Origin of the sequence: Cupriavidus sp. SW-Y-13 (genome assembly GCF_009793345.1) — a bacterium.
Taxonomy (GTDB): domain Bacteria; phylum Pseudomonadota; class Gammaproteobacteria; order Burkholderiales; family Burkholderiaceae; genus Cupriavidus.
In genome coordinates, this window is record NZ_WHLX01000002.1 from 1,322,523 (window position 1) to 1,380,193 (window position 57,671).

The 57,671-nt window shown below is 62.1% G+C and carries 52 protein-coding genes (2 of these 52 cut by a window edge); 30 read left to right on the top strand and 22 right to left on the bottom strand.

Annotated features, from left to right (window positions below; all coding sequences use genetic code 11):
* The 3 genes from GA566_RS21620 to GA566_RS21630 all read right to left on the bottom strand — a co-directional run.
* Nucleotides 1–356 carry the start of a tetratricopeptide repeat protein gene (locus tag GA566_RS21620; protein WP_144198161.1) on the bottom strand. Its footprint begins 931 nt before the window's first position, so 356 of the gene's 1,287 nt are visible here — the first part of the coding sequence; its start codon is at nt 354–356; its stop codon lies off the left edge, out of view.
* Between the two features lie 72 nt (nt 357–428).
* Nucleotides 429–2,027, bottom strand: a complete 1,599-nt coding sequence (betC, locus tag GA566_RS21625; protein WP_160473968.1) for a choline-sulfatase — start codon at nt 2,025–2,027, stop codon at nt 429–431.
* An 81-nt stretch (nt 2,028–2,108) separates the two neighbouring features.
* Nucleotides 2,109–3,785, bottom strand: a complete 1,677-nt coding sequence (locus tag GA566_RS21630) for a GMC family oxidoreductase (protein WP_144198159.1) — start codon at nt 3,783–3,785, stop codon at nt 2,109–2,111.
* A gap of 485 nt (nt 3,786–4,270) precedes the next feature.
* Between GA566_RS21630 and GA566_RS21635 the strand changes: the two genes are divergently transcribed.
* Nucleotides 4,271–4,699 carry a nuclear transport factor 2 family protein gene (locus tag GA566_RS21635; RefSeq protein ID WP_144198158.1) on the top strand — a complete coding sequence of 143 codons (429 nt, stop codon included), beginning with the start codon at nt 4,271–4,273 and terminating at the stop codon, nt 4,697–4,699.
* Between the two features lie 237 nt (nt 4,700–4,936).
* Here GA566_RS21635 and GA566_RS21640 read toward each other — a convergent pair whose 3' ends face one another.
* Complete coding sequence (locus tag GA566_RS21640; RefSeq protein ID WP_144198157.1) at nt 4,937–6,028, bottom strand: YeiH family protein; 1,092 nt, start codon at nt 6,026–6,028, stop codon at nt 4,937–4,939.
* A 263-nt stretch (nt 6,029–6,291) separates the two neighbouring features.
* Between GA566_RS21640 and GA566_RS21645 the strand changes: the two genes are divergently transcribed.
* Nucleotides 6,292–7,266, top strand: a complete 975-nt coding sequence (locus tag GA566_RS21645; protein ID WP_160473969.1) for a tripartite tricarboxylate transporter substrate binding protein — start codon at nt 6,292–6,294, stop codon at nt 7,264–7,266.
* 57 nt (nt 7,267–7,323) lie between these two features.
* Here GA566_RS21645 and GA566_RS21650 read toward each other — a convergent pair whose 3' ends face one another.
* Nucleotides 7,324–8,181, bottom strand: a complete 858-nt coding sequence (locus GA566_RS21650) for an IclR family transcriptional regulator (protein WP_144198155.1) — start codon at nt 8,179–8,181, stop codon at nt 7,324–7,326.
* A 160-nt stretch (nt 8,182–8,341) separates the two neighbouring features.
* Entirely contained in the window at nt 8,342–9,142 is an 801-nt protein-coding gene (locus tag GA566_RS21655) for an IclR family transcriptional regulator (protein WP_144198154.1), read from the bottom strand.
* Between the two features lie 500 nt (nt 9,143–9,642).
* On the opposite strand from GA566_RS21655, the gene GA566_RS21660 reads away from it, so the two are divergent.
* From GA566_RS21660 to lpdA, 3 genes are all read left to right on the top strand, one after another.
* Nucleotides 9,643–10,986 (top strand): MFS transporter, encoded by a 1,344-nt coding sequence (locus GA566_RS21660; RefSeq protein ID WP_227460934.1) that lies wholly within the window; start codon nt 9,643–9,645, stop codon nt 10,984–10,986.
* 88 nt (nt 10,987–11,074) lie between these two features.
* Nucleotides 11,075–12,613: a CoA-acylating methylmalonate-semialdehyde dehydrogenase gene (mmsA, locus tag GA566_RS21665; protein ID WP_144198153.1), complete on the top strand. Its 1,539-nt coding sequence runs from the start codon at nt 11,075–11,077 to the stop codon at nt 12,611–12,613.
* Nucleotides 12,614–12,793: 180 nt separating this feature from the next.
* Complete coding sequence (lpdA, locus tag GA566_RS21670) at nt 12,794–14,587, top strand: dihydrolipoyl dehydrogenase (protein ID WP_144198152.1); 1,794 nt, start codon at nt 12,794–12,796, stop codon at nt 14,585–14,587.
* A 314-nt stretch (nt 14,588–14,901) separates the two neighbouring features.
* On the opposite strand, the gene GA566_RS21675 is transcribed toward lpdA, so the two are convergent.
* Nucleotides 14,902–15,249, bottom strand: a complete 348-nt coding sequence (locus GA566_RS21675; protein WP_144198151.1) for a hypothetical protein — start codon at nt 15,247–15,249, stop codon at nt 14,902–14,904.
* Between the two features lie 559 nt (nt 15,250–15,808).
* Between GA566_RS21675 and GA566_RS21680 the strand changes: the two genes are divergently transcribed.
* Complete coding sequence (locus GA566_RS21680) at nt 15,809–17,587, top strand: AAA family ATPase (RefSeq protein ID WP_144198150.1); 1,779 nt, start codon at nt 15,809–15,811, stop codon at nt 17,585–17,587.
* Between the two features lie 136 nt (nt 17,588–17,723).
* Here the strand turns inward: GA566_RS21680 and GA566_RS21685 are convergent, their stop codons facing one another.
* The 9 genes from GA566_RS21685 to kbl form a co-directional block, all read right to left on the bottom strand.
* Nucleotides 17,724–18,416: a helix-turn-helix transcriptional regulator gene (locus GA566_RS21685; protein ID WP_144198149.1), complete on the bottom strand. Its 693-nt coding sequence runs from the start codon at nt 18,414–18,416 to the stop codon at nt 17,724–17,726.
* Between the two features lie 220 nt (nt 18,417–18,636).
* Nucleotides 18,637–18,843, bottom strand: coding sequence for a type II toxin-antitoxin system Phd/YefM family antitoxin (locus tag GA566_RS21690; RefSeq protein WP_144198148.1), 207 nt, complete (start codon nt 18,841–18,843; stop codon nt 18,637–18,639).
* Nucleotides 18,844–19,200: 357 nt separating this feature from the next.
* Entirely contained in the window at nt 19,201–20,649 is a 1,449-nt protein-coding gene (locus tag GA566_RS21695; RefSeq protein WP_160473970.1) for a TolC family protein, read from the bottom strand.
* Nucleotides 20,646–21,611 carry an HlyD family secretion protein gene (locus GA566_RS21700; protein WP_202126849.1) on the bottom strand — a complete coding sequence of 322 codons (966 nt, stop codon included), beginning with the start codon at nt 21,609–21,611 and terminating at the stop codon, nt 20,646–20,648. The genes GA566_RS21695 and GA566_RS21700 overlap by 4 nt, the downstream gene beginning before the upstream one ends.
* Entirely contained in the window at nt 21,608–21,817 is a 210-nt protein-coding gene (locus tag GA566_RS21705) for a DUF1656 domain-containing protein (RefSeq protein ID WP_137925440.1), read from the bottom strand. The genes GA566_RS21700 and GA566_RS21705 overlap by 4 nt, the downstream gene beginning before the upstream one ends.
* A complete protein-coding gene (locus GA566_RS21710; RefSeq protein ID WP_160473971.1) occupies nt 21,817–23,793 on the bottom strand; it encodes an FUSC family protein in 1,977 nt (658 codons plus the stop codon). The genes GA566_RS21705 and GA566_RS21710 overlap by 1 nt, the downstream gene beginning before the upstream one ends.
* Nucleotides 23,790–24,260, bottom strand: a complete 471-nt coding sequence (locus GA566_RS21715; RefSeq protein WP_160473972.1) for a MarR family winged helix-turn-helix transcriptional regulator — start codon at nt 24,258–24,260, stop codon at nt 23,790–23,792. The genes GA566_RS21710 and GA566_RS21715 overlap by 4 nt, the downstream gene beginning before the upstream one ends.
* Before the next feature lie 121 nt (nt 24,261–24,381).
* Nucleotides 24,382–25,353, bottom strand: coding sequence for an NAD-dependent epimerase/dehydratase family protein (locus GA566_RS21720; protein WP_160473973.1), 972 nt, complete (start codon nt 25,351–25,353; stop codon nt 24,382–24,384).
* A complete protein-coding gene (gene kbl / locus GA566_RS21725; RefSeq protein WP_160473974.1) occupies nt 25,350–26,552 on the bottom strand; it encodes a glycine C-acetyltransferase in 1,203 nt (400 codons plus the stop codon). Before kbl ends, GA566_RS21720 begins: the two co-directional genes overlap by 4 nt.
* A 92-nt stretch (nt 26,553–26,644) precedes the next feature.
* Here kbl and GA566_RS21730 point away from each other — a divergent pair, with 92 nt between their 5' ends.
* The gene (locus tag GA566_RS21730) at nt 26,645–27,235 is read left to right on the top strand and encodes a helix-turn-helix domain-containing protein (RefSeq protein ID WP_137925384.1); all 591 of its coding nucleotides are present in this window, start codon (nt 26,645–26,647) and stop codon (nt 27,233–27,235) included.
* Nucleotides 27,236–27,320: 85 nt separating this feature from the next.
* Here the strand turns inward: GA566_RS21730 and GA566_RS21735 are convergent, their stop codons facing one another.
* Complete coding sequence (locus tag GA566_RS21735) at nt 27,321–27,992, bottom strand: GntR family transcriptional regulator (protein WP_137925385.1); 672 nt, start codon at nt 27,990–27,992, stop codon at nt 27,321–27,323.
* A 118-nt stretch (nt 27,993–28,110) separates the two neighbouring features.
* On the opposite strand from GA566_RS21735, the gene pruA reads away from it, so the two are divergent.
* From pruA to GA566_RS21765, 6 genes are all read left to right on the top strand, one after another.
* A complete protein-coding gene (gene pruA, locus GA566_RS21740; protein ID WP_160473975.1) occupies nt 28,111–29,736 on the top strand; it encodes an L-glutamate gamma-semialdehyde dehydrogenase in 1,626 nt (541 codons plus the stop codon).
* Nucleotides 29,737–29,791: 55 nt separating this feature from the next.
* Nucleotides 29,792–31,000 carry an ABC transporter substrate-binding protein gene (locus tag GA566_RS21745; protein WP_160473976.1) on the top strand — a complete coding sequence of 403 codons (1,209 nt, stop codon included), beginning with the start codon at nt 29,792–29,794 and terminating at the stop codon, nt 30,998–31,000.
* A gap of 186 nt (nt 31,001–31,186) precedes the next feature.
* Nucleotides 31,187–31,957, top strand: coding sequence for an ABC transporter ATP-binding protein (locus GA566_RS21750; protein WP_160473977.1), 771 nt, complete (start codon nt 31,187–31,189; stop codon nt 31,955–31,957).
* A gap of 1 nt (nt 31,958) precedes the next feature.
* The gene (locus tag GA566_RS21755; protein WP_137926221.1) at nt 31,959–32,684 is read left to right on the top strand and encodes an ABC transporter ATP-binding protein; all 726 of its coding nucleotides are present in this window, start codon (nt 31,959–31,961) and stop codon (nt 32,682–32,684) included.
* Between the two features lie 23 nt (nt 32,685–32,707).
* Entirely contained in the window at nt 32,708–33,595 is an 888-nt protein-coding gene (locus GA566_RS21760; RefSeq protein WP_160473978.1) for a branched-chain amino acid ABC transporter permease, read from the top strand.
* Nucleotides 33,595–34,638, top strand: a complete 1,044-nt coding sequence (locus tag GA566_RS21765) for a branched-chain amino acid ABC transporter permease (protein ID WP_160473979.1) — start codon at nt 33,595–33,597, stop codon at nt 34,636–34,638. The genes GA566_RS21760 and GA566_RS21765 overlap by 1 nt, the downstream gene beginning before the upstream one ends.
* Here GA566_RS21765 and GA566_RS21770 read toward each other — a convergent pair.
* Genes GA566_RS21770 through GA566_RS21780 form a run of 3 tightly spaced genes read right to left on the bottom strand, consistent with a single transcriptional unit; the run spans nt 34,615 to nt 36,995 of the window.
* Nucleotides 34,615–35,250, bottom strand: coding sequence for a flavin reductase family protein (locus GA566_RS21770; RefSeq protein ID WP_160473980.1), 636 nt, complete (start codon nt 35,248–35,250; stop codon nt 34,615–34,617). The genes GA566_RS21765 and GA566_RS21770 overlap by 24 nt on opposite strands.
* A gap of 13 nt (nt 35,251–35,263) precedes the next feature.
* Nucleotides 35,264–35,998: a GntR family transcriptional regulator gene (locus tag GA566_RS21775; RefSeq protein WP_202126916.1), complete on the bottom strand. Its 735-nt coding sequence runs from the start codon at nt 35,996–35,998 to the stop codon at nt 35,264–35,266.
* 31 nt (nt 35,999–36,029) lie between these two features.
* Entirely contained in the window at nt 36,030–36,995 is a 966-nt protein-coding gene (locus tag GA566_RS21780; protein WP_160473981.1) for a polysaccharide deacetylase family protein, read from the bottom strand.
* A 238-nt stretch (nt 36,996–37,233) separates the two neighbouring features.
* Here GA566_RS21780 and GA566_RS21785 point away from each other — a divergent pair, with 238 nt between their 5' ends.
* The 8 genes from GA566_RS21785 (at nt 37,234) to GA566_RS21820 (ending at nt 46,697) form a co-directional block, all read left to right on the top strand.
* Nucleotides 37,234–38,409 (top strand): ABC transporter substrate-binding protein, encoded by a 1,176-nt coding sequence (locus GA566_RS21785; protein ID WP_160473982.1) that lies wholly within the window; start codon nt 37,234–37,236, stop codon nt 38,407–38,409.
* Between the two features lie 253 nt (nt 38,410–38,662).
* Nucleotides 38,663–39,541: a branched-chain amino acid ABC transporter permease gene (locus GA566_RS21790; protein ID WP_137925395.1), complete on the top strand. Its 879-nt coding sequence runs from the start codon at nt 38,663–38,665 to the stop codon at nt 39,539–39,541.
* Nucleotides 39,538–42,126, top strand: coding sequence for an ATP-binding cassette domain-containing protein (locus GA566_RS21795; protein WP_237380565.1), 2,589 nt, complete (start codon nt 39,538–39,540; stop codon nt 42,124–42,126). The genes GA566_RS21790 and GA566_RS21795 overlap by 4 nt, the downstream gene beginning before the upstream one ends.
* Complete coding sequence (locus GA566_RS21800) at nt 42,123–43,703, top strand: gamma-glutamyltransferase family protein (RefSeq protein WP_237380567.1); 1,581 nt, start codon at nt 42,123–42,125, stop codon at nt 43,701–43,703. Before GA566_RS21795 ends, GA566_RS21800 begins: the two co-directional genes overlap by 4 nt.
* Before the next feature lie 312 nt (nt 43,704–44,015).
* Nucleotides 44,016–44,237 carry a hypothetical protein gene (locus GA566_RS21805; RefSeq protein WP_137925397.1) on the top strand — a complete coding sequence of 74 codons (222 nt, stop codon included), beginning with the start codon at nt 44,016–44,018 and terminating at the stop codon, nt 44,235–44,237.
* A gap of 97 nt (nt 44,238–44,334) precedes the next feature.
* Nucleotides 44,335–45,780, top strand: a complete 1,446-nt coding sequence (locus GA566_RS21810) for an MFS transporter (protein WP_160473983.1) — start codon at nt 44,335–44,337, stop codon at nt 45,778–45,780.
* 150 nt (nt 45,781–45,930) lie between these two features.
* Nucleotides 45,931–46,308 carry a hypothetical protein gene (locus GA566_RS21815; protein ID WP_137925399.1) on the top strand — a complete coding sequence of 126 codons (378 nt, stop codon included), beginning with the start codon at nt 45,931–45,933 and terminating at the stop codon, nt 46,306–46,308.
* A complete protein-coding gene (locus tag GA566_RS21820; RefSeq protein WP_160473984.1) occupies nt 46,305–46,697 on the top strand; it encodes a PIN domain-containing protein in 393 nt (130 codons plus the stop codon). The genes GA566_RS21815 and GA566_RS21820 overlap by 4 nt, the downstream gene beginning before the upstream one ends.
* Here the strand turns inward: GA566_RS21820 and GA566_RS21825 are convergent.
* The gene (locus GA566_RS21825; protein WP_160473985.1) at nt 46,694–47,413 is read right to left on the bottom strand and encodes an SDR family oxidoreductase; all 720 of its coding nucleotides are present in this window, start codon (nt 47,411–47,413) and stop codon (nt 46,694–46,696) included. The genes GA566_RS21820 and GA566_RS21825 overlap by 4 nt on opposite strands.
* Nucleotides 47,414–47,609: 196 nt before the next feature.
* Between GA566_RS21825 and GA566_RS21830 the strand changes: the two genes are divergently transcribed.
* Entirely contained in the window at nt 47,610–48,530 is a 921-nt protein-coding gene (locus GA566_RS21830) for a DMT family transporter (RefSeq protein ID WP_237380569.1), read from the top strand.
* Here the strand turns inward: GA566_RS21830 and GA566_RS21835 are convergent.
* Nucleotides 48,494–49,114, bottom strand: coding sequence for a GNAT family N-acetyltransferase (locus GA566_RS21835; protein ID WP_137925402.1), 621 nt, complete (start codon nt 49,112–49,114; stop codon nt 48,494–48,496). The genes GA566_RS21830 and GA566_RS21835 overlap by 37 nt on opposite strands.
* A gap of 88 nt (nt 49,115–49,202) precedes the next feature.
* Here GA566_RS21835 and GA566_RS21840 point away from each other — a divergent pair, with 88 nt between their 5' ends.
* The 8 genes from GA566_RS21840 to GA566_RS21875 form a co-directional block, all read left to right on the top strand.
* Nucleotides 49,203–49,703, top strand: coding sequence for a helix-turn-helix domain-containing protein (locus tag GA566_RS21840; RefSeq protein ID WP_160473986.1), 501 nt, complete (start codon nt 49,203–49,205; stop codon nt 49,701–49,703).
* Nucleotides 49,704–49,908: 205 nt separating this feature from the next.
* Nucleotides 49,909–50,250, top strand: coding sequence for a helix-turn-helix domain-containing protein (locus GA566_RS21845; RefSeq protein ID WP_255459601.1), 342 nt, complete (start codon nt 49,909–49,911; stop codon nt 50,248–50,250).
* 3 nt (nt 50,251–50,253) lie between these two features.
* A complete protein-coding gene (locus GA566_RS21850) occupies nt 50,254–51,555 on the top strand; it encodes a type II toxin-antitoxin system HipA family toxin (protein ID WP_160473988.1) in 1,302 nt (433 codons plus the stop codon).
* A 315-nt stretch (nt 51,556–51,870) separates the two neighbouring features.
* Entirely contained in the window at nt 51,871–53,184 is a 1,314-nt protein-coding gene (locus tag GA566_RS21855; protein WP_160473989.1) for an MFS transporter, read from the top strand.
* A gap of 37 nt (nt 53,185–53,221) precedes the next feature.
* Nucleotides 53,222–55,783 carry a nitrite reductase large subunit NirB gene (nirB, locus tag GA566_RS21860; RefSeq protein ID WP_160473990.1) on the top strand — a complete coding sequence of 854 codons (2,562 nt, stop codon included), beginning with the start codon at nt 53,222–53,224 and terminating at the stop codon, nt 55,781–55,783.
* Nucleotides 55,784–55,808: 25 nt separating this feature from the next.
* Nucleotides 55,809–56,204, top strand: a complete 396-nt coding sequence (gene nirD, locus GA566_RS21865) for a nitrite reductase small subunit NirD (RefSeq protein WP_160473991.1) — start codon at nt 55,809–55,811, stop codon at nt 56,202–56,204.
* 49 nt (nt 56,205–56,253) lie between these two features.
* Complete coding sequence (locus GA566_RS21870) at nt 56,254–57,510, top strand: NAD(P)/FAD-dependent oxidoreductase (protein WP_160474702.1); 1,257 nt, start codon at nt 56,254–56,256, stop codon at nt 57,508–57,510.
* 32 nt (nt 57,511–57,542) lie between these two features.
* Nucleotides 57,543–57,671 carry the 5' end (the start) of a nitrate reductase gene (locus GA566_RS21875; protein WP_137925409.1) on the top strand. The gene runs 2,610 nt beyond the window's last position, so the window shows 129 of its 2,739 coding nt (coding positions 1–129); the start codon lies at nt 57,543–57,545; the stop codon falls past the right edge of the window.

A 57,671-nucleotide genomic window follows, 5' to 3' on the forward strand; every position in this document is an offset into this window, starting at 1 on the left:
GGATGGTCGATCAGGATCTGCTGCCACTGCGCGCAGGCGGAATGCAGGTCTCCCAGCCGCCAGAATTCAAGCGCCCGGACGTGTCGCTGCTCCCGTAGCGACGCATTCTGAGCGCATCGCTTTGCATTCTCCAGCGCGACACTGGCGTTGTCGTACACGTTGAAGCTGCTGTACATCATCAGCATGTAGCCACGCAGACAATGGGCCATACAGAATGATGGTTCGATCTCCAACGCATGCTTGACGCTGGGCATGGCCGTCAGCCGATACTCCAGAAGGTCTGACATCGCCTGGTTGTAAGCGGCCAGGGCGGTGGAGTTCTCTACGGTGATTGCGAGGTCTTGATTGTCGAACATGGAAGTCACACTAATCTGTACCGAACTGTCGGCCGCGCCCGGCGCGGCCGACGCCCATCTGACGTCTATCGCCTAGCGCTTGGCATTAGGAATCAGGCTCGCCTCCTCGTCGGTGAGCGGCTTGGGCTCAGCCTGAACGACCGGCTCGTAGTAGGGGAAACGCGCGCGCCCCTTGACGGCGTTGGTTCCTTCCGCATCGCCACCACCCCGCACGTAGCGCGACTTGTCACCGTGGCGGAACTCGAACGACCAGTTGTCGCGCTTCTCGTTCTTCACCAGCGACCACAGCAGTTGTCGCGAGGCTTGACTGCGCAGCACGCGCTCGTTGAGGGCATCGGGACACCATCCTTCGAGCACCGTGTCATGCATACGGCGCTCGATTTCGGAAAATTCCGGATCGCCGCACAGGTTCTTCTGCTCGTTCGGATCCGATTCCAGATCGAAAAGCATGGATTCGTGCCCGTGCGTGTAGGTGTACTTGAAGCTCCCTTCGCGCACCATACGGCAAGGGGCGCAGACGCCCATGTCGCTGTACTCCGAGAAAGCCCGGTCGCTCCAGCCGGTTCCCGTGCCGGTCATCAGGCCAGTCATATCGCGGCCATCGATCTCGGTGACGGTGTCGACCTTTCCGTCGTCGGCAACCGACATCAGGGTCGGCATCAAGTCCACGAGCGAGACGTTCTTCTCGACTACCTTGGCCTTGGGCAGGCCGGGGCCGCCGATAATGAGAGGAATCCGGGTGGCGTTCTCAAAGAACGTCTGCTTGAACCACATGCCGCGCTCACCCATCATGTCGCCGTGATCGGCCGTGAACACGATGATGGTGTCTTCCAGAAGCTTCGTCTGCTTCAGAATCTTCATCATCTCGCCAAGCTTGTCGTCCACATAGCTGATCATGGCGTAGTACGCGTGACGAGCATTCTTCGTATGTTCATCCGTGACCTTGAGGCGATCGCGGCCATGCGAGTAGTAGAGCCACTTGCTATGCGTATCAAGCTGGTCGAGCGGAATGGGGCCGACTTTCGGCATATCGATCTCATCGTGATCGTAGCGGTCCCAGTGTTCCTGCGATGCGGTGAACGGCGAGTGGGGGTGTGTCAGAGACACCGTGAGGAAGAACGGCTTGTCACGGGATTGGCGCGCCAGATCATAGATCTTCTGATTCGCCATGAAGGTGGTTTCTTCATCGTAGTCGAGCTGCAGGCTGCGGAAGCAAGGTCCCGCCTCGACTACGGCACGCATGTTGATGCCGGTCGGTGCATTGCGGGGGCCGGCTTTCCAGTCCGGCACCCATGCAAAGTCAGCAGGATAGATATCCGTGACCAGCCGCTCCTGGTACCCATGGAGCTGATCCGGCCCGACGAAGTGCATCTTGCCGGAGAGGGTCGTCGCATAGCCGAGACGACGCAGGTAATGCAGCAGCGTCGGCGTGGACGCCGTCAACTCCGCAGCATTGTCGAATGCATCGATGCTCCACGGCAGACAACCGCTAAGCATGGCGTAACGCGACGGTGCGCAGATCGGCGAGTTGGTATACGCGTTCTTGAACGTGACACCCTGCTCGCTCAGCGCAGCAATATTCGGTGCCTTGACCACGTCGTTGCCATACGCCGTCAGCGCGTTGGCGGTCAATTGGTCGGCCATGAACAGAATAATATTCGGGCGGCGCATTCCAGTGTCTCCTTTCGTGGATAGCATGTTTTGGGTTTCGGATGTAGCAGGTTAATTCTGGACCTAATGGGGAGGGAACAACTACGAGACAATCTCCATGGTTTTCCCTGTATTGATGCTTCGGGACCGGCCCGTTCCCTTACCGCTATAGTCTTCGCGAATGATGTCGGCGGCCTTCTCCGCCACCATGATGGCTGGGGCATTCGTATTGCCGGACACAAGTGTCGGCATCACCGAACAGTCGACTACGCGCAGGCCCTGGACGCCGTGCACCCTCAGGCGTGAATCGACCACCGACATGTCGTCGGTTCCCATCTTTGCCGTGCCAATCGGATGAAAGATGGTCGCGCCGTGGTTCCTGCAGAACTCCAGCAGTTCCTCGTCAGAGTTGGTCTCCGGGCCAGGCTTGAACTCGCGCTTTACATACGGACGCATTGCCGCCGAATTGGCGATTTCCCGAGCGGCCCGGACGCCAGCAATGGTCGTCCGTTGATCGAGCTCCGTCGCAAGGTAGTACCCCTGCATTTCTGGCGCGGCCAACGGGTCCGGCGAAGAGATCCGCACGTAGCCCTTCGATTCGGGGCGCAGTTGGCAGATCGACAGTGTGAAGCCAGAGAACGGATGAACTTTCCCGCCGGCCATGTCAGCAGACAGTGTGGAGACGTGAAACTGGATGTCGGGTGTGGCAGCCACCGGCCGACCGTGCTCATCCTTGAGAGCACGCATAAAGCAACCGCCTTGGTTGATACCCACTGCCAGCGGACCGCTGCGATATAGCAGCCACTGCAGACCAATCTTGGCCTTGCCGATCCAGGAATTGAGTTCGTCGTTCGTGGTGATCGGCTTGGTGCATTCGTAGTAGAGCCGTACCTGCAGGTGATCCTGCAAGTTTTCGCCAACGCCCTTCAGATCCTGCACGACGGGAATCCCGAACTTTGCGAGCAGATCCTTCGGGCCAATACCCGACAATTGCAACAGTTGCGGTGACTGAATGGCACCCGCTGCCAGCAGCACCTCGGCGCGGCAGCGAGCCGAGCGCCTGACCCCGGCCTGCATATAGTTCACGCCAACGACCCGGCGTCCCTCATAGATCAGTCCAGTCGCCTGAGCTTCCGTTTCGACGCAAAGGTTCGGGCGGTTCCGTGCCGGCGTCAGAAAGGCGCGCGCCGTGCTGCAGCGGCGGCCACGATCGGTTGTGAGCTGATAGTACCCAGCGCCCTCTTGGGTCGCGCCGTTGAAGTCGTCGTTGCGCGGAACACCCGTCTGTTCTGCCCCCGCAATGAATGCCTCGATCAGTTCGTGCTTCTTGCCCACATCCGAAATCTTGAGCGGGCCTTCGCCACCGTGATACATGCTCGCGCCACGCTGGTTGCCTTCCGACTTCCGGAAGTACGGCAGAACTTCGTCGAAAGACCATCCCTCATTGCCGAGCGCCGACCACAGGTCGTAATCCTCGCGTTGCCCCCGGATATAGATCAGACCATTGATCGAGCTTGAACCACCGAGCGTCTTTCCGCGCGGCCAGTAGATCCGTCGGTTATTCATGCCCGGATCCGGCTCCGTTTCGAAGCGCCAGTTGACACGCGAATCCCACATCGTCTTGCCGTAACCGATCGGGAGATGAATCCACATCGACTTGTCTGGCGGACCCGCTTCCAGCAGAAGCACGCGCGTATTGGGGTTTTCAGTCAAACGCGCTGCGAGCGTGGCTCCCGCGGAGCCGGCTCCCACAATGATGAAATCGAATTCTTCAGACATGTCTCACTCGCCTGTCGTGTTGTGATCGTAGTGAAAGCATCTTAGACAATGTTTATTTGGAACGCAACGTTCCATTTCTAAATATCTACCCTCATGAAGCCGGAACAGTACAGGGGTTAACCCTCGAAGCCAGCATGCATCGGGCGGGAGAGTTCCAAAACGCACATCGTTGGGTGCCAAATGCGGACCACTCACCGCTCCCGGGATGTCGCTGCAATGCGCGCCGGCATTCAGTGGATCGCCGAACTGGCGGCACGGCGCGGATGAACTCAACCCTTTCCCAGGATCGCGCAACCCGGAGTGCCTAGCGCCTCCGCGGCGGGCAGGTATTGGTGCCGCGCACCGAAGCATTGACGACCCGTCGGAGCGTCGGCACTACCAACTCGTCCGGGTCAGCGCAAATGTGCGAGGCACAGTGGAATAAATCGGTTCGTGAAAAGGTTTACCGCTTTGCAGTCCATCGCAAACCTCTCATGGAGACCCATATGTTCAAGAGAATTTTCGTCGCATCGGCAATGGCATTCACGGCATTGAGCGCAGTCGCTGCGCCCGCGGCTTCCGACGCCCAGACCCACTTTCAAGCTATCGCTGCAGGAGATGTCGCAGCGGTGATGCACGGCTACGCAGACGCAGCGCACTTCGTCTGGGTCGGTGGGCCTTTGGACGGGACCTATACAGGCGTCGACGCCATTCGCCAAGTCTGGGAAAAATTCACCAAGTCTCAGGGCACCATGAAGGTCGCGGTGGACAAGGTCGAGGAAGCCTCGAATCCGAAGGGTTCTAGCGTGACGGCCAATGTCACGTTTCAGGGCAAGCAGCCTATTAAAGTCCGCTACGTGCTGACGTATCGCGACAACAAGATCGTCAGCGAAACGTGGCAAATCGACCCGAAGCTGGGTCCGGCCACGTACTGAAGATTCGGATGTAGCGAGGTGGCAGCGTTCTGCCACCTGCTCTCGGCGAGGCCGAGGCAAAGGGCTCGACGGCCTTGGGCGAGCCCTTTGCGTCTCGCCGACCGCCGCGTTCGAGGCGAACATGGCGCGCAATGCTGAGCGCCCCACGAAGCGTGGGGCGCTACACGAGACTGCATATCGTGAAGTGCGATGCCGGCTATCCCGCTGCCCAGTAGTCGTCTACTCCTTCAGGCAGGTTCAGACGAGGAGCATGCCGAGCGCCGCACCGGCCACCATAAGAAAGACGAACAGCAGACCCGCGAGTACCAATGGCGCTCGTCCCGCGCGGAGGAGATCACCAATGCGTGTTTGCAGCCCAATGGCCAGCATCGCACAGGCGAGCATCCAGTTGTCCAGCGCTGTCAGCCCGGGTTTCCAGGCCGACGGTACCAACTCAGCGGAATTCACACCCATCACGGCGACGAATGCGATCGCGAACCAGGGGACCGACTTAAGCAGGCCCCGCAGATTTCGCGAGTCGCTGGATTCCTGCGACCAACTGGTCTTCGGCCAGAGCGCCATGACTAGCAGCAGCGGCGCCAATGCCAGCACCCGGACCATCTTGGTGACGACAGCCGCATCGGCCGTGGCGTCGCTCACCATCTTGCCTGCCGCGATCACCTGGGCAACTTCATGCAGCGTTGCACCAGTAAAAATGCCGAAGCTCTTCTCGCTAATGGCCAGGTGCCAGTGCTGGGTCAGCAGTTCATACATCCAAGGGTAAAGGAACATTCCCGCAGTACCAAACAGCACGACCGTCGCGACCGCCACTGCGGTTTGCCGGTCATTGGTCCTCACGACGGACGACACCGCAATTGCTGCCGCTGCACCACACACCGCGCTCCCGGCGCTCACCAGTATGGCTTCACGCCGACTCAGACCCAACACGCTGGATCCTAGCCAGGTTCCGACAATCAGGGTTCCAACAAGCATCGCCAGTGGCAGGACCACACCACCGACCCCAAGGGCCGCAATCGCGCCAAACGTCAGGCGAAGCCCATAGAGGGCAACACCCCAGCGCAGCAGGTAGTGCCGGGCAAATTGCATCCCCGGCGCCAGTGGCATAAGCCACTCCTTGGGCATGGTGTTAGCTGCCACCATGCCCGCGCCAATGGCAAGCGTCAACGCCGAGAGACCGTATCCCGAAATGGTCGGATGGTTCGCCAACGATTGCGCGAGCCACGCGATTGCGGCCAACGGAATCAGCGTCAGGATGCGCTGCCGCCATAGGGTCAATCCCGACGGAGGGGCGATGGATGAAGCAGTGGAAGGGGCCGGCGCAGTCGACATAGGAGAGCTCAGAGAATGACAGTTGTGTTGTCAGCCTAAGCGCCGCCACTTGACCAGTAAAACTGGATATATCGCTAAGTCTTACCCAAAATCCCGATTTGACGTCATCGCACCACCATGTTATGGAACATATTGTACCTATTACTGGCTATGTTCATTTCTTTTTGGTCCTTTTCGTTCCACTTCATCCGAGATATGATCCTGTCCACGGACGAGCATTTGCCGGTACTCGCCCGCACAAACAAAAATGGAGACAAGGCATCATGAATCGACGACGCGCCATGCTGGCGATCGCAGGCAGCACCACGTGCGCACTTTTCCCCGAACTCGGAAACGCCCAGGCAGCTTGGCCCTCGAAGCCCATCAAGCTAGTTGTGCCCTACCCTGCGGGAGCCATTTCTGACTATTTGGGTCGCTACATTGGTCGCGTTCTGTCCACGGAGCTGGGCACACCCGTTGTCGTGGAAAACAAGCCGGGAGCTGGGACCAATATCGGGTCGGACTCTGTCGCCAAAGCAGCCCCGGACGGCTACACCTTGCTCTTGGCGAGTAGCACGAACGCCGTGAACGTCACGCTCTTTCCCAAGCTGACCTATAGCCCGACCCGCGATCTGACGCCAATCTCGATCATTGCCGACGTGCCGAACTGCCTGGTGGTCAATCGTGATTTCAAGGCGAATACCGTCGCCGATCTGATCAAAGCGGCCAAAAGCGATCCGGGCGGCTTGGCTTACGCCTCCGCAGGTCCAGGCAGCCCTGCGCACCTTGCCGCGGAAATGTTCAATCGCATGGCGGGTGTGCAGATCCGGAACATCTCCTATAAAGGCGCCAGTCCTGCGATGGCAGATGTGATCGCCGGACATGTTCCCATTGTGTTTTCCCACCTCGCCGCAGTGCGCGGTGCGTATGACGCCGGGAAGGTGAAAATCCTGGCCGTTGCAAGCAAGTCGCGGTGGCCGGTACTGCCCAACATTCCCACGATTGCGGAATCGGGCGTTGCCGGCTACGAAGCAGGGGCATGGTACGGACTCATGGCACCGGCTGGCACGCCGAAGCCCATCCTGGACCGACTGCAAGCCGCGTTGAGCAAGATGCGAACACCGGCTACCGCCGAAGCGATACGCCAACAGGGAGCAGATCTGCGGATTAGTGGCGCAGAAGATCTGAAGACGCGCCTTGACAGTGACATCAAGACTTACGCCGCGCTGATCAAGACAGCAGGCATCGTGGTCGAGTAGCGACAACCACGCATCGTGAAGACCGGTACCATTTGTGTGGTACCGGCGTCCTGGAATCTACAGAAGGCCTCGCATTCTTGCCGCGGCTTCGCGCAAGGCGGGCAGCTTACCAATTGCGGATTCGACGTTCATGCGTGCCGATGGCGCATGAACGGAGATTGCGGCCCTCGCGATCCCTTGTCCGTCAAGCACAGGTACGGCAATAGCCACCAAGCCAGGAATGAATTCCTCCTGATCCAATGCATACCCATTGACGGCGATCTTCTCGCACTCTGTGCGCAAAGCTTGCGTAGACGTGATGCTAGTCGGCGTAAGCGGTTCCAATGGCAACTGGGCCAACAGTGCCTCTCGCTGAGCCGGCGCCATCAACCCCAGGAACAACTTGCCGCTGGCGGTGCAGTGGAGAGGTACATGAGCTCCCGCATCAAGCGTCAGGCGCCAAGGCCACGGGGCTTCCACGCGATCCAGATACATCACGCTGGCGCCATCCAGCGTGGTGAAATTGCATGTCTCACCGACCTCTTGTACCAGAGAGGCGAGAACCTCGTGGCGAAGTCCTCGCAATCCGTCGTGGTTCAGGGTATCGAGTGCAAGCCGACGGAGCGTTGGGCCCACCACATAGAATCGCTCATCAACATCCCGCGCAAGGTATCCACTCGCGAGGAGCTGCGCACACAATCGATGGGTGGTCGCCTTCGGCAGGCCCAGCTCTGCGACAAGATCCGCCAAGGTCATCGCACGGCTGGCCCCCGCTACAGCATGCAGCAGCCTCAGCGTTCGGTCGGCCATGGCACCGCCAAGCGACGGTGCGCCCGATACGGCAGCGTCAGCCGCGGGCGTGTTCTTGGCGGGCGCCGAAACCCTCCCATTCAATTTCTTAGGTTTCGTGTTCCGACCGATTCGTTGAGTTTCCATGGCTTGGTCTTGGTGAACTGAGGGGGCAGGCCCATCCCGCCCGTCGAGTACCGTCCACTGGACCCGTGCGATGAAATCGTTCCATTTCAACGGGTCAGGACGCTCCAATGTTGAATAAATGGTATCACGGGCGGATTCGCTATCAACTATTACGCAGGGTTCACAGCAGATCCGCCATCTGTTTCGCGGCACGATGGAGCGCCGGCAATTTGGCCACAGCATCCGTGGCGGTCATGCGGACCGCGGGACCATGAACGGATATGGCCCCCCAGACCTTTCCTGCCGCGTCTAGGACTGGAACAGCAATCGCAACCAGGCCGGGGACAAACTCCTCACGATCCAGCGCATATCCGTATCCGGCGATCTCCGCACACTCACGTCGCAGTGCCTCGAGCGAGACGATGGTGGCCGGCGTGAGCGCGTCCATGCAGCTTTGCGCCATCAGTTGTTCACGCCGTCCATGCGGCATCAGGGCCAAAAAAAGCTTGCCGCTTGCCGTGCAATGCAATGGGACCTTTGCACCTGGCTCAAGAGTCAGGCGCCAAGGCCACGGCGCCTCCACGCGATCCAGGTAAAGCACACTTGCGCCGTCCAAGGTAGTGAAATTGCTGCTCTCCCCTACCTCAGCGACGAGTTCCATCAGAACGCTTTGTCGTTTGGCCCGGAGTTCCCGTCGATTGAGTGCATTCAGCGCCAGACGCCGAAGCGCCGGGCCCCGAACATAGTGGCCGTCCGCCAAGTCTCGCGCAAGGTAGCCCTGTGTCACGAGGCCACTACAGATTCGTTCAATGGTGGACTTCGACAGCGCGAGGTGGCTGGAAAGCTCTACGGCAGTGGCGCCGCGACTAGCACCTGCGACGAGACCCAGGATGCGCAGGGTGTAATCGGCGGAAGTCGCGTTTGGCACAAGACTTCCGTCTTGGGACGAGTTGCCATTCTCAGTTTGTTCGCAATAAGCCATAAAGATCCTGCGGGTTCGCGCGTTGCTAGGTCCCCCACCAGGGCGACCTCCGAGACGGTTCGTCGTGCGCCGCGGAATGCGAATCGTCGATAACCCACTGGATCGCGCAGGTTGCAGACGCGTGATAGATGAGCATTAACCAGTGCCGGGACGCCACCCTGAAGGCACCAAGCCGCCGCAGTACTTCCCGCCACCGACTGAAATGTCGAAGCATCGCTGGACCTCGCTTTTGGGGACAGAGTTTGCGCTTACGCGCCCACACACTCAAGCATAGTGGAACATTTCGTTCCATTCATTACCGTTTACCCGAACTTTCGCCACTAAAGCGGCGCAGAGTCCTCGTCAGGACACTCTGTGGTTGCCGTGAGCTCATTTATAAAGGGTAAACCCTAGAAATGAAACGTTGCGTTCCATTGTTTTGGCTTATAACATTCACAAAAAAGACCAATGGTCCCATTCACAAAGATGAACGGGCGACAGGACAGCACTGGAGACAACTCGTGGCAACTGGCAAGGCATCAGTCCCGGAATCACTCGAACAACGCCCCCCTCGGCAAGCATGGGTCGTCGTAGCCCTGCTTTCCGTTTTCATGATGATCAACTTCGCTGACAAGGCGATCATTGGCCTAGCCGCGGTGCCGATCATCAAGGAGCTCAATCTCACCCACGAGGAGTTTGGCCGCGTAGGCAGCTCTTTCTTTTTGCTCTTCTCCATTTCCGCCATCCTTGGTGGATTCATCGCCAATCGCGTGTCGAGCAAGGTGGTTATCGCCTCAATGGCCTTGCTTTGGGCCATTGTCCAGCTCCCGATGATCGGCGCGGTGACCCTGCCGATGCTTATCGCCAATCGGGTCATCCTCGGCGCGGGCGAAGGTCCAGCCTACCCAGTCGCGCTACACGCCGTATACAAGTGGTTCTCCGACAAGCAGCGGACTTTTCCTTCCGCACTAGTCGGTATCGGATCAGTCCTCGGCACAGGCATCTCGGCGCCGCTCCTGACGTGGATCATCGTCAGCTACGACTGGCACGCCGCCTTCGGTTTTCTCGGCGTGGTCGGCCTGGTCTGGCTCGTTTTCTGGCTGGTGTTCGGCAAGGAAGGCACAGGTTGTGGGACCCGCGCAGGTGGAGTGGGATGCAATGAACTTCCGCGAATCCCCTATCGCAAGCTCCTGACCTGTCGCACCGCTGTCGGCTCAATGCTGGGTTCGTTCTCTGCGTACTGGGCGCTCACACTGGCGGTGATTTGGCTACCGGTGTTTCTGGTAAAGGGCGTTGGATATTCGGCCACGCAGGCAGGCTGGATTGTGGCCCTGCCCTCCGTGGCGCAGATCTTCCTGGCGCCGTCTATAGGCTTTGCTTCACAGCGTCTCCTGGCACGTGGATGGAGCAGTCGGGCCGCCAGAGGCTTGCTCGGCGGTAGCTGCGTCATGGTCTCAGGCCTTTCCATGATTGGGCTTTCCCGTATCGATGGTGGCCTCTTGCAGATCCTGCTGATCATCGGGAGCTTCGCTACCGGCAGCGTCATGATCAACCTTGGCGCAGCGCTCATTGCAGAAATCAGCCCTTCCACGCAACGGGGTGCAATGCTCGGCATCAACAACGCCGTCTATACGTTGGCTGGCATCGGCGCACCGTGGGTCATGGGACACGCAGTGGATATTGGCGTGGACACGTATGCGGGTTTTCGCTCCGGCTTCGCCTTTGCCGGCACATTGATTCTCTTGGGCGGCCTCACAGCCATCTTCTTGATTCGCCCCAAGCAGGATATCGACAGGTTTCAGCAAGGTGCCCAGCGGTCCGACGTCATCGATCAAGGGCAACGATCGGCAGTTCGAATGGGGTAACCGCCAATCGTCTCCCGTCGGGCCGTCCAGCACCCGGTCCATTTTCCCCAGCAATTCATAGCCAGTTTTAGAACCAACCACACGAGGAATGAAAGTGAACTCTCAAGCCATCCGTATTCAGAACCATATCAATGGCGAGTGGGAAGACGAGGTCGGTGGACAGTATGTCCCGCTCCGTAACCCTTCCACCGGCCAGGTCATCGGTGAGGTGCCGATTTCCTCGCCCGAGACGTCCCGTCGCGCGGTTGCCGCGGCCGCGGCTGCGTTCCCCGCCTGGAAAGCCATGCCTCTGCCGAAGCGCATGAACTACATCCACCTCATGCATCAGGCCCTGAAGGACAATCTGGAAGCCCTTGCCCAGGCCGTTGCCGTCGACCAAGGTAAGCACATCGCTGAGGCGCGAGGTGAGGTCGGCCGTGTCATCGAGATCGTTCAGATGGCGTGCGCGATTCCTGCGCTGATTCAAGGTGAGACGATCCAGGGCATCGCAAACAACATCAATGGCCGCGTGATTAAGGCCCCGATCGGGGTTTTCTGTGGCGTTGCCCCGTTCAACTTCCCGGCGCTGGTCTTTGGCTGGTTTATCCCCTTCGCAATCGGCACCGGAAACACCTTCGTCTACAAGCCGTCCACGGAATCGCCGCTGTTCATGCAGAAGATGATGCAACTTCTCGTGGATATCGGCCTTCCGAAGGGTGTGGTCAACGTGGTGCACGGCGAGCGCGAGACCGTCGAAGCCTGGTATGACGACGACAATGTCTCCGGCGTTTGCCTGGTGGGCTCCACGCCAACCGCCCAAGCCATTGCCGCAGGCTGCGGCCGTAACGGCAAGAAGACCATGCTGCTCGGCGGCGCCAAGAACTTCCTGCTCGCAATGGAAGACGCGCCGATGGACCTTCTCATCGAGAACGTGCTGATGTCGGGCTACGGCTCGGCCGGCCAGCGCTGCCTGGCGGTGTCGAACATTGCCGTCGTTCCAGAAATCTACGACGAATTCGTTGAACGTCTTGTGGCCGCATCGAAGGGCGTCCGCGTAGGCGATGCGACCGATCCCGAGGTCTTTATGGGTCCGGTAATCTCCGCAAAGGCCAAGGAACGCATCGAACGGTACGTTGACATTGGCGTAGCCGAGGGCGCCACGCTGGCACTCGACGGCCGGAATCCGTCGGTTTCCGAAGGCAACAAGGAAGGCTATTTCGTTGGCCCCACGATCTTCACGAATGTTACGCCGTGCATGCAGATCGCTCGTGAAGAGATCTTCGGGCCGGTACTGAGCGTCATCAAGATCGGTTGCATCGATTCAGCTCTCGACGCCATCCGCAAGCATAAGCTGGGCAATGGCGCCTGCATCTTCACGCAGAACACCTATTACACCGAAAAGTTCATCTCCGAAGCTGACGTCGGCATGGTTGGCGTGAATGTTGGGATCTGTGCTCCGCACCCGTACTTGCCGTTCGGTGGCATCAAGGGTTCCCTGGTCGGCAACAACAAGGTTCAGGGCAAGGATGCGATCGACTTTTTCACGCAGAACAAGGTCGCAACTGTACGCATCGTCGAACCCGGAGCCAAGCCTGCCGCAGCGGGTAACGCAGGTAACGGTGCGGTTCGTAGCTGCGTTGCGAGCTAACTAGTCTCGTAAGCAGTAAGGAGGGGCGCTGCTTCTGCACCGCCCCTCTTTTTCCATACGCTGTCCTCTTGTGCGTCAGCGTACTTGACCGCACCGCCCTCACTCGCTGGCCCAGCACCGCGACGGAATCAGGTGTCGCGAAAGAGCTGCAATCAGCAACCGTAGGTCCAACTCTAAGCCATGACAACAATCGACGTAACTGTCCCAAACAACGGCGACCTCGACCAGGGCGCAACCCTGCTTAGCTGGAGAGTCAACGTCGGCGAGGAAGTCGCCCGTGATCAGATTCTCGTCGAAGTGGAGACTGAGAAGACCGTCATCGAGATCCTTTCCCCAACCGACGGCGTTTTGCTGAGCATCGATCGGGCAGCCGGTGATCTTGTTAGGCCCAACGAAGTGCTCGGCACCATGGCGTCGGCTGCGAACTCTATCGCCGCCGCCGATTCAATTTCTGAACGTGATTTCTCCAACGTTTCGTTGTTCCCAGTGAACATCGAAGAAGCCAGCGAAGGGAGATTTGATGTAATGGTGATCGGCGCCGGCCCCGGCGGCTACATCGCGGCTATTCGTGCCGCCCAACTGGGTCTAAACGTGGCCTGCCTGGAAGGCAACGCCTATGACGATCCCAAGGGCGAAGCCCGCCTGGGCGGCACCTGCCTGAACGTGGGCTGCATCCCGTCCAAGGCGCTGCTGGCTTCGTCCGAAGAGTTCGAAAACGCCTCGCACCACCTGGCCGACCACGGCATCACCGTGGGTGACGTCAAGGTCGACGTGGCCAAGATGCTCAAGCGCAAGGACGACATCGTCGGCAAGATGACGAAGGGCATCGAGTTCCTGTTCCGCAAGAACAAGGTGACCCTGTTCAAGGGCTACGGCAAGTTCGCCGGCAAGGCAGCCGAAGGCTTCCAGGTCGAAGTGAACGGCGAAACGCTGACCGCCAAGCAGGTCATCATCGCCACGGGCTCGAAGGCCCGCCACCTGCCGGGCATCGCCGTCGACAACAAGCTGATCAGCGACAACGAAGGCGCGCTGAAGTTTGAGACGGTGCCGAAGAAGCTGGGCGTGATCGGCGCCGGCGTGATCGGCCTGGAGCTCGGTTCGGTGTGGCGCCGCCTGGGCGCCGACGTGACCGTGCTCGAAGCGCTGCCCGCATTCCTGGGCGCCGCCGACGAAGGCGTGGCCAACGAAGCCCAGAAGCTGCTGACCAAGCAGGGCCTGAAGTTCAACCTGAGCGTCAAGGTCAACGAAGTCAAGACCGGCAAGGACAACGTCACCGTTGCCTACACCGACAAGGACGGCAAGGACCAGACGCTGGAAGTCGATCGGCTGATCGTGTCAGTCGGCCGCGTGCCGAACACCGACAACCTGGGCCTGGAAGCGGTTGGCCTGGGCGTGGATCAGCGCGGCGTCATCGAAGTCGACGACCACTGCCAGACCAAGGTGCCTGGCATCTGGGCAATCGGCGACGTGGTGCGTGGCCCGATGCTGGCCCACAAGGCCGAAGCCGAGGGTACCGCCGTTGCGGAGCGTATTGCAGGGAAGAAGCGCCTCGTCGATCTGAACGCAATCCCCTCAGTAATCTATACCAGCCCCGAGATTGCGTGGGTCGGCAAGACAGAGGCAGAGCTCATCGATCAAAAGCGCGACTATACAACCGGCTCAGTGCTGTTGAAGACGAACGGCCGCGCGCAGGGCATCGGCTCTACCGATGGTTTCGTGAGTGTTTATGCCGACGCGAGGACTGGGGAGATCCTGGGTGTACACATCGTGGCACCAAATGCGTCTGATCTGATTGCAGAAGCAGCGCTCGCCATGGAACTGCAGGCCACTGCCGAAGAATTGGCGCACGCCGTCCATCCTCACCCGTCTCTGTCCGAATGCCTCAAGGAAGCGGCAACCTTGGCGCTCGATGGAGTAAAGGGTGCAAACGCCTCCACACCCATACCGATCGATGATCGCAAAATTGTGAGTTAGCGCGTCAATAGCTCACGCCGGTGCATACTGGCTATGCACCGGCGTGGCAACCGGGAACTCGCCAATCAACGTGAGTTTCTGTCAGCCAGCGGCCCTGAAGGCTCCGGAAGCACTGCAGCCCGTGCAGCGACTTCTGGATTGCCACACACGGTCGCTCCTCGTTCGTCTTGTCGCGGAATCGCACGTCACACTGTTCCTCCGTGCTGTCCGTTGGAATGGACAGTCTTGTCCACGCCGCATTGTCGCACCAGCGCGACGTCCGTCACACGGCAAGGCCCGCCCCTTCCGGAGCGGACCTTGTGTCGGCATTCAAGCTATTTGCTTTTCTTGCCACCTAAGCGCTTTAATATCTTTTCCCACCACATGAGTTTCTCGTAGGGGGGATCGTACTCATCCTTGTCTATCCAGTGACGGTGCACCTCGGTGGGCGTAATTTCGCCAGTGTTGGCATTCACATGCAGCCCAATTCTGCCGGTAGGGAACCATGACGACACTTTTGGGCAGGGAAGCCGGAAGCCACAGCGCCATAGCTGAAGGTAGATGGAAGCTTTCGTTGGCCACCAGGCAGGGAAAAACCAGCCGGCCACGTTCGAGTGAACTTGAATCCTCATCTTCCTGAGGTCCACACCATCCGCGACTAGCTTGGTTGCGATGTCCTTCAAACTGGACTCTGGCATATCACAGTGCCAGAGGAAGCCTGCCCCGCCACCGTCAACCGTTCCTGCCACGCCTGTGCAGGGACCAATGTTCTCGGTAAAAGCTCTCGCTCTTCGTCGCGAGCCAGTAATACCTTAGAGTCCCGCTGTTGTACTTTTTTGACCATTCAACTCCTTTTTATGCTTTGTTGTTCCCAACAACACGTACGGTTTCGCGGACAGCGCTGTGAGGTTGAATTACGGCTTCCGTTCGCAAAACTGAACCGTGGACAGTTAGGGGCATAAAGGGAGGTCCCGAGATTTGCCACTCGCTTTTGGAGCGAATCGACATGCTTCCCCATGCATGGTCCAGACACCTTTTACGGACATCTTTCGGTGGGTCGTCTAAAACGTTCCATAGGCATGTGCTTCCGCCCCTCGACAGGGGGGGGCGACACTCGACCAGCTAAGCTAACATAGCGCGGTCATCCGTAAATCAGAGCTTCGCCCCATTTCCACCATTGGCGGCCTGGCAATGCCAGTCGCTGAGAGCTGGTGTTCAATATAAAATAATTGCGAGTGAATTATGGCTTTATTGAGAGTCGTCTCTGTAAAATTTACTCATTACAAAGCATTTAAAAATTTTTCCATAAATCTTCAAGAATTCAATGTTTTGGCCGGACCTAACAATTCCGGGAAATCTACAATTGTCGGAGCCTTCCGGATTCTGCATGAAGGCTTACGGAAGGCTCGCGCCAAGAATCCAGAACGAGTCACTGTCGATGGCATCGCCATGCAGGGCTACAAGATTAATATTGATGGATTGCCGGTCGCATCGGAGAACATATTCCATGACTATGACGACAGTCGCACTGCGACAATAGTCTTCCGTCTATCCAATGAAAATATTTTGTATTTGCATTTTCCCGAGCGTGGTCTTTGTGTTTTGGTGGCCGAGCCAAAAAATGGCGCTATTCGAAGTCCCAGTCAATTTCGAAATGCTTACGACATTGATATTGGATTTGTCCCGATTCTCGGCCCTGTGGAGCAGCACGAACCTCGGTATCAAAAAGAAGCCGCACGAAAGGCCTTACTCGCAAGCGGGGCGTCTCGTAATTTTCGAAATATTTGGTATTACTACCCAGAAGACTTTTCCCGATTTCGTGAATTAGTGCAATCAACTTGGCCAGGGATGGACATCGAACGGCCGGAATTGAGCGATGACGGTAAATTTCTGTTAATGTTTTGCCCCGAGGAACGATTTCCTCGCGAAATCTGCTGGTCTGGCTACGGCTTCCAAGTTTGGTGCCAAATGTTGACTTTTATCGTCAAATCATCCTCGGCCAGCCTCTTGGTCATTGATGAACCGGACATCTACCTCCACTCAGATCTTCAAAGACAGTTGGTCTCCTTGTTGCGGGAACTGGGCCCAGATATTGTCTTAGCAACTCACTCTACAGAGATTATCGCAGAATGCGAACCAACTAGTCTCTTAAACATCAACAAGCGAAAGAGTTCGGCTAGCCGAGTTCGAGATGTTTCTCAATTAAAGCGGGTTTTTTCAGCCCTAGGGTCGAACCTCAACCCGACCTTAACGCAGCTTGCAAAAACTCGGCGTGCCGTTTTCGTGGAAGGATTGGATTTTCAGATTCTTGCGCCATTAGCTCGAACGCTGGGAATGCAAAAACTCGCAAACCGCAGTGATTTTGCGGTGATCCAGACAGAAGGTTTCAATCCTCGAAGGGCAATTGATCTCGCTGCTGGCATCGAGAAGACAGTCGGAGGGAAGATTCTGCGGTCGGTAATTCTCGATCGCGACTATCGGTGCGACGAAGAAATATCCGAAATCGAGAGAGAGCTTAAAGAGAACGGATTTTACGTACACATACACAAGCGCAAAGAAATCGAAAACTACTTACTCACAGTCAAACCACTTACTCTAGCCCTTCAAGCTCGCCTGCGAGAGAGGGAGCGAAGAACGGGTAAATTTGTTGGCATGCTTCCGAATATTGAAGCTCTACTTAATGCGAATATGGAAGATGTACGCCACGAGGTTTTTGCGCAACTACTTGCTCGCTATTCTGACTTCAAGAAACGTACCGCAGGCAATCTAGATTCAGCGACCGTTAACGCAAAGCTATCTAGGGAATTTGAAGCTAGGTGGTCGCAGGTCGAGGGGCGCGAAGCCATGGTGCCTGGAAAGGAGATTCTTGCCAATCTTAACCGCCAATTGCAAGAATCCTGTGGGGTGACACTGAGCGATGGAGTTATCGCCAATCAATTCTCGCGAGAGACGATTCCCGAAGATTTGCTGCATTTACTCGATTTTCTAAATCAGTTCGGTCAAATGACGGCCCCAGATTAATAAGGATTTCATTGTCGGCTACCGCTCTGCCCTGCCAGGAGCGGACGACTGTCGAAATAGTCCGAGCCGTAGCGGATCTTATACTCGTCCCAAATATTTCCAGACGCGCGAATGATGTGATCCAAGTCCTCGCGCTTCATCGCGCCCCCTCAGCCGATAGGGCTTCGGCAACATCCCCAAGAACGCCCCCCTTTTTAAGCGCTCTAACCTGAAAGATGACGCGTTGCCGCACATCGTCCGGTAGCACCGTCGGTAGCGGCGACGCCTGCCTCAGCTCCTGAGCCCGCTTGGTACGCCCAAGCGCCTTCCGCCACATGTTATGGGCAATGATGTTCTCCCATTCCCTCCACAAGCTTTCGGAGCGACTCGGTCCATTGGCCAGCCACTTAGCCAGCGTCGCCCTTACCCGATCTACAAGCTCTGGGTTGGTGCGTAGCAACCGCACCGCTTCCTCATGTAGTGCCAGGCTTTGCAGATCTTGAGCTTGATGCCGATCCGGATCAGAGCGAACGAAGACCTGAACCTGCGGGGTAGCGCGCCGAGTGTTCGCGCTGGCTGAGCCCGGCGGTGCGGGCTGAAACGTATCCGACACCAACATCGCGAGATCCCCAGCGACGCCCAGTACCGACATCACGCGCAGGTAGGTTCCGATCGATGGAGTCGGATCTCCAGCTTCGACTGAAGTGAGCGTCGTCCGCGACACCCCCACTCGTCGAGCCATCTCGATGGTCGTCAGGCCTTTCGCCTTGCGCAGGCGTTTGATTCGATCACCCAACTGCAGAAGCAATTGGCGCTCGAGAACGGGGGTTGTGCTGCGTAACGTCTCCATATGTCCAGTATCCTAGGCACATTCCAACATTTTGCCCAGTTTGCTGAACAGATGAGGCTAAAGACGTGGTCCCTCGCACGTCACACGGACTATAGAAAGCTTCGAGAGGGCGGGTTGCTTGGCAGGTTTTCTCCGGTGCAGTGATTGCCGCACTTTGCTTTTCGACTTCCGAAAAACTGGGCCCAGTTGCCGATGCCCTCGCCGGCGAGAATTACTCGCATCAACTCCCCTCGAACGAAGCCAGCACGTCGTCCGGCAACGCCGCATCGAAATCGTCCGCGATCTTGATCTCTCCCCTCAGGTCTCCAAACCGTTGCACCTTTACAGCAGCCTTAGTTGGTACCAGCGCCGCCGCCGGCTTACCCGCCTTGGCGATAACTATTTCTTCCCCACCGGCAGCGGCGTCGACGAGTCGAGAGAAGTTCATCTTCTAAAAATGAATAGTTTTCATTCCCACCCCTTATCGACTTAGTCCAGTCTAGCCAAATCGCACAGTGAGTCGATTGCGGTCGAGGTGGTCATGGTATGCCGGAGGGAGAGTGGAGAGTGTCTTGACTGCCTAGTCTTGCTCTCTGGGTCACAGAGACGGAAGCGGTTCAGGTGAGCGCTGCACCGAAAAGACGGCCAATAGGCATGAGAAGCGGACAGCACGCAGAAGACAGTCACGATTGGCCGTGATGTGTCGATTGCGCCGACAAAAAAACCGTAGAGCCTGTAACGATGCGGCTTTCCCACCGATTGCTTTACCGGATTCTCAAACTTTATTGGCAAGATTTCTCAATCTTTATTGTCCCCCTACAGCAATCGCCGGCGCATCCTGCCATCCACCACCCAGCGCAAGGAACAGGTTGATCTGATCCATTGCCACCACCGCATCGGAGGTGGCGAGCGCCGCGTCCGTGTTGGCCAGCGTGCGGTCCGCGTCCAGGCTTTGCAGGTACGGCGAGCGCCCTGCCTGCCACAGCTTGCGGTTCTGGCGCGCGGCCTCTTCTGCCTTGTCGCGGGCCGAGCGCAGCGACTGGTTACGCTCCAGTTCATGCGTGTAGGCCGACAGCGCGCTCTGCGTTTCGCGCAGCGCCTTCAGCACCACGCCATCGAAATGCGCGAGTGAGCCTTCCGCCCCGAACTCCATGTTGTGGATGCGTGCCCGCGTGCCGCTCGTGGGAATGGTCCACGAAATCGCCGGTCCCCAACCCCAGTGCGCCGTGGGCGCCTGGCCCAGGTGATCGAGAATCCCGGTGAAACCCGCCGACGCGCCGATGCGGATCTGCGGGAACAGGTCAGCGGTGGCCACACCGATCTTGGCCGTGGCCGAGGCCAGTTCGCGCTCGGCCTGGCGCACATCGGGACGACGCTTGAGCAACGCCATGCCATCACCCACCGGCAGCGGCTGCTTCAGAGCGGGCACGTGTTCGCACGCCACGCTCTGGATGTCGAGCGCCATCGGCGGCTTGCCCAGCATCACAGCCAGCCGATACGCCGCGCCTTCCTGCTCGGCACGATACTTCGGCAGCACGGCGCGCAGCGTATCGGCCTGTGCCTGCGCGCGCAGTACGTCGGTCGGCTGGCCACGGCCGGCATCGACGAGTTTCTGCGCGAGTGTCACGCCGCGTTCCTGCAGGTCGAGCTGGTGTTGCGCCACGTGCAGTTCGTGCGTGGCGGTGCAGCCCTGCATATAGGCCCGCACGGTCTCGGCCACCACGCCGACGCGGGCCTGATCCAGCGCGGCATGACTCGCCTGCGCGGCGGCCAGCGCGGCCTCGTCGGCGCGCTTGAGCTTGCCCCAGAAGTCGATCAGGTACGACACCTCGAAACCGATGTCGCCAAAATTCATCGCCGGGATTTTTTCTTCGTGCAGCAGCGGTTCGCCGGCAATCTGGCCGCGTTCGGCGCTGGCGCGGAACTTGGCTTCGGGTAGGTTCTCGGCCTCCACCTCGTGGTAGATGGCGATGGCGCGCTTGAGGTTGGCGGCCGCCACGCGCAGGTCGGTGTTGGCGACCAGCGCCTGTTGGACGAGTCCGTCGATATGCGGGTCGTCGTAGAGACGCCACCAGTCGTTGGGTACGTCGCCAATCGACACGGCGCCATTATCGGAACCGCCGAACGGGCCATTGGCTGCGGACGATTGCACGACGGCATCGTCAGGCACCTTGTGGTCGGGGCCCACGGTCATGCAGGCGGCCAGCGCCAGCGGCAACATCGCCGTCAGCGCGACACGGGCAAAACGTTTCACTGCACAGCTCCGGTTGCGGGTGCGCGCTTGCCGGCCAGCGCCACCTTGTCTTGCGATTGTGTCGCAGCCGCCGGCGCGGCCTTGGTGTCTTTCGAACCGTCATCGCGCACCGATACCGTCGCGGTACGGCCCGCCACCAGACGCACATCGTCAGGCATCTGGTCGAACTGGATACGCACCGGAATCCGCTGGGCCAGGCGCACCCAGTTGAATGTCGGATTCACGTTGGGCAGCAGGTTCGAGCCATTGCTACGGTCGCGATCCTCGATGCCAGCCGCGATACTTTGCACATGGCCGTGCAGCACACGCTTCTCGCCCATGATGCGGATCTCGACCGCGCTGCCGATATGGATGCCCTGCAGTTTGGTTTCCTCGAAGTAGCCTTCCACATGGAACGATGTGGAATCCACCATCGACAGCACCGGCTTGCCCGTCACCACGTAGTCACCCAGTCGCGGCAGGCGATCGTTGACGTAGCCTTCCACCGGGCTCGTCACCTGCGTGCGCGCCAGATTGAGCTTTGCCACGCCGATGGCGGCATCGGCCTGCGCCAGTTGGGCTTCGCCCTGCTGCACCTTGGCCAACCCTTCCTCGATGATTTCCTTGGACACCACGTCAGACAGCGTCTGGCTGCGCTTGGCCTCGCGGCGCGCCTGCGACAGGTTCGCGCGCACGGCAGCGGCGGTAGCCTCGGCCTGACGCAGCGCCAGCGCGTAGCGTTCGCGATCGATCTCGAACAGGACGTCGCCGGCCTTCACATGCTGGTTGTCCTTTACGGCGATGCGCGTGACCAGGCCGGAGACATCGGGCGAGACCTGCACCACCTCCGCGCGGATGTGCCCGTCGCGCGTCCATGGCGCCACGGTGTAGTAATCCCAAAGGTGTTTGACAACGACCGCGCCAACGGCCGTGACGGCCAGCGTCAACACGACCGGCCCGAGCGTAGAGAGTCTGAATTTCATGATTGCAGCGATGGCGCCAGCGCCACCACCCCACCGAGGATGATCGCGTACAGCGCAAGATTGAACAGTGAACGGTGCCAAACGAGCCGGTAGAAGCCCACGCGCGTCAATACCGCGCGCGCGCCACTCGTGATGAGGAAGGCCGCGAACATCCATACGAGCAAGCTCGGGATGAACACGCCATAGATACTGAATTCACCGGGCATCATGCCTTCCTGGAAACGGTTGCCGGCAGCGCCGGCGGAAACAGGGCCACCTGCATATCGACCAGCGCGGCCAGCGCCACGCGGGAACGCACCTTCTGCTGCGCGTTCGTGATGCGGGTCTGCAACGCCTGCGGCGGCGCATCGGCCGAACCGTCGAGCCGGGCCTTGTAGTACGTGGTGATACTGCGCAGCACGCGGCGCACCGCATGCTGCTCGTCGCCGGGCATCGATTCCATCTCGCGTTGCAGCGCCAGCGCGGTCAGTTCCACGCGCACTTCGCTGAAGCCATCGCTCGACACCTCGCTTTCGCTGGCAGCCAGCCGGGGCACCAGTTGCGCCAGGCGGTCCAGCATGCGGGCGCGCAACCGGGTATGCGAATCAGGATGCTGGCCCAATGCGTTCTCCGCGATATCGCTCCACCCTGCCCGCACCAGCCGGCGCGTGGCGGCGCGCGTGCCGAATGGCCGCACCACCAGCGTCCACGCCAGCGCGAAAGCAATCCCCGCAATGCCGGCAATGTTGCTGTTGAAGAACGACTGGAAGTTCGCGCTGTAGGCGCCCTGGATGCCGATGTCGTTGGCCGTCACCACGGCCAGCGGCATGCCGATCATCGCCAGGCGCGGCTGCGCCACGAGCAGGCCGATGATGAGATACGGCACGGCGAACATCAGCACCAGCATCTCGAAATCGTGCGCCACGGGCAGCACCGCGAACAACATCACCATGGAGATCAGCAGGCAGACGATGTTCCAGTTGAAGAACGAGCGGATCATCGGCGCAGGCTCGTCGAGCGCGGCAAAGAAGCAGCATGAGATCGCGCCCAGCGCCACGGCGCCCGCGCCATCGGCCCAGCCCGTATGGATCCACACCAGCCCCATGGCGAAGATCGCCAGCGCCACGGTCACCGTGGAGAACAGCAGCATGCCGTGATCGTAGTGGCGGGCACGACCCACTTCCCAGCGCAGGAATTCCGGCACCCACTCGCCCTGGATGTGTTTCTCGCCTAGGCGACGGCACAGCGTCATGCAGTCATGCCACAGCGCCACCATCTGGTGGAGGCGATCTTCGGCGGCGGTCACCAGCGCGGCATCCCAACCGGGTTCCAGCGGTGTGGACGTCAACGTGGGGCGTGTATCGCTGGCGGCGCCAGCCTGTATCCACGCCTTCACGGCCTGCATCTGCACGGCCAGCGGCGCGGGCACCCCGCCAGCGGCCTGCAGCGATTCGACGATGGTCGCCAGCGAAGACAGCACCGGCAGCAGCATCGTCATGCGGCCACGCAGTTCCCGCGCGGCGCGTACGCGGTCTGCGCTTTCGGCGTCGTAGCCAAGCTGGCTGATGAGTTGGTCGAGGGCCAGGATGTCGGCAGCCAGGCGATGACGGCTCTGGTGCAACGAGACGCGGGCGCCGGGCGCCGCGGACAGCATGTCGGTGGCCCACAGCGTGGCATCGGCCATCCACTGGCGTGTCTTGTCGCGCAGCACGTTGGCCACGCTGGCCGGCATCAGCACGGCGCCCACTACCGCAGCGCAGAGAATACCGAGGCAGATTTCCTCGGAGCGGGCGACGGCGAGATCGAAAATACCGGTGGGGTTATCGACGGAAGGCAGCGCCACCAGCGGCAGCGTGTAGGCCGCGAGCATGAACACGTAGCTGCGCGGCGTGCGGTGCATCAATGCCACATACAACAGGCAGGCCACCCAGATGGCCACGGCGGCCATCAGCAGCGGCGGCGAGTTGACCAGCGGCGGCACCATCGCGATACCTGCGGCGGCACCGATCAGCGTACCGAGCACGCGATACAGCGCCTTGGAGCGCGTGGCGCCCGTCAGCGGATGCGCCACGATATAGACAGAGCCCATCGCCCAGTACGGGCGCGGCAGACCGAGATACATCGCAATCCACAGCGCGAGCATCGCGGCGATGAAAGCCTTGAAGGAAAAGATCCAGTCCCGGGCAGACGGCCAACTCATCATGCTGCGCCGGACTCCTGCCGGTTCGACGATGCGCTGGCAGCCGCCCGCGACAACGCTTCGAGCACGCGCAGCGTGGCAGCCATGTCCTCCTCGGAAATTTCCGCGAACACCTCGCTGCGCAACTGCTTGAGTTCCACCTCGATCTGCTCGGCCATGCGGTCGCCGGCCTCGGTCAAGGACAGCACATTGGCGCGCCGGTCGCTGGGATCCACCTCGCGGCGCACCAGTTCGGCGGCGCTCAGTTGATCCACCAGCCGCACCAGCGTGGCGCCTTCGACGCCCACGTAGTCGGCCAGGGTGACCTGGCGGACACCACCGCCCAGGCGGCGGATAAAGAGCAGCGGCGCGGCGGCGGCGGCGGAGATTCCGTGCGCAGTCACAGCAGCCTGGCTGATCTGTCGCCATTGGCGGCCGGCAAGCATCAGCTGGCCGGTAAAGGCGAATCGGAGAGCATCGATCTTTGGCATGGGCGAATAATAGACATGAATTAATTAGAATGCAAATGATTTATTTGCGAATTAGTTCACATGGCAAGTACTTCACCCGCAGTGCCTGCCGATGCACTGCGCTATCTCGCCTTTGCGGCGCTTAAGCCGCAGCCACACTCAGGCGCAAGTTCTCCAGCATGTCGTCCACCATCTGCTGCAGCGAGAAATGCGGCTGCCAGCCCCAGTCACGGCGCGCGGCGCTGTCGTCGATCGAATCGGGCCAACCCTGGGCAATGGCCTGCCGATAGTCGGGCGCGTAGTTCACCTTGAAATCCGGCACGCGGCGCTGGATCGCTTCGGCGATCTCGGTGGGTGTGAAGCTCATGCCGGCCAGGTTGTAGCTGCCGCGCTCGCGCACCTGTTCGGCCGGCGCTTCCATCAGCTCCAGCGTGGCGCGGATCGCGTCGGGCATATACATCATCGGCAGGCGCTCGTCAGCTTCGAGGAAGCAGGTGTAGGGCTCGCCACGCACCGCGTGATGAAAGATATCGATTGCGTAGTCCGTCGTGCCGCCGCCGGGCGGCGTCTTGTGCGAGATCAGGCCCGGATAGCGCACGCTGCGCACATCCACGCCATGATTCTCGAAGTACCAGCGGCACCAGCCCTCGCCCGCCTGCTTGGAGATGCCATAGACCGTGGTCGGCTCCATGATGGTTTTCTGCGGCGTGTCCACGCGCGGTGTCGAGGGGCCGAACGCGGCAATCGAACTGGGCCAGAACACGCGCGAGATACCGTGATGGCGCGCGGCTTCCAGCACATTGAGCAGACCCGTCATGTTCAGGTTCCACGCCCATTGCGGTGCCTTCTCGCCGGTGGCGGACAGTGCTGCGGCCAACAGATAGATCTGCGTAATGCCATGACGCTCGATCACCGTGGTCAGTTCGCCGCGATCCGTGATGTTGAGCATTTCGTGGGCGATGTGGACGTGGCGGCCCGTGGGCACGACATCGGAAGTCACCACCTGTTCGCGCCCATGGCGCTCGGCCAGGGCGAGCGCCAGTTCGGAACCAAGCTGCCCATTGGCGCCGACGATCAGGATCTTCGGCGCGCCAGTGTTGACTGCTGCGTTCATTGCACCAGCCCCAGTTCACGACCTGCCTGTGCAAATGCATCGAGCGCAGTGCGCAGCGTGGTCTCATCGTGTCCGGCGCTCATCTGCACGCGGATACGCGCCTGGCCCTTTGCCACCACGGGATAGAAGAAGCCGACCACATAAACGCCGAGTTCAAGCAGCCGCTCGGACAGTTTCTGCGCCTTCTCTGCGTCGTAGACCATGATCGGCACGATGGGATGATCGCCCGGCTTGATGTCGAAGCCCAGCGCGGCAATGCCTTCGCGGAAGAACTTCGTATTGGCTTCGAGCCGGTCGCGCAGTTCGGTGCTGCCTTCGAGGATATCGAGCACGGCAATGCTGGCGCCGACGATGGCGGGCGCCACGGTATTCGAGAACAGATAGGGACGCGAGCGCTGGCGCAGCAGGTCGATGACTTCCTTGCGGCCCGATGTGAAACCACCCGATGCGCCACCCAGTGCCTTGCCGAGCGTGCCGGTGATGATGTCGATCTTGCCGAAGACGCCGCGTGCTTCGTGCGTGCCGCGACCGCGCGCACCCATGAAGCCGGTGGCGTGGCATTCGTCGATACCCAGTAGCGCGCCGTGCGCATCACAGATGCGCCGAATCTCGTCGAGCCGCGCTACGGTGCCATCCATCGAGAATACGCCATCGCTGAACACGAGCTTGAAGCGCGCGCCATCGGCATCGGCCTGCTTCAACTGCGCGTCAAGATCGGCGAGATCGTTGTGCTTGTAGCGGTAGCGCTTCGCCTTGGAGAGGCGGATGCCGTCGATGATCGACGCATGGTTCAGTTCGTCGCTGATCACGGCGTCATCGGGGCCGAGCAGCGTTTCGAACAGGCCACCGTTGGCGTCGAACGCCGAGCCATAGAGGATGGTGTCCTCGGTGCCGAGGAATGCGGCGAGCCGCTGTTCGAGCGACTTGTGCAAATCTTGCGTGCCGCAGATGAAACGCACCGACGACAGGCCGTAGCCATGGGTGCGCAACGCCTCGTGCACGGCTTCGATCACCTTGGGGTGCGAGGACAGCCCGAGATAATTGTTCGCACAGAGATTGATGACCTCGCGGCCATCCGCCGTGCGGATCGTTGCGCCCTGCGGCGTAGCGATGATGCGCTCACGCTTGTACAGCCCCGCTTCGCGGATGGCAGCAAGCTCCGCGCGGATCGATGCATAAAACGCCTCGGCACTCGACATGGCCAGACTCCCGGTGGTAGTGTCTCGGATCACTCGATCGATAAATCGAACGAGTTCTATATAACGAACGTGCCGTGCACTATAACGAACGAATGACGACGACGCAACCCGTTCCCGCAGAAGGGCCACCAGCCGTTGGCAGCACGCTGCAGGCCCTGCGCCAGAGCCAGCAACTGTCGCTGGACGACCTCTCGCGGCGCGCCGGTGTTTCCAAGTCTATGCTGTCGCAGATCGAACGGAATCTCGCCAATCCCACCGTGGCGGTGCTGTGGCGGCTGGCAAACGCCCTGGGGGTGAGCCTGGCCGACTTCCTGGCGCAAGGCGGCAGCGCGCCACCGGCCCCGGCGATTACCGTGGTGCAGCCGCACGCGATTCCGGCGCTCAAGAGCCCGGATACGCGCTGCGAGCTACGTATCCTGGGTCCGATCGACCTCGCGGGGCGCTTCGAGTGGTATGAGTTATCGATCCAGCCCGGCGGCGTACTGGCATCCGATCCGCACGATACGGGCACGCAGGAGCACCTGACGGTGCTCACCGGCGCCATGACAGTGCAAGCCGGGGGCGACGAGAAGAAGTTGAAGCATGGCGAAACGGCGCGCTATGGCGCGGACGTGGCGCATGCGATTGGGAATCCGGGGAAAGGTGTGGCGACGGCTTTGTTGGTGGTGGTGCATCCGACTTGAACTACTGACGTAGTTCTCCCGGATTGTTTCGCTCCCCTCTCCCGCAAGCGGGAGAGGGGAGAAAACCGAAGAGCAAGGGAAAACGTTACCCCTCCTCCTTCATCCGCTCGCTCGCCAGCAAATTCCGCTTCGTCTCGAGGATGTGTTCCTCGAGCAAAGCCGCCACCTTCACCGCATCGCGCGCCTTGCACGCTTCGAGGATGCGATAGTGGTCAGCCTGCGGGCCTTCCTTGCCGGTAGCCAGTGACATCTGTTCGTGCGTATAGCGATCGGTATTGAGGCAAAACTCCTCGATCAGTCGGCGCAGGCGCTTGTTGTTGGCCGGCGCGCAGAGTGCCAGGTGGAAGCGCCGGTTGTACTCGGCCCATTCCGCGAGCGACTCCGAACTCGAGTACGCGTCAAGAATCTCCTGCATTTGCTGGAAATCCTGCTGAACCATGTTCGGCACGCCCAGCCGCGCCGCGTGGCATTCGAGCGCCACGCGGATATCGAGCAGTTCGCAGATCTGCGACACATCCATCCCCGACACCACGGCGCCCCGGTTGCGCTGGTACGTCACCAACCCTTCCGTTTCTAGCTGGCGCAGTGCCTCGCGCACAGGAATGCGACTTGCGTTGAAGCGCTCGGCCAACGCGTCCTGCCGCAGTTGAACACCCACGGCAAGCGTGCCTTTCAGGATTTCATAGCGAAGCTGGTCACGGATGATCTGGGGTAAACCCTTGGTAGGGGCGCTGGTGCGGCCCGGTTGAATTGACATGGGAAGTGCTGGAGATCGGTGTGCGATTCGAGTGAGGTCCCTATTGTGCCTGAATATTCGCGCTGCTATATTGGATCCAATTTCAAACATTGCATATCCAATAGGTAATTTGTCGTATATGTCTGCAAACAATCTGCATCCAAAAACCACTAATGAAACCGTTCTGAGCTACGCACCCGGCAGTGCCGAGCGCAAGGCGCTGATTGCCGAACTGGACGCGCAGCAGGCACACGTCCTCGAAATCCCCGCCGTGGTCAACGGTGAGCGCATCACCAGCGCCAGCCATACCGATGTGCGCGCCCCGCACGCCCATGCGCAGATGCTGGGCCAGGTCCACAACGCCGACACCCCCACCATCAACGCCGCGATCGATTCCGCCGTGGCTGCGCAGCGCGATTGGGCCAATGCCTCCCTAGCCGATCGCTCGGCTGTCTTCCTCAAGGCCGCCGACCTGCTGGCTGGTCCGTGGCGCGCAAAGCTGAATGCCGCAACGATGCTCGGCCAGGGCAAGACTTCCTATCAGGCCGAGATCGACTCCGCCTGCGAACTGATCGACTTCCTGCGCTTCAACGTGCAGTTCGCGCACGAGATCGCCAACGGCCAGCCGATCTCGTCGCCGGGCATGCGCAACCACCTCGAATACCGTCCGCTGGAAGGCTTCGTCTACGCCGTGACGCCGTTCAACTTCACGGCTATTGGCGGCAACCTCGCCATCGCTCCGGCACTGATGGGCAACACCGTGCTCTGGAAGCCTGCGGCCACGGCCTCGCTGTCGAACTACCTGTTCATGGAATTGCTCGAAGCGGCGGGTCTGCCGAAAGGCGTTATCAACTTCGTGCCGGGCGATCCGGTGGCGGTCAGCGGCGCCGTGCTGGCGCGTCCGGAACTGGCTGGCATCCACTTCACGGGCTCGACCGCCGTGTTCGACATGCTGTGGGGCGAAGTGGGCCGCAATGTGTCGCGCTATCGCAGCTATCCGCGTCTGGTTGGCGAAACGGGCGGCAAGGATTTCGTGCTCGCGCACGCATCGGCCGATGCCGAAACGCTGGCCGTGGCCCTGCTGCGCGGCGCCTTCGAATACCAGGGCCAGAAGTGCAGCGCGGCATCGCGCGCCTACATTCCCGCGTCGCTGTGGCCAGAGGTCAAGGATCGACTGGCTGCGCTGGTCGACACCATCCGCATGGGCGACGTCACCGACTTCACAAACTTCATGGGCGCCGTGATCGATCGCCGTGCGTTCGACCGTATCGCCGGTCATCTACAACGCGCGGCCAGCGATAGCAACGTGAAGGTCATCACCGGCGGCAAGGCCGATGACAGCGTGGGCTACTTCATCGAACCGACCGTGCTCGAAGTGAGCGACCCGCGACACACGCTGATGGAAACCGAATTGTTCGGCCCGGTGCTGAGCGTCTATGTCTACGCGGACGAGCACTGGCCCGAAGTGCTGTCGCTGGTGAATTGCACCAGTCCTTACGCACTCACCGGCGCGGTGTTCGCCAGGGACCGCACAGCCGTCACACAGGCATCCGAAGCCCTGCGCTATGCCGCAGGCAACTTCTATATCAACGACAAGCCCACGGGCGCCGTGGTTGGCCAGCAGCCGTTTGGCGGCGCGCGCCGCAGCGGCACCAACGACAAGGCGGGCTCGCCGCTGAACCTCCTGCGCTGGGTTTCGCCGCGCACGGTCAAGGAGACGTTCGTGCCGCCCGCCGACTACCGCTACCCGCATATGGCCGGCTAAAGCCGGTACATCGAGAGAGACAGTTTTCAAGCCACACCACCACGGAGAAGAAGAAATGAAGCGAGCTACCCTGCTGTCCGCCCTGGCGTTCAGCCTGACCACGTTTGCCGGTGCTGCCAGCGCGGCGATTTCCGGTGACGTCGTCAAGATCGGCGTGATGACCGATCTGTCCGGCGTGTATCTGGATTACGCCGGCAAGGGTTCCGTCGAAGCCGCCAAGATGGCTATCGAGGACTTTGGCAATGGCCTGCCCGGCAAGAAGATCGAACTGGTTACCGCCGACCACCAGAACAAGGCCGACATCGGCAGCGCCAAGGCGCGCGAGTGGATCGACCGCGACGGCGTGGACACCATCGTCGACCTGCCGAATTCGTCGGTCGCGCTGGCCGTGTCGCGCATTGCATCGGAGAAGAAGCGCATCTCGCTGATCACGGGCGGCGCCAATCTGCGCCACACCAACGAGGAATGCTCGCCGTACATCGTGCATTGGGTCTATGACACCTACGCGCTGGCCAACGTGGCCGGCAAGGCGATGGTCAAGCAGGGTCTGAAGAGCTGGTACTTCATGACGGCCGACTACGCCTTCGGCGCGTCGCTGGAAACCGCGACGGCTGACGTGGTCAAGGCATCGGGCGGCACGGTGGTAGGTCAGGTCAAGCATCCGCTCAACGCCTCCGACTTCTCGTCGTTCGTGCTGCAGGCACAGGCATCGAAGGCGCAGGTCGTGGCCCTGGCCAATGGCGGCGGCGACACCATCAATGCCATCAAGGCCTCCAACGACTTCGGCCTGCCGAAGAACCAGACGCTGGTGGGTCTGCTGATGACCATCAGCGACGTGCACAGCCTGGGCCTGAAGCTGACGCAAGGCATGAAGATGACCGACGCGTGGTACTGGGACCTGAACCCGCAGACGCGCGAGTTCGGCACCCGCTTCTTCGCGCGCATGAAGCGCATGCCGAACATGGTTCACGCTGGCACCTACTCCGCTGTACTGAACTACCTGAAGGCCGTACAGGCCACGGGCAGCGATGATTCGGACACCGTCATGGCTGCGTTGAAGAAGGCCAAGATCAACGACGCCTTCGCCAAGAACGGCTATGTCCGCGCGGATGGCCGCATGGTGCACGACATGTACCTGATGGAAGTGAAGAAGCCCGCCGACTCCAAGACGCCGTGGGACTACCTGAAGCTCGTGGCTACCGTGCCGGGCGACGAGGCGTTCCAGCCAATGTCGCAATCGCGCTGCCCGTTGGTCAAGAAGTAATTCTCCCCGCTGGTGTTGTTCCCCTCTCCCGCCTTGCGGGAGAGGGGTTAGGGGAGAGGGCCGGAGGCTCTGCTTGCCGACACCGGTGGCAGGTTGCACTGCCCGCCCTCTCCCCCCGCCCCTCTCCCGTTCACGGGAGAGGGGAGAAAACCGGCAGCGATTTCACGGCAAATTTTCTCGTATCACATGACAACCAACGTACTGGAAGTCCACAACCTCACGAAGTCCTTCAAAGGCTTCACGGCGGTCGACGGTGTGGACCTGCAAGTGCGTCGCGGCTCGATCCATGCATTGATCGGGCCGAACGGCGCGGGCAAGACCACCTGCTTCAACCTGCTCACCAAGTTCCTGGAGCCCACCACGGGCACCATTCTTTTCAACGGTATCGACATCACGCGCGAGAAGCCGGCACAGATTGCGCGGCGCGGCGTGATTCGCTCGTTCCAGATTTCCGCCGTGTTCCCGCACCTGACCGTGCGCGAGAACGTGCGCATCGGGTTGCAGCGTCAACTCGGCACCGCGTTCCAGTTCTGGCGCAGTGAACGTTCGCTCAATGTGCTCGATGCACGTGCGATGGACTTGCTCGATCAGGTCGGTCTCACCGAATTCGCGGAGACCGTCACCGTCAACCTGCCTTACGGCCGCAAGCGCGCGCTGGAGATCGCCACGACGCTCGCAATGGAACCCGAGCTGATGCTGCTCGACGAGCCGACGCAGGGCATGGGCCACGAGGACGTGGATCGCGTGACGCAGCTGATCAAGAAGGTATCGGCTGGCCGCACCATCCTGATGGTGGAACACAACATGAACGTGGTCTCGTCGATTGCCGACAAGATCACGGTGCTGCAGCGTGGCGCGATCCTGGCCGAAGGTCCGTACGCCGAAGTATCGAAAGACCCGCGCGTGATGGAAGCCTACATGGGCACCGCCGACGCCGAACTGCAGGGAGCGCACTGATATGTCCACGAACGCATCCAACGTTCCCGCGCTTGAGATCAAGGACCTGCACGCCTGGTACGGCGAATCGCACATCCTGCATGGTGTGGACCTCACTGTGAATCGTGGCGAAGTGGTAACGCTGCTGGGCCGCAATGGCGCAGGCCGTACCACCACCATGCGCGCGATCATGGGCCTGACCGGCGCACGCAAGGGATCGATCAAGGTCGATGGCAAGGAAACCATCAACTTGCCCACGCACAAGATTGCGCACTACGGCATTGGCTACTGCCCCGAAGAGCGCGCGATCTTCTCGTCGCTCTCGTGCGAAGAGAACCTGCTGCTGCCGCCGGTGCTGAAAGGTTCCAGCCAGGGCATGAGCGAGGCCGAGATCTACGAGATGTTCCCGAACCTGAAGGAACGCAAGCAGAGCCAGGGCACGCGTCTTTCTGGCGGCGAGCAACAGATGCTGGCCGTCGGCCGCATCCTACGCACCGGCGCAAACCTGCTGCTGCTCGATGAAATCTCGGAAGGGCTGGCACCGGTCATCGTGCAGGCACTGGCGCGCATGATCCTGATGCTCAAGAAGAAGGGCTACACGGTGGTGATGGTGGAGCAGAACTTCCGCTTTGCTGCGCCGCTGGCCGACCGCTTCTACGTGATGGAGCACGGCACCATCGTCGAGCGCTTTGCGGCCAATGAGCTGCAGGCCAAGATGCCGGTGCTCAATGAACTGCTAGGCGTGTAGACAGGAAAGGGATAACGCATTTCATGACATTCGATATTGGAATTCCCCTGCCCGCGCTGCTCTCGCAGTTGCTGCTCGGGCTCGTCAACGGCGCGTTCTACGCGATGCTGAGTCTTGGCCTCGCCGTGATCTTCGGCCTGCTCAACGTGATCAACTTCGCGCACGGCGCACTGTTCATGCTGGGTGCCGTGCTGGCGTGGGCCGGCATGGAATACGCCGGGCTCAACTACTGGGTCATGCTCGCGCTGTCGCCGCTGCTGGCCGGTGCGCTCGGCGTGCTCATCGAGAAGACGCTGCTGCGCTGGATCTACAAGCTCGATCACATCTACGGCCTGCTGCTCACCCTCGGTATCACGCTGGTGATCGAAGGTGTGCTGCGCTCGATCTATGGCGTGTCCGGCCTGCCCTACTCGCCGCCCGAACTGCTGCAAGGCGCGACGGACCTCGGCTTCATGATGCTGCCGAACTACCGTGCCTGGGTGGTGGTGGCATCGCTGGTGGTGTGCATCGCCACCTGGTACACGATTGAAAAGACCAAGCTCGGCGCCTACCTGCGCGCCGGCACGGAGAACCCGAAGATCGTGGAAGCCTTCGGCGTCAACGTGCCGTTGATGGTCACGCTGACCTACGGTTTCGGCGTGGCGCTGGCCGCGTTTGCCGGTGTGCTCGCCGCACCGGTGATCCAGGTGTCGCCGCTGATGGGTCAGAACCTGATCATCGTCGTCTTCGCCGTGGTAGTGATTGGCGGCATGGGATCGATCATGGGTTCGATCCTCACCGGCCTGGGGCTGGGCGTGATCGAGGGCCTGACCAAGGTGTTCTATCCGGAAGCGTCGTCGACCGTGGTGTTCTTCATCATGGTGATCGTGTTGCTGCTGCGTCCCGCAGGTCTGTTCGGGAAGGAAAAATGATGCTGCAAAACCAAAATCGCCGCGGCCAGTTCGCGGTCTATGGCGTGGCACTGCTGGCCGTGCTGCTGGCGCCTGCGCTGGGCGTCTATCCGGTCTTCGTGCTCAAGGTGCTCTGCTTCGCGCTGTTCGCCTGCGCATTCAACTTGCTGATTGGCTATACCGGGCTGCTGTCGTTCGGTCATGCCGCATTCTTCGGCGGCGCGGGCTATGTGGCCGGGCACGCCATGAAGGAATGGGGCCTCACGCCCGAACTCGGTCTGCTGGCGGGCATGGCGTTTGCCGCGCTCGGCGGCTGGGCGATGGGCGCGCTGGCGATTCGTCGTCAGGGCATCTACTTCTCGATGATCACGCTTGCGCTCGCGCAGATGCTTTACTTCTTCTGCCTGCAAGCACCGTTCACGGGAGGCGAGGACGGCATTCAGGGAATCCCGCGCGGCAAGCTGCTCGGCTTCCTGCCGCTCGACAGCGACCTGACGCTGTATTACGTGGTGCTGGCCATCGTGGTGGTAGCGTTCGCGCTGATCGTGCGTACGATCCATTCGCCGTTCGGGCAGATCCTGAAGGCGATCAAGGAAAACGAGCCGCGTGCGGTGTCGCTGGGCTATGACGTGGATCGCTTCAAGCTGCTGGCATTCGTGCTCTCAGCCGCGCTGTCCGGTCTGGCCGGTTCGCTGAAAGCGCTCGTGCTGGGCTTCGAGACACTGACCGATGTGCACTGGTCGATGTCGGGTGCGGTGATCCTGATGACGCTGGTCGGCGGCCTTGGCACGCTGACCGGCCCTATCGTCGGCGCGCTGGTGGTGATCGCGCTTGAGAACAAGCTTGGCGACCTTGGCATGTTCCTCGCCAATGCGACTGGCGTGGCGTGGTTCAACACGCTGGGCGAATCGGTAACGATGGTCACGGGCATCATCTTCGTGATCTGTGTGCTGACGTTCCGGCGCGGCATCGTCGGCGAGATCATCGTCGTGGCAGACCAGTGGCGCGCACGGCGCAAGACGGCCGCGGCGCCGCTGGGCTCACATCTCGTCGATCGCGGTTGACGCGGTGACCGCGCCGGCCTCCTTCTCCAGCGAGAAGCGGTCGCGCGTGGTCACGTAGAAGCTGGCGCCGAATCGGCCTACGGGGAAGTACTCCTGCAGCCGCACGCGCCAGCGCTCCGTATCGATCAACCCATCCCGTGCATGCAGACGCAGCACGCGGCCGATGAAGATCTGGCGGCTTTCTGTCTCCAGCGTTTCCCACAGATTGCATTCGAAGGCCACCGGCGCTTCCGCGATACGCGGCGGCGCCACCTGTGTGCATGGCGCTGGCGTGAGACCCACATGCGCGAGTTCGCTTACATCGGGGGGCAAACGCTCGCCACAGCGGTGCATCTTCTCGACCATCGCTTCGTCGCTGAGGTGCACGACAAATTCTTTAGTCCGCACGATATTGGCGGCGGTGTCCTTCAACGCACCATCGTCGAGCCGGTTCACGCTGATCATGACGATAGGAGGCTCTTCGCCCAGCATGTTGAACATCGAGAACGGCGCGGCGTTGGCGGTGCCGTCGGGACCCAGCGTGGTGACGAGTGCGATGGGACGCGGCACGATCAGGCTGGCCATGAGTTTGTAGCGCTGATACTCGGTGATCGCGCTGAAATCGATTTCCATACTCTTCCTTTGTTCAGGGCTGCGGCAGCCCAAGCATCTGCGCCAGGCTCTTTTCGCCTGACATGCGCGAGGTTTCGATCCGCTGCTCCAGTTCGCGTAGATGCGCTTCCATGCGGGCCACGGCGCCTGCTGCATCGCGCGCTTCGATGCACGCCACGATGGCCGCATGCTCGTCGTGTTCGCAGGGTGCATGGCCCGGTGGCTCGTACAGCCCAACGATGAGCGAACAACGCGAGACTAGTTCGGTCAGGTAGCGTTGCAGCACCGCGTTGCGGGCCAGCGCGGCAATGCGCAGGTGGAATCCACTGGCCAGCCGCGCCCACGATGGCTGGTCGAAGCGGTGCATGGCATCGTGTTCGTCGGCAAGCTGGCGACGCAGTTCGCGCAGGTCATCCTCCGTCACGCGTTCCACCGCCAGCTCCACAAGCACACGCTCCATGGCGCGGCGCGCCTCGAAAATCTGGCTCGTTTCCTCGGGCGTGGGTTCGGCAATCACGGCACCCTTGTTGGGACGCAGTGCGACGATGCCATCGTGCGCGAGCTTCTCGAGCACGCGGCGTACCACGGCACGGCCCACGCCGAACAGGCTGCATAGCTCGGGCTCGGGCAACTTGGTGCCGGGCGTCAGACGATGATTGAGTACGCCATCGAAGATGGCCTGGTAGATGCGCGTATCGGCGTCCACAGGCTCGATGGCCTCGGGCGCTTCGGTAGCGGGGGCGGGCTTCCGTGCGGCTTTGCTGGACATGACGTCGGTCAGGGAAACGATGGCCATGATGTTAGCGCGAAGCCGTTTTCGCAACCTGCTCCATCGCGTCGCAGATCGCGCCGGGCGTGGTCATCCACACATCGCCATGCGAGCGCCGCGCGGCGATATGCGCCAGTGCGCGCCGCAGGTGGCGCAGCCGGTACGGCTGGCCCACGAGATACGGATGCAGCGCAATGCCCATCACCAGCGGCTGGGGATGCTGCGGATGGTTGGCCTGCAGCAGCATCTCATCGAACTGGTCGATGATCATATCGGCAAACGCCGCGCCGTCGAGCTGGCGACCGATGATCATCGGGATATCGTTCAGTTCCTGCGGATAGGGAATCGACCAGATCGCGCCGCCGTCACGCGTCTGCATCGGCACCGGGCGGTCATCGTGTGCCCAGTTCAGCGTGTAGCGGTAACCGGCTTCGGCCAGCAGATCCGGCGTGGCCATCGTCTCGGAGATCCATGGCGACAGCCAGCCCGTCGGGGCGCGACCGCTGTGCGACTGGATACGGTCGCGGCAATGTTCGATCAGTGCGCGCTCCCCTGCTTCATCGAATTCGCTCTGCCGATGCGCATTGGTATGACCATGGCCGATCAGTTCGTCTCCACGTTCCAGACAGGCGTCGAGCAGTTCCGGGCAGTGATCGTAGAGCGCGGTGTTCAGGATCACGCCGGCAGGCATCTCCAACTGATCGAACAACTCCAGGCAACGCCATGCGCCCACGCGATTGCCATACTCGCGCCAGCTGTAGTTCAGCACGTCAGGCTGCGGCGATACGGGGCCGAGGTTCGCACCCAACCCCTCGCCAAACGCGAAGTGCTCGATATTGAAGCCCAGATAGACGGCCAGCCGTGCGCCATTCGGCCAGCGGAAGTGATCGACATCGATGATGGGCCGATACGGAAAGCGGCCATGGTGGCGCAGCGGACCGAACGTGGGTGCCGCAGCGGCCTGCGCAGCAGCCAGCGGACTCGGATTGAGGGTCATGAACGTTGCCTTTCTTCTGGTTGGTGCATCCGCCGGGCCGCTGCGCACCGCCTTCGTGCGCCGCGCCCCGTTTGTGATCGTATGCACTGATCGATACCAATCGTTCGCAAATTGCGGGCCAGATCGTCAACGCTTGGGAATCCGTTATGTCGCGGACCTTGGGGTGGATTTGTCAACGCCGTGGCATGGCTCTTGCAAGCCCACCCGGCGAATCCCATCCAACCCCCGGAGATCTGCCATGTTTCGTCCCCAACGCCGCGCACTGCTCGCCACCGCCGCTGCCGCCCTTGCGATGACCACGCTGCCGGCGCTCGCCGCCGACACCATCAAGATCGGCCTGATCACGGCGCTGTCCGGCCAGTCTGCGCGGGCGGGCGAATCGCTGACGCGCGGTATCACCATCGCCATCGACGAGATCAACGCCCGTGGCGGCCTGCTGGGCGGCCGCAAGCTGGAACTGGTGCGCCGCGACGACGAAGGCAACCCGGCCAAGGGTGTGCTGGCTGCGCGCGAACTGATCTACAAGGAGAAGGTGGCGGTGCTGTTCGGCGGTCTCGATACGCCGGTCTCGCTGGCCATCGTGCCGATCGCCAACCAGGAGAAGGTGCCGTTCATGGGTCCGTGGGCCGCAGGCACGCCCATCACGCATAACGGCGCGAATCCGAACTTTGCCTTCCGTGTCTCGGCAGTGGACGAAGTGGTGGACAAGGCCATGGTGCAGTACGCGCAGAAGACTTTCAGCGCCACCAAGGTTGGCCTGATCCTCGTGAACAACCCGTGGGGTGAATCGAACGAGAAAGGCATCGTCGCCGCGATGGCCGCCAAGGGCGGCAAGCCGGTGGGCATCGAGAAATTCGAAGGCACCGATGTAGACGTGGTGCCGCAACTGGGCCGCCTGAAGGCTGCCGGTGCCGATGTGCTGCTGATGGTCGGCAACGTGGGGCCGTCGGCACAGGTCGTGAAATCGCTCGATCGCATGGGCTGGAAGGTGCCGGTGGTTTCGCACTGGGGCCCCGCAGGCGGCCGTTTCACCGAACTGGCGGGACCGAACGCGAAGAACGTTCACTTCGTGCAGACGTACAGCTTCTTCGGCACCCAGACTCCGGTCAGCAATCGCGTAGTGGCCGACCTCAAGGCCAAGTACAGCGACATCAAGGGGCCCGACGACATCACGCCTGCAGTGGGCGTAGCCAATGCGTACGACGCCACGCAACTCGCCGCGCTTGCTATCGCCAAGGCCGGCAGCACCAAGGGCGACGCGATCCGCGAAGGCTTCTACAAGATCGACCGCTACGAAGGTCTGATCAAGACCTACGTGAAGCCGTTCTCGCCGCAACAGCATGACGCGCTGGGCGAGAACGACTACGTGTGGGCGCAGTTCATCGACAACCGGATCGTGCCGGTGAAGAAGTAAGGCTTCCTGTTTCCGCCGCATTGTGTTCGCCCCTCTCCCGCAATGCGGGAGAGGGGCGAACACCGACAGCATTTTGATATCCCGCTGTTTTTGCTCCCCTCTCCCGCGCGGCGGGAGAGGGGTTGGGGGTGAGGGCCGGAGGGTCTGCTTGCCGACCACATGGCAATTTGCACCGCTGGCCCTCTCCCCCGCCCCTCTCCCGCTTGCGGGAGAGGGGAGAACACCCCGAAAGAAGAAAGAATAAGGACTCACCATGTTATGGATATCCGCCCTGATCAGCGGGCTTGGCCTGGGCAGCATGTACGGGCTGATGGCGCTGGGATTTCACATCACCTACGCGGTATCGGCCACGGTCAATTTCGCGCAGGGCAGCTCGATGATGCTGGGCGCCGTGCTCACCTACACGTTCGCGCAGACGCTGGGCTGGCCGATGCCGCTGGCTATCCTGCTGGCGCTCGCGTTGTGCGCGCTCTACGGCCTTGCCGTCGAATTCCTCGCAGTGCGTCCGTTTGCAAGCCGTGGCTCCAACGCGTGGCTGATGGCAACCGTAGCACTGGGCATCGTGCTCGATAACGTGGTGATGCTCTGGTTCGGCACGGAGCCGCGCAGCCTGCCCTCCCCGCTCGCCACGCAATCGGTGCAACTTGGCAGCACGGGCGTGGGCGTCTATCCGCTGCAACTCGTGATTCCGGTGGTAGGACTCGCGCTGGCCGCCGTCCTCCACTACGTACTGCGCAAATCGCGCTGGGGCGTGGCGATGCTGGCCGTGGTGCAAAACCGCGATGCGGCACGCCTGATGGGGATTCCCATCCGTCGCACCATTGCCGGCGCGTTCGCACTTTCCACATTGCTCGCCGGTATCGCTGGCGTGCTGATCGCCCCGCTGTTCAACGTGCAGGCAGACATGGGCACCGTCTTCGGTCTCAAGGCGTTTGCCGTGGCAATTCTCGGCGGACTGTCGAGCGCATGGGGCGTGATGGTGGCCGGCCTGATCTTTGGTTTGGTCGAGGCGATGATCACCGCATCGCTGGGTTCCAGCTACACCCAGATCATCACGTTCGCGCTGGTGATCGCCATCCTGGCCCTGCGGCCCGATGGTCTGTTCGGACGCGCGGAGGTGCGCAAGGTATGAGCAAGACAATGACTTCCCCGGTGCCAACCACACCCGCCACCCACGCACCCCGCGCCGCCGCACCCGTGCTCGGCCTCGGCACGCCGCTGCAGATCGCGTCGATGATCGCCGTGCTGGTGGCATCCGCTGCACTCACACTGACGCTTAACGGCTACTTCGTATTCGTGATTGCCGGGGTCGCCATGCTGGCGATCTGCGGCGTCGGACTGAATCTGCTGCTTGGGCTGACCGGGCAGGTATCGTTCGGCCATGTCGGCTTCTACGCCATCGGCGCCTATACGGTGGCGATCCTGACCGGACAGGCCGGCTGGAGCTTCTGGGCCGCATGGCCGGTGGGCATGCTGATCGCCGCCGTACTCGGCGCATTGCTGGCGCTGCCTGCGCTACGTGTCAAGGGGCCGGGTCTGGCGATGGTGACCATTGCATTCGGCTTTATCGTCGAACACGGCGCGGTGGAATGGCGTGCCCTGACTGGCGGGCAGAACGGCCTGATGGGTATCGCGCAGCCTTCGCTGCCTGGTGTCGAAGGTGGCGAGCGCGCGCTGGCGCTGATCGCCATCGCCGTACTCGGTGTGGCGCTGGCGGCTTACGCTCGCATTTCGCGCGGTAGCTGGGGTGCCGCGATGCGTGCAGTACGCGACAGCGAAGCCGCCGCTGCATCGATCGGCGTGAATCCACTGGTGGTCAAGACCGTAGGCTTCGCATTCTCGGCAGCACTGGCCGGTCTGGCAGGTGGACTCTTCGCGCCGCTGCAGGGCATGGTCACGCCGGGCATGTTCTCGTTCCTGCAGTCGATCCTGTTCGTGCTCGTGGTGATGATCGGCGGTGCAGGTACGGTGGCGGGACCAGTGGCAGGCGCCATCATCGTCGGCCTGTTGCCCGAGATCCTGTCGAGCCTGGAAAACCTGCGCCTGCTGTGCTTCGGCGTACTGCTGCTGGTGGTGTTGTGGGTTGCACCGACCGGTCTCGTTGGTGTCGCAACATCCGCGTTCCGCCGCCTGCATCCCAAGGCCGCAGCCCAGCACGACGCCGTGACCGGTGCCACGCTGCCCGCGCGCGCACCAGAGGCGCGGCGAGGACTTTCCGCGCTCGGTCTGTCGATGGTGTTCGGCGGCGTGCGTGCCGTGGACAACCTTTCGTTCGATCTTCCTCCTGGACAGGTGACGAGCCTGATCGGCCCCAACGGTGCGGGCAAGTCCACCGTCCTGAACATGCTGTCAGGCTACTACCGTCCGCGCGCGGGGGGTCGCAAGCTCGGCAGCGACACCCTGCCCGCTCGTGGCGCGTGCCACAGCGCGCGGCAAGGCATCTCTCGCACCTACCAGACTACGCAACTGTTCGCGGGCATGAGTGCGCTGGATAACGTGGCGATTGCGCTGTCGCGCGGCAAGCTCGGGACGTTCCTCGGCATTGCCGGTTTCACCGCACCGTCCGTACGCGACGAAGCCCGCGCACTGCTGGCCGCCTGCGGCTACATGGGCAACCCCGACACGAGCGCAGCGGACCTCGCGCACGTGGATCGCCGACTCGTGGAAATCGCACGCGCACTGGCAACGCGGCCTGCTGTATTGCTGCTCGACGAACCGGCTGCCGGCCTCTCGCGCGAAGACAAGGCCACGCTCGGCCGTCTGCTGCGCAAGATTGCGGACAGCGGCGTGGCCGTGGGTCTGGTCGAACACGATATGTCGCTGGTCATGGACGTGTCGGACAGCATCGTCGTGATCGACGCAGGCCAGCATCTGGCTGCGGGCACGCCCGATGCCGTACGCGAGGACCCCGCCGTGCGCCGCGCGTATCTCGGCGATGCGGCAGCGGTACCTACGCGTCATCGTGCGGCATCGAAGAACGCTGCGCAGTTGCCCGAAGTCATCGGCGTCAGCCGCCTGCGTGCCGGCTATGGCGCGGCCCCCGTGCTGCACGATGTGGATCTGCAGGTGCGCGAGGGCGAGATGGTGGCGCTCCTCGGCGCCAATGGTGCAGGCAAGTCCACGTTGATGCGTGCGATGGCCGGCCTGCATCGCCCCGTACAGGGTGGCATCACGTTCGACGGCACCGACCTGGCCCGACTCGATGCCGCACGCATCGTCGAAATGGGTGTGGTGCTGGTGCCCGAAGGCCGGCAGGTCTTCCCTGAACTGTCAGTGCTCGACAACCTGAAACTCGGCGCCTTCCCCTCGGGCCGCATCGCGCGCTCAGAGATGCTGCAGCGGGTTGAATCGATGTTCACGCGCTTCCCGCGCCTGCGCGAGCGGCAGCATCAACGCGCCGGGCTGCTGTCCGGCGGGGAGCAGCAGATGCTGGCCGTGGCACGTGGTCTGATGTCGAAGCCGACCGTGGTGCTGCTCGACGAGCCATCGCTGGGCCTCGCGCCGAAGGTTATCGACGAACTGTTCGCCTCGCTCGACAAGCTGCGCGAAGCGTCGATCACGATTCTGCTGGTAGACCAGATGGCGGCCCTTGCGCTGTCTCTGGCAGACCGCGCCTACGTGCTCGAAGAAGGCCGCGTGGTGGCGAGCGGCGATGCGGAGACGCTGGCGCGCGATCCCGCACTGGTGCAGGCTTACCTCGGCGGACAACACGCATGAGCCGGCTCGCCACTTCCCGCGCGGGCATGGTCACCAGCCCGCATGCACTGGCCAGCGAGGCGGGGCTGGAAGTCCTGCGCGCCGGCGGAAATGCCATCGAGGCCGTGATCGCCATCGGCGCAACGCTGGCCGTGACTTACCCGCACTTCACGGGATTGGGCGGCGATGCGTTCTTCATCGTCAGCGATGGCGCGGGCAACGTGCGCACGTTGTCCGGCATAGGGCAGGCCGCCGGCACGCTGCCGGACTACGGCGATGCGATTCCCACGCGCGGCGCCGCGTCCGCCCTCACCACCGCTGCCACGGTCGATACCTGGGACCGCGCGTTCGCCATCAGCCGCGGCCAGTGGGGTGGCACCCAGAATTGGAGCAGCCTGTTCCAGCGCGCCATCACGCTGGCGCATGAAGGATTCGAGGTCACGCCGTCGCAGCGCTTCTGGCAAGCCTTCCGCAAGGACGAAGTTGGTAGCTGGCCCGGCTTCTCGAGCACGTTCATGCCCGATGGCAGGCTGCCCGAAGCCGGCGATTGGCTGCGCCAACCCGCGCTGGGCCGCAGCCTGGCGCGCATTGCCACGCATGGCGCGCGCGAATTCTACGAAGGCGAACTGGCCGAGCGTATCGTCGCTGGTCTGCGCGAAGCGGGTTCTCCGTTGTCGATGCAGGATCTGGCCCGCACTGCCGCGCGCGATGAAGCGCCGCTGCGCGTGCCATATCGCGGCGGCGAGCTACTGAGCCTGCCGCCGCCCACGCAAGGTGTGACCACGCTGCAGATCATGGGCATCCTGGAGCGGTTCGACATCGGGAGCCTGGAGGAAGGCAGCGCGGACTACTATCACGTGCTCGTGGAGGCCGTGAAACAGGCGTTCATCGAACGCAACCGCTACGTGGCGGACCCCGAGTTCCATGCCGTGCCGACGGACGAGATGCTGTCGCCGACGCGGCTTTCCGCACTGGCTGCGCATATCGATATGACGCACGCATTGCCGTGGCCACACGTCTACCAGCACGGCGACACCGTGTATCTCGCGGCGGTGGATGGCGAAGGCCGCTGCGCAAGCGTGCTGCAGACCGTGTATTTCGATTGGGGCAGCGGCGTGGTGGCCGGCGATACCGGCATCCTGTGGCACAACCGTGGCGCCGCCTTCAGCACGGACACGCGGCATCCCAATTGCATTGCAGCAGGAAAGCGTCCGTTTCATACGTTGAACCCGGGCATGTACCTGCGCGGCGGCAAGCCGCGATTGCTCTATGGCACACAGGGTGCAGACGGTCAGCCTCAGACGTTGGCCACCGTGCTCACTCGCCTGATCGACCACGGCATGGACCCGCTCACCGCGCTGTCGCGACCACGTTTTCTGCTCGGCCGCACATTCTCCGATACGCGCGACAGCCTCAAGATCGAGGCCGATGCCGGCGACGATGTGATCGCTGCGCTGGCCGCGCGCGGGCACGAGGTCAGCGTCATCCCCGCGCAAAGCCCGCTGGCAGGCCATCCCGGTGCCATCGCGTTGTACGACGACGGACACCGTGCAGGCGCCCACGACCCGCGCAGCGACGGCATCGCCATGAGCGCGTGAGGGGCTTGCATCATCAGATGACAATCCTGTTGCATCATGCAGGCAAGGCGAAGCCTGCATGACGAGGGGATGACAACCCTGCGTTGTGTAGCGGTTTTGTATCGGTCCGGAACCGATGCCGGGGCGCCCCGTCCAATGCAATGACTGTCGACTGCGGATCACGATGCAATGCAGCGTGCAAGCTGCAGCGCGATAGTCCAGAATCTCGACGGAGAGGCGCCCCCCAGCATCGGCACATCGCCGATGAAGTACCGCTGAGAAGCGCGTCCCTATGTCCCCAGCAACCGCTCCCCTCTCGCCAAGGAGAACACCGTGCTGAGCCCACATGAACTTGCCACGCTGATGCTGATCGGCAATGGCCCCCAAACGCGTAACGACACCACTGCCGCATCGCGTGAAATCGATCCCGTCGATCTCGACGCCCTGATCAACCACGAACTGGTGGTCCTGCAATCCGAACAGGGCAAACGCCCTTGCCCGCAAATCACCGCTCACGGCCGTTCGATGCTGGCCGCCGTGGGTCGAATGGGCTGACGACGTATCAGTGGTTCACCGACAGGCAATTGCACCGCCTGTGCTTATCATCCCGTGAATACGGCGCTGCGTATCGCCCAGCGCCGCATTCACACTCATGACACAACCCTCCTCCACCGGCTGGCAATCGGACATTCCCGCACGGCTTGACCGTCTGCCGTGGTCGGCATGGCACTGGCGCGTAGCCATTGCGCTTGGCGTTGCGTGGGTGCTCGACGGTCTGGAAGTCACGTTGGTCGGTTCGGTGGGCGCCGTGCTGGAACGGCCCGACACGCTGGCGCTCGATGCCACGCAGGTGGGCTGGAGCGGCTCGCTCTACATCCTCGGGGCTGTGTTCGGCGCACTGGTCTTCGGGCGGATGGCCGACCGGCTCGGCCGCAAGAAGCTGTTCCTCGCCACGCTGGCGGTCTACATGGCTGCCACGCTCGCCACCGCCTTCTCGCCCAACTTCGCGTTCTTCGCGGTGTGCCGATTTGTCACAGGCCTGGGCATCGGTGGCGAATACGCAGCCATCAACTCGGCCATCGACGAACTGATTCCCGCCCGCGTGCGTGGCCGCGTGAACCTGGCGATCAACGGCAGCTTCTGGCTCGGCGCCGCGTTGGGTGCCGGACTGAGCCTGATACTGCTCGATCCTCGCGTATTCGGCCCGGTCTGGGGCTGGCGCGTCTGCTTCGGCCTGGGCGCCCTGCTGGCCGTGGCTATCGTGCTGATCCGCCGGCATATCCCGGAGAGTCCACGCTGGCTGACCACCCACGGCCGTCACGCGGAAGCCGGCCGGGTCATCGACGCCATTGAAGCCGAGGTATCACGCCAACATGGCCCGCTGCCCGCCGTGGACCCGCGCGCGGTGGTGGCCTACGCCGGCAAACCCATCCCCGCGCTGCGCGATATCGTGCGCCTGCTGGTCCACCGCTACCGTTCGCGCAGCGTTGTGGTGCTGGCGCTGATGGTGGCGCAGGCATTCTTCTACAACGCCATCTTCTTCACCTACGCGCTGGTGCTGACGCGCTTCTATGCCGTGCCGGACGAGCGCGTGGCGCTCTACATCTTCCCGTTCGCGCTCGGCAACGCGCTGGGTCCGTTCCTGCTAGGACCATTGTTCGATCGCATCGGGCGTCGCAAGATGATTGCCGTGACCTATGTGCTTTCCGGGATCGGACTTGCGGCCACGGGCTGGGCCTTTGTGGAAGGACACCTCGATGCGCGCTCGCAGGCGCTATGCTGGTCCGCCGTGTTCTTCCTGGCGTCGGCAGCCGCAAGCTCGGCCTACCTGACCGCCAGCGAGGTCTTCCCACTGGAAATGCGCGCGCTGGCCATCTCCGTGTTCTACGCCGTGGGCACGGGCACCGGTGGTTTCATCGCGCCAGTGCTGTTCGGCATGCTGATCGAGACCGGCAGCCGCGGCGCGGTGGCTATCGGCTACGGCATCGGCGCCACCCTGGTGATCGTGGCGGGGCTGATGGCGCTGCGATTCGGCGTGGATGCAGAACGACGGGCGCTGGAGGACATTGCGCCGCCGCTGGGCGCCGAGAGGGACTGACCGGCCCGTTGGTTGACCCTTTGATTGGACGCAAACGGCTGGCCGCCACTTTGAGAACCGTCCCATATCGCTTCGTCGGCCCTCCCCCGAGAATGGTTGCACCGGGCGCCAATGCGCTGCCGGGCCAACAACCAACCGAGGGGCACAACCATGAATGCAGCAACCCTGGCAGCCGACACCACGGCTTCCACATCAGCTTCCACATCGGCTCCCACATCCGCTGACGCTAGCGTGGCAGCCGACCATCATTTCTCGATCCACCATCTCGAAGGCTGCCTGGGCCGGGTGCGGACGCCGACCGAGGCAGAGATTGGCGCGGCTGTTGCGGATCTTGAAACGCTGGATACCCGTGCCGATGCCGACTTCAACCGGACGCTGCCGCCGCTTCGGCCGGGCCAGCGGTGTTCCGTGGTGCAGCTCGAAGGCTGTCTGGGCCATCTGGCTTCATGTTCCGCGCCAACGCTGGAAGAACTGGACGCAGTCATTGCCGACGCAGCCAGCGAGCGCTACCTGAGGAGCTTCGCATGATCGGACTGGACTCGAACATCGTGCTGAGATTCCTTGCGCGAGATGACCCCAGCATGACACCGAGGGCGACTTCCATCATGAGGTCGCTCTCCACGAGCCTGCGGGGTTTCATCCCGATTGCCGTGCTGGTCGAGGTGGTCTGGACCATGCGGCGCCACTACGGCGCGGACCGGAGCACGATCGCGCGCGTCGTCGAGTACATGATCCGCAGCGACGAACTCGTCGTGGAGTCCTCCGATATCGTGAAGTCGGCGCTCTACCTGTTCCGGGAGAAAAAGGGCGATTTCGCCGACTGCCTGATCACGCGCACATGCGAGGCGGCGGGCTGCTCCCAGACGCTCACATTCGATCGCAAGGCGAAGGAAAACGGCATGCGCCTGGTCAACTAGCTCAATCCATCCAGCACCATATGCTGCCCATGCACCGCCTCTGCCGCATCCGAGGCCAGGAACGCCACGGCGCGCGCCGCCGCGCCGGTAGACACCCAAAGCGCATGGTCGGCGGCAGGCATCGCGTGCCGGTTGGCGGGGGTAACGAGAATACTCGGGGCGATGCTGTTCACGTTGATGCCAGAGGTGCGCACCTCGTGGGACAGGCTTTCTACCAGTCGCTGCAACGCGCTCTTGGACGCGGTGTAGGCACCCATTGCCGCAGCGCCCTGGCTGGCAGCTCGCGCGGACACGGCCACTACTTTTCCGCGCTGCTGGAACTTCATCGCCGGAATGAAGTGGCCGGTAACGGCCACGAAGGACCACGCATTGAGATCCATCATCCGTACAAACGACTCGCGGCTCAGCGCGTGGGTGGGCTCACCCATCTCGAACCCGCCGGCCACATGCACAAGCACATCGACCGAGCCCAATGCATCGAGGATGGCTGCTGCCACCGGGGCCATGGCCGTATCCGATGTGACATCGGCGGCGTGCAGCAAGGTACCGCCGTGGTCGGGTTCGGGATGGGCGAACACGCTCTGCAGATGCTGCAGGTCGCGGTCGATCAGCGCAAGCCGCGCGCCTTCCGCTGCAAACCGGCTGGCGATGGCACGGCCGAGGGCGCCGGCGGCACCGGTGATGACAACATGACGGCGGACGGCACTGGCTTCCATGGCGATCTCCTGGAAAGGGGGTGTCTGCCCCGCTGGGGTCTCTCAACCATAGTGCGTGGCACCGCGCTTCGCCAGATGCGGCGTCGGAGGCAACTGTACAGTGGCGGATCACGGCATCTGTGCATGGTTGGCCGCGCAATGTTGGGGCATGATGCCGCACCACCCCGCCACGGGGCCATCGCACCCAGGATCACAATTGCCGCTTTCCCGCCTCAAACAGAGCGATACGCTGCTTGCCGTGCTGGCGCTCATCGCGTCGATGGCGTCGCTATGCATTGGCACATCGTTCGCCAAAAGCCTGTTTGGCGCCGTCGGCGCACAAGGCACGGTTGCCATGCGCGTGTCGTTCGCCGCGCTGATCCTGATTGCTGTCTGGCGGCCCTGGCGCTTTCCGCTGTCGGGCGCCCATGCCCGCGCCATCGCGCTGTACGGGGCCGCGCTCGGCGCCACGAACCTGCTGTTCTATATGTCGCTGCGCACGATCCCCCTGGGTCTGGCCATTGCGATCGAATTCACCGGGCCACTGGCGGTGGCGGTGCTGTCATCACGCCGCGCCATCGACTTCGTGTGGATCGCATGTGCCGTACTGGGTCTGATCCTGCTGCTACCGCTCGGCGAAGCCTCGACGCATCTGGACCCGGTCGGTATCGGCTACGCGCTGGCTGCCGGCGTGGGTTGGGCGCTCTATATCGTGTTCGGCCAGATGGCGGGAAACGCCCATGGTGGGCAGGCGACCTCGCTGGGCATGACCATGGCAGCCATCGTGGCGGTGCCGTTTGGCGTGGCGCATGCAGGAACCGACCTGTTCAGCCCGGCGCTGCTGCTATCCGGGCTGGCCGTCGGCCTGATGTCGAGCGCGATTCCCTATTCGCTGGAAATGGTGGCGTTGAAGCGGCTGCCGCGCCGCACATTCGGCATTCTGCTGAGCCTGGAGCCGGCCATGGGCGCACTGGCTGGACTGGCCTTCCTGCACGAACAGCTGACGCCCATCCAGTGGGTGGCCATCGGGGCCATCATCACGGCGTCCATCGGCTGCACAGTGACGGCGCGCGGAAAGCGACCGCCGCCGCAGGACGAAGCTCAGTTGGCGGCGAACCAGTCGGCTGGCAACCACTGAGGCGTCAGCCGGCCGGGATGTGCCGGGGCAGGCGCGCCCAGCGTCAGGCTGACTTCATGCAGGAAGCTGTCCTCCGGATTGCGGCGTGCGGAGAAGCCGCACTCGCGCATGATCGCCAGCATGCGGCGGTTCTCGCTGAGGACGTCGCCACGCATCCCCCGCAGCTTGCGGGTCCGCGCAATGTTCTGGAGCCGCTGGATCAGGCGCCGCCCCAGCCCCTTGCCCTGCCAGCCATCGGCCACCACGACGGCGAGGTCGGCCACGCCTTCGGCATTCACCACGTATTCGGCCTTGCCAATGATCGTCTCCTCACCATCCGGCGACGGCGAAGTCAGCACCACGGCCACATCGCGATCCGGCCGATAGCCAATGAAACTCTCGATGATCGTGTCGGCAACCCGTCCGCCGGTCAGATAGCGGTAGTAGCGGCTCTCCAGCGACAAGCCATCAATGAAGGCGCGCAGCCCGGCGCGGTCCGTGTGCCGTACCGCGCGCAGCGTCACGCGCGCACCGCCCGATACCTGCCACGATTCTTCCGCGTTCGGCATCCCCGTATAAGCAGCAGCACCCTGTGTTTGGCTCATGACAACCCCTGACTACGTTTTACATAGCCAGAAGCATAGTCGAAACCCTAGCTTTTGCAAATGAAGTTAGGGCTGCTATGCTGAAGTCATGGACAAGACACCTATCGCGTCACCCGAAACCCCGCCGATCAGCCCCGCTGACTTTGCTCAGTGCTCGATTGCCGGCACCTTGTCGCTCATCGGCGAGAAGTGGACCATTCTTATCTTGCGGGATGTGTTCTCGGGTGTGCGACGATTCGACGATTTCCTGGAGCGGCTCCAGTGCTCGCCCGCCGTCCTGTCTGCCCGGCTGAAAACGCTGACCGAGGCCGGCCTGCTCCGCAAGATTGGCTACAAGGAGCCGGGCGAGCGCGAGCGCTTTGCCTATCACCCCACCCGCGCCGCGGTCGAGCTGCTGCCCGTGATCGTGGGCTTGATGCAATGGGGCGACGACCACCTGACAACCTGCGGACAAGGCCCGGCCGAAATCCGCTCGAAGGTCAACGGCCTCAAGGTCCGCGCGGCCCTCGTGGACGAAAACAACGACCCTGTGGCGCCGAATGAGATGGCGTTGATTTCGTTGTTGGCGCCAGTCAGAGCAGACGACTAGCCATCACCGCCGAAGCCGACATGAGTGAGCGCCTCAACGAGATTTAGCGCTCACTCATGAGCACTTAACGCAAATAAGCGCTCATATGTGAGCGATTAAATCCATGCTGCTTGACGGCCGGATGATGCTTGCCCAATAATGCAGCAACCTCCGAAGGAATCTAAGCGCTCACATGGGATCGATTAAACTGCCTAAAAGCTCGTACATGAGCGATAGGGACACTGCCGTCGTCCCTACTCCGGTTTCGCGCGCTCTGATAAAGCTCGGTCGCGATTTATCGATGGCTCGAAGGAGGCGGATGCTGACTCAGCAGTCGATGGCCGAACGCATCCAGACATCTGTGTCCACGCTGCGACGCCTGGAAAAAGGCGACCCCCGCATTCCGATCGGCACCATCGCGCAAGCAATGTTCGTATTGGGCGAACTGGAAAAGATCAGCGGCTTGCTGGAGACTGCCGACGACGACATCGGGCTGACCCTGATGAATGAACAACTTCCTCAGCGGGTTCGAGGCAAGAAGCAAAAGCCTGATTCGGGAGCACTCTGATCCATGGCCCCGACGCGGAAGAAGGTTGGCGTCGCCTTGGGTCAGCGGGCCATACCGCTTGGCGAACTCGCCTATGCCCGTGACGGACGACGGGAGCATTCGTCATTCGCCTACGACGCCGCTTGGCTATCCGACTCGGCAAAGTTCTCGGTCTCCCCTGACCTTCCTCTCGTCTCAGGCAACCAGTTCCGGAAAGCACCGAGCAAAGACGACTCAATCTTCCATTTCGCGTTTGCGGACACCGAACCCGATGGTTGGGGCTGCCGCGTGATCGCGCGCGACCATGCCAAGCGCCGTAAAGCTGCGCAGCGAAACGACCTTCCTGTGCCATCGGCAGAACTGACCGAAATGGACTACCTGCTCGGGGTCGACGACACAAGCCGGATCGGCGCCATCAGACTCGTCGATCCAGAAACCAGGCGTTTCCTGCGCGTCATTGAAGACGGTGAGCGCGGAACACCACCGCTTCTGGAGCTTGCGCAACTGATGGCGGCATCGCGCGCCGTGGAGTTGAACAAGGAAACCGAAGCGGACCTGCGATATCTGCGCGGCCGAGGTACGTCGATAGGTGGCATGCGCCCGAAATGCACGATCGTCGACGACGACGGGCATCTGGCGATCGGAAAGTTTCCCAGCGTGAAGGACGATCGCAGCGTCACCCGAGGCGAAGTCCTTGCCCTGCAACTGGCTGCTGCAGCCGGAATCAACGTCTCCGACTCGCGCGTCGTCATGTCCGACGACATCCCCGTGGCACTGATTCGCCGGTTCGATCGCGTTGAAGGCGGAGGCCGGATTCCCTATCTTTCCGCCGGTTCAATGATGCAGGCATCCCGGCAAGACGACCACGCCTACACGCAGATCGCGGAAACCATCATTGCAAACAGTGCGCGTCCCGCCGAGGACCTTGAAGAGCTATGGCGTCGCCTCGTCTTCAATCTGCTGATTACGAATGTCGACGACCACGTGCAAAACCACGGTTTTCTCCACGTCGCTCACGGACAATGGCGCCTGGCGCCCGCGTTCGACATCAATCCCTTCCCCGACAAGGACCAGGAACTCAAGCTTTGGCTCGATGAAGCCTATGGCCCGGTGGATTCCATCAAAGCCGTCATCGGCGTGGCAAGCTACTTCAGGCTGGATTCGTCCGCAGTCCAGCGCGTGCTGGGTCAGGTCTGCCGCGCCATCGACACATGGGCGAACGTTGGCAAGTCGGCCGCAGTGGGCATGTCGAACCGTGACTTGGATGATTTCGCTCCGGCATTCGAAAACGCACAGATGCGGATTGCAAGGTCATTGCTGAAGTAGTCCCACGCACCGCCCCCGCACATTGCACTGCACCATAGCCGTGCGAACGCCCTAGTCTGGCGCTGCACCATAACGTGCAAATGGGTATAAAGACGCACTTTTTAAGCGTTTCTCTGCCCCACAAGCTACCTCCAAGACACTTCAAACGCCTGGCACACCGCTTGCGATATAGAGCGTGGGCCGGTCAACGGCGACTGTCCCACCCCACATAAAACGACGGCTATGCCATGTAGCCGTCTGTCAGGACAACGGCGTCCCCTGAACTGGTCACTCTTGCCAGATTCTCGGGACGCCTTTTGTTTTTGGAGCACGAGAATGAACGGCAAAGCCACCCGGATCGAACTGCTGAATTTCAGCACGCCGCAGATGCGCGCTTTCCACCTGACCTGGATGGCGTTTTTCGTCTGCTTCTTCGCTTGGTTCGCTTGTGCGCCGCTGATGCCCGTGCTCAAGGGTGAATTCGGTCTGACGCCTGGTCAGATCGCCAATATCAATATCGCCGCCGTGGCCGTCACCATCATCGTGCGCCTGATCATCGGGCCGATGTGTGATCGCTTTGGCCCGCGCAAGACCTACACCGGCCTGCTCGCCATCGGCGCCATCCCCGTGATCGGCGTGGCGTTCGCGCAGAGCTACGAGACCTTCCTGTTCTTCCGCCTGCTGATTGGTGCGGTGGGTGCCAGCTTCGTGATCACGCAGTACCACACGTCGGTGATGTTCGCGCCAAACGTGGTGGGTACGGCCAATGCCGCGTCGGCGGGCTGGGGCAATGCCGGCGGCGGCGCCGCGCAGGGCGTGATGCCGCTGCTGCTGGCCGCCGTGCTGTTCCTCGGTGTGGATCACGCCATGGGCTGGCGCGTGGCGCTGATCGTGCCGGGCGTGCTGATGCTGGTGATGGCGTTCATTTACTGGCGCTTCACGCAGGACTGCCCCGAAGGCAACTTTGCCGATCTGCGCGCACGTGGCATTGCAGTGAGCGGTGGCAAAGGCGGTGGCGGCTGGGCTAGCTTCCGCGCGGCCAGCACCAACTATCGCGTCTGGCTGCTGTTCATCACGTACGGCGCATGTTTCGGCGTGGAGATCTTCATCCATAACGTGGCCGCCACGTTCTATGTGGATCGCTTCGGCCTGTCGCTGTCGGCAGCCGGCATGGCAGCGGCGAGCTTCGGCCTGCTGGCGCTGTTTGCCCGTGCGTTGGGCGGCTATGTGTCGGATCGCTTTGCGCGCCGTCGCGGCCTCGATGCCCGCTCCATCGTGCTGTTCGTCTTCATTCTTGGCGAAGGCCTGGGCCTGCTGGCCTTTGCCCACGCCTCGGGCGTGGCCATGGCGATCGTCGCAATGCTCGTCTTCGGCCTGTTCACCCACATGGCCTGCGGCGCCACGTATGCGCTGGTGCCGTTTATCGATCGCAAGGCGCTGGGCGGTGTGGCCGGGATCATCGGCGCAGGCGGCAACGTGGGCGCAGTGGCCGCGGGCTTTCTGATGAAGGATCTGGGCGATCTGCAGCAAACGCTGACGTATCTCGGCGTGGCCGCCACGCTGGCCGCGCTGTGCGCCATTGCCGTGCGCTTCAGCGCCGAGCACAAGGCGCAGGAGCAAGCCCTCTACGACAACGCCCTCGCCAACTAATCGACAAAGCACAACATCCCCGCACAAGGAAAGCATCATGAAGATCATCATCGTCGGGCACGGCATGGTCGGCCACAAGTTCCTGGAATGCCTGGCTGAAGCCGGCGCGCAGGACCTCGAAGTGACGGTGCTCTGCGAGGAGCCGCGTCCTGCCTACGATCGCGTTCACCTGTCCGAGTTCTTCGCGGGCAAGTCCGCCGATGACCTGTCGCTGGTGCCGGAAGGCTTCTTCACGCAGCACAACAACATGCTGCTGCGCCTGAACGCGAAGGCCACGGCCATCGACACCGCCACGCGTACGGTCACCACTTCTACCGGCGAAACGCTCTCCTACGACAAGCTCGTGCTGGCCACCGGCTCGTATCCGTTCGTGCCGCCGCTGCCGGGCAAGGATCGCAAGGACACGTTCGTCTATCGCACCATCGAAGACCTCGAAGCGATGCTGGAATGCGGCAAGCGCGCGAAGTCTGGTGTGGTGATCGGCGGCGGCCTGCTGGGTCTGGAATGCGCCAAGGCCCTGCGCGACATGGATCTGGAAACGCACGTGGTGGAGTTCGCGCCGCGCCTGATGGCCGTGCAGGTGGACGATGGCGGCGGCCGCATGCTGCGCCAGAAGATCGAAGACCTCGGCGTCAAGGCGCACACGGGCAAGAACACCGTGGAGATCGTCGATGGCGTGGATGGCACGCACCGCATGAACTTCACCGATGGTTCGCACCTGGACACCGACATGATCGTGTTCTCGGCGGGCATCCGTCCGCGTGACGAACTGGCGCGCGACAGTGGCCTGAATATCGGCCCGCGCGGCGGCATCGTGATCGACAACAATTGCCTGACCTCGGACCCGCACGTCTACGCTATCGGCGAATGCGCGCTGTGGGACGGCAAGATCTACGGTCTGGTCGCGCCCGGCTACGACATGGCGCGTGTGGCCGCGCGCCACCTGCGCGGCGAAGCTGCCGAGTTCGGCGGCGCCGACATGAGCACCAAGCTCAAGCTGATGGGTGTGGACGTGGCCAGCATCGGCGATCCGCACGGCAATGTGCCGGGCAGCCGTTCGTACCAGTTCACCGACGAGCGCAAGCAGGTCTACAAGAAGCTCGTGGTGTCCGATTGCGGCAAGTTCCTGCTCGGCGGCGTGCTCGTTGGCGACGCCGAGGAATACGGCACACTGCTGCAGATGATGCTGAACCGCATCGAGTTGCCCGAGTCGCCCGAATTCCTGATCCTGCCCTCCTCCGATGGCCAGGCCAAGCCCGCGCTGGGCGCCGACGCATTGCCTGACACCGCACAGATCTGCTCGTGCAACAACGTCAGCAAGGGCCAGATCTGCGCCGCCGTGACGGATGGCGCCACCAGCATCGGCGCGCTGAAGACCTGCACCAAGGCCGGCACGGCGTGCGGCGGCTGCGTGCCGCTGGTCACGCAGATCATGAAGGCCGAGATGAAGAAGCAGGGCATGGCGGTGAACAACCATCTCTGCGAACACTTCCCGTATTCGCGCCAGGAGATGTATCACCTGGTGCGCGTGGGCAAGTTCAAGTCGTTCGACGATCTGCTGGCCGCGCACGGCAAGGGCCTGGGCTGCGATATCTGCAAGCCCACGGTCGGCAACATCCTGGCTTCGTGCTGGAACGATTTCGTGCTCAAGGAAGAGCACGCCAGCCTGCAGGATTCCAATGACTACTTCCTCGCCAACATCCAGAAGGACGGCACGTACTCGGTGGTGCCGCGCATGCCGGGTGGCGAAGTCACGCCCGATGGACTGATCGCCGTGGGTCAGGTGGCCAAGAAGTACGGCCTCTACACCAAGATCACGGGCGGTGCGCGCGTGGACATGTTTGGCGCTCGCCTCGAAGAACTGCCGCTGATCTGGGAGGAACTGGTTGCCGCCGGCTTCGAGTCGGGCCATGCGTACGGCAAATCCCTGCGCACCGTGAAATCGTGCGTCGGCTCCACATGGTGCCGCTATGGCGTGGATGATTCGGTCGGCCTCGCCATCGACATCGAGAACCGCTACAAGGGCCTGCGTGCACCGCACAAGATCAAGTTCGGCGTCTCCGGCTGCACGCGGGAATGCGCCGAAGCACAGGGCAAGGACGTGGGCATCATCGCCACGGAAAAGGGCTGGAACCTCTACGTGTGCGGCAACGGCGGCATGAAGCCGCGCCACGCCGAACTGCTGGCGGGCGATCTGGATCGCGAAACGCTGATCCGCTACGTAGACCGCTTCCTGATGTTCTACGTGCGCACCGCCGACCGTCTGCAACGCACCAGCACCTGGCGCGACAACCTCGAAGGCGGCCTGGACTACCTGAAGTCCGTGATCATCGACGACAAGCTTGGCATCGGTGCCGAACTCGAAAGCGAGATGCAGCATGTGGTGAACACCTACGAGGACGAGTGGAAGAAGGCCATCACCGACCCCGAGACCCGCAAGCGTTTCCGCCACTTCGTGAACAGCGACATGCGCGACGACAACCTCGTCTTCCTCGAAGAACGCGGCCAGATCCGCCCGGCTACGCCTGAGGAACGGAACTTGCAGCGTTCCCGCCTGAACCACATTCCCGTGGTTGCCGTGCCCGCCAATGCAGCCTGATACGCGTCAAATTGAGGAGAACGTGATGAATCAAGCCCACAATCCCGAAACCTGGACGGCCATCTGCACCTTGCGCGACATCGTGCCCAATACTGGTGTGTGCGCGCTGATCGGCAAACAGCAGGTTGCAGTGTTCCGCATCGGCCGTGGCGAAGACGTCTACGCGATTGCCAATTTCGATCCGAACTCGCAGGCCAATGTGCTCTCGCGCGGGCTGGTCGGTAGCCTGGGCGATCGCGTCGTGGTGGCGTCACCGATCTACAAGCACCACTTCGACCTGCGCACGGGCGAGTGCCTGGAAGCACCGGAGCACTCCATCGACGCCTTCTCCGCACGGGTCTACGACGGCAAGGTGTGGGTTGCCACCGAAGCGGTGACGCGCGAGACCGAGGAAGCATCCGAGGAAGAATTGGCTGCCTGAATTACGGGCCGCCTGAAAGCGGGCGGCCCTCTACCGGATGACGCTCATGATGTCCCCCTCCCCGACCGCCGTCGCTCAAACCGCTCCCGCACGCCCCCGGCTGGTCGTCGTCGGCAACGGCATGGCCGGTATGCGCACCGTCGAGGAACTGCTGAAGCTGGCACCGGACCTTTACGACATCACCGTCTTCGGCGCCGAGCCGCACGGCAACTACAACCGCATCCTGTTGTCACCGGTGCTCGCTGGCGAGAAGACCGTTGACGACATCATGCTCAACACGCGCGACTGGTACACGCAGCACGGGATCGAGCTGCTGGCCGGCGACCCCGTGGTGGCCATCGATCGTCCGCGCCGCGTCGTGCGCTCGGCATCGGGCCGCGAAGTCCGCTACGACCGCCTGCTGCTGGCTACCGGCTCCAAGCCATTCATCATCCCCGTGCCGGGCCACACGCTCGATGGCGTGATCGCATTCCGCGACATCCAGGACGTGGAGACCATGTTGCACGCCGCGCGCAATCATCGCCACGCGGTGGTCATCGGCGGCGGACTGCTGGGGCTCGAAGCGGCCAACGGTCTGATGCGTCAGGGCATGGACGTGACCGTGGTCCATCTGGCCGATACGCTGATGGAGCGCCAGCTCGACAAGCCCGCCGCCGAACTGCTCAAGGGCGCGCTCGAACGCAAGGGGCTGCGCTTCCTGCTTAACGCGCAGACCGCCGGCATCCTTGGCGATGAGCGCGTGACCGGCGTGCTGTTCAAGGACGGCACGCGGATTCCCGCCGATCTCGTAGTGATGACCGCGGGCGTGCGTCCCAATATCGAACTGGCGGCCGGCGCCGGGCTGCGCTGCGAGCGCGCCATCGTCGTGGATGACACACTGCAGACCTTCGACCCCCGCATCTACGCCGTGGGCGAATGCGTGCAGCACCGCCAGGCCACATTCGGCCTCGTGGCACCGATCTGGGATCAGGCGCGCGTCTGCGCCGCCCATCTGGCTGGCGCCGGGCATCGCCGTTACGTGCAGCAAGCCACGGCCACCAAACTCAAGGTGACGGGCGTGGATCTCTACTCGGCTGGCGATTTCATCGGCACCGAAGGCAGCGAGGACCTCGTGCTACGCGATCCGCGCCGGGGCGTCTACAAGCGGCTCGTGCTGCAGGATGGGCGCCTCGTTGGCGCCGTGCTCTATGGCGATGTGAAAGACGGCCCGTGGTACTTCGACCTGATCCAGAGTGGCAAGCCCGTGGCCGCGCTGCGCCAGCGCCTGCTGTTCGGCCAGGCGCAATGCGACGCGCTGGCTGCCTGATTGCCTGATCGCCACAAACCGGAAATCGATTCGTGAACCTGTCCGATATCGCGGTGGTTGCCACCACTGCCACCAAGACCGTCTCCACCACGTGCCCATACTGCGGCGTGGGGTGCGGCGTGCGCGCCACGGTGCGCGCCGATGGCCAGGTTGAAGTCCAG

Excerpts from the sequence above, each read along its gene's own strand:
- betC (WP_160473968.1), bottom strand. The coding sequence starts at position 2,027 with ATGCGCCGCCCGAATATTATTCTGTTCATGGCCGACCAATTGACCGCC.
- GA566_RS21630 (WP_144198159.1), bottom strand. The coding sequence starts at position 3,785 with ATGTCTGAAGAATTCGATTTCATCATTGTGGGAGCCGGCTCCGCGGGA.
- GA566_RS21635 (WP_144198158.1), top strand. The coding sequence starts at position 4,271 with ATGTTCAAGAGAATTTTCGTCGCATCGGCAATGGCATTCACGGCATTG.
- GA566_RS21640 (WP_144198157.1), bottom strand. The coding sequence starts at position 6,028 with ATGTCGACTGCGCCGGCCCCTTCCACTGCTTCATCCATCGCCCCTCCG.
- GA566_RS21645 (WP_160473969.1), top strand. The coding sequence starts at position 6,292 with ATGAATCGACGACGCGCCATGCTGGCGATCGCAGGCAGCACCACGTGC.
- GA566_RS21650 (WP_144198155.1), bottom strand. The coding sequence starts at position 8,181 with ATGGAAACTCAACGAATCGGTCGGAACACGAAACCTAAGAAATTGAAT.
- GA566_RS21655 (WP_144198154.1), bottom strand. The coding sequence starts at position 9,142 with ATGGCTTATTGCGAACAAACTGAGAATGGCAACTCGTCCCAAGACGGA.
- mmsA (WP_144198153.1), top strand. The coding sequence starts at position 11,075 with ATGAAAGTGAACTCTCAAGCCATCCGTATTCAGAACCATATCAATGGC.
- lpdA (WP_144198152.1), top strand. The coding sequence starts at position 12,794 with ATGACAACAATCGACGTAACTGTCCCAAACAACGGCGACCTCGACCAG.
- GA566_RS21680 (WP_144198150.1), top strand. The coding sequence starts at position 15,809 with ATGGCTTTATTGAGAGTCGTCTCTGTAAAATTTACTCATTACAAAGCA.
- GA566_RS21685 (WP_144198149.1), bottom strand. The coding sequence starts at position 18,416 with ATGGAGACGTTACGCAGCACAACCCCCGTTCTCGAGCGCCAATTGCTT.
- GA566_RS21690 (WP_144198148.1), bottom strand. The coding sequence starts at position 18,843 with ATGAACTTCTCTCGACTCGTCGACGCCGCTGCCGGTGGGGAAGAAATA.
- GA566_RS21700 (WP_202126849.1), bottom strand. The coding sequence starts at position 21,611 with ATGAAATTCAGACTCTCTACGCTCGGGCCGGTCGTGTTGACGCTGGCC.
- GA566_RS21705 (WP_137925440.1), bottom strand. The coding sequence starts at position 21,817 with ATGCCCGGTGAATTCAGTATCTATGGCGTGTTCATCCCGAGCTTGCTC.
- GA566_RS21710 (WP_160473971.1), bottom strand. The coding sequence starts at position 23,793 with ATGATGAGTTGGCCGTCTGCCCGGGACTGGATCTTTTCCTTCAAGGCT.
- GA566_RS21715 (WP_160473972.1), bottom strand. The coding sequence starts at position 24,260 with ATGCCAAAGATCGATGCTCTCCGATTCGCCTTTACCGGCCAGCTGATG.
- GA566_RS21720 (WP_160473973.1), bottom strand. The coding sequence starts at position 25,353 with ATGAACGCAGCAGTCAACACTGGCGCGCCGAAGATCCTGATCGTCGGC.
- kbl (WP_160473974.1), bottom strand. The coding sequence starts at position 26,552 with ATGTCGAGTGCCGAGGCGTTTTATGCATCGATCCGCGCGGAGCTTGCT.
- GA566_RS21730 (WP_137925384.1), top strand. The coding sequence starts at position 26,645 with ATGACGACGACGCAACCCGTTCCCGCAGAAGGGCCACCAGCCGTTGGC.
- GA566_RS21735 (WP_137925385.1), bottom strand. The coding sequence starts at position 27,992 with ATGTCAATTCAACCGGGCCGCACCAGCGCCCCTACCAAGGGTTTACCC.
- pruA (WP_160473975.1), top strand. The coding sequence starts at position 28,111 with ATGTCTGCAAACAATCTGCATCCAAAAACCACTAATGAAACCGTTCTG.
- GA566_RS21745 (WP_160473976.1), top strand. The coding sequence starts at position 29,792 with ATGAAGCGAGCTACCCTGCTGTCCGCCCTGGCGTTCAGCCTGACCACG.
- GA566_RS21750 (WP_160473977.1), top strand. The coding sequence starts at position 31,187 with ATGACAACCAACGTACTGGAAGTCCACAACCTCACGAAGTCCTTCAAA.
- GA566_RS21755 (WP_137926221.1), top strand. The coding sequence starts at position 31,959 with ATGTCCACGAACGCATCCAACGTTCCCGCGCTTGAGATCAAGGACCTG.
- GA566_RS21760 (WP_160473978.1), top strand. The coding sequence starts at position 32,708 with ATGACATTCGATATTGGAATTCCCCTGCCCGCGCTGCTCTCGCAGTTG.
- GA566_RS21765 (WP_160473979.1), top strand. The coding sequence starts at position 33,595 with ATGCTGCAAAACCAAAATCGCCGCGGCCAGTTCGCGGTCTATGGCGTG.
- GA566_RS21770 (WP_160473980.1), bottom strand. The coding sequence starts at position 35,250 with ATGGAAATCGATTTCAGCGCGATCACCGAGTATCAGCGCTACAAACTC.
- GA566_RS21775 (WP_202126916.1), bottom strand. The coding sequence starts at position 35,998 with ATGTCCAGCAAAGCCGCACGGAAGCCCGCCCCCGCTACCGAAGCGCCC.
- GA566_RS21780 (WP_160473981.1), bottom strand. The coding sequence starts at position 36,995 with ATGACCCTCAATCCGAGTCCGCTGGCTGCTGCGCAGGCCGCTGCGGCA.
- GA566_RS21785 (WP_160473982.1), top strand. The coding sequence starts at position 37,234 with ATGTTTCGTCCCCAACGCCGCGCACTGCTCGCCACCGCCGCTGCCGCC.
- GA566_RS21790 (WP_137925395.1), top strand. The coding sequence starts at position 38,663 with ATGTTATGGATATCCGCCCTGATCAGCGGGCTTGGCCTGGGCAGCATG.
- GA566_RS21795 (WP_237380565.1), top strand. The coding sequence starts at position 39,538 with ATGAGCAAGACAATGACTTCCCCGGTGCCAACCACACCCGCCACCCAC.
- GA566_RS21800 (WP_237380567.1), top strand. The coding sequence starts at position 42,123 with ATGAGCCGGCTCGCCACTTCCCGCGCGGGCATGGTCACCAGCCCGCAT.
- GA566_RS21810 (WP_160473983.1), top strand. The coding sequence starts at position 44,335 with ATGACACAACCCTCCTCCACCGGCTGGCAATCGGACATTCCCGCACGG.
- GA566_RS21815 (WP_137925399.1), top strand. The coding sequence starts at position 45,931 with ATGAATGCAGCAACCCTGGCAGCCGACACCACGGCTTCCACATCAGCT.
- GA566_RS21820 (WP_160473984.1), top strand. The coding sequence starts at position 46,305 with ATGATCGGACTGGACTCGAACATCGTGCTGAGATTCCTTGCGCGAGAT.
- GA566_RS21825 (WP_160473985.1), bottom strand. The coding sequence starts at position 47,413 with ATGGAAGCCAGTGCCGTCCGCCGTCATGTTGTCATCACCGGTGCCGCC.
- GA566_RS21835 (WP_137925402.1), bottom strand. The coding sequence starts at position 49,114 with ATGAGCCAAACACAGGGTGCTGCTGCTTATACGGGGATGCCGAACGCG.
- GA566_RS21840 (WP_160473986.1), top strand. The coding sequence starts at position 49,203 with ATGGACAAGACACCTATCGCGTCACCCGAAACCCCGCCGATCAGCCCC.
- GA566_RS21845 (WP_255459601.1), top strand. The coding sequence starts at position 49,909 with ATGAGCGATAGGGACACTGCCGTCGTCCCTACTCCGGTTTCGCGCGCT.
- GA566_RS21850 (WP_160473988.1), top strand. The coding sequence starts at position 50,254 with ATGGCCCCGACGCGGAAGAAGGTTGGCGTCGCCTTGGGTCAGCGGGCC.
- GA566_RS21855 (WP_160473989.1), top strand. The coding sequence starts at position 51,871 with ATGAACGGCAAAGCCACCCGGATCGAACTGCTGAATTTCAGCACGCCG.
- nirB (WP_160473990.1), top strand. The coding sequence starts at position 53,222 with ATGAAGATCATCATCGTCGGGCACGGCATGGTCGGCCACAAGTTCCTG.
- nirD (WP_160473991.1), top strand. The coding sequence starts at position 55,809 with ATGAATCAAGCCCACAATCCCGAAACCTGGACGGCCATCTGCACCTTG.
- GA566_RS21870 (WP_160474702.1), top strand. The coding sequence starts at position 56,254 with ATGTCCCCCTCCCCGACCGCCGTCGCTCAAACCGCTCCCGCACGCCCC.